Below are 57,671 nucleotides of genomic sequence, written 5' to 3' on the forward strand. Positions count from 1 at the left end.
GCGCACGCGCGCGGTAGAAAGACAGACAGAACAGACCAGAGAGAAACGGGAAATGGCGACGATCAAGGATGTGGCGGCCATGGCGGGCGTGTCGTTTACGACCGTCTCGCACGTGGTGAACAATTCGCGGCCGGTGTCCGCGGATGTGCGTGCGAAGGTCGAGGGCGCAATCCGCGAGCTGAACTACGTGCCATCGGCCGTGGCGCGCTCGCTGAAGGCGCGGGCGACGGCGACCATCGGCCTCGTCGTGCCGAACAGCACGAATCCGTACTTCGCGGAGCTTGCGCGCGGCATCGAGGATCAGTGCGCGGCCAACGGCTATTGCGTGTTCTTCTGCAACTCGGACGACGATCCCGTGAAGCAGCGCAACTACCTGCGCGTGCTGCAGGAAAAGCGCATCGACGGGCTGATCGTCGCATCGGCAGGCGAGGATGCGGTGCTGGCGCAGACGCTCGCGGACACGCATGCGCCGCTGGTCGTCGTCGACCGCAACATCGAGGGGCTCGCGGCCGATCTCGTGCAGATCGACCACGAACGCGGCGCGTACCTGGCGACGCGCCACCTGCTCGAACTTGGGCACGCGAAGATCGGCTGCATCACCGGGCCGACCGACACGGCCGTCAGCGCGATGCGCGTGCACGGCTTCATCCGCGCGATGGCCGAGCGCGGGGTCGACATCGTGCCGGGCGCGATCGCGGAAAGCGACTTTTCGTGCCTCGGCGGTTATCACGCGGCGTCGCGGCTGTTCGAATCGGTGCGGCCGAGCGCGATCTTCGCGGGCAACGACCTGATGGGCGTCGGCGCGCTGCGTGCGGCCGCCGAGCGCGGGCTGCGCGTGCCCGACGACTGCTCGATCATCGGTTTCGACGACATCGAATTTTCCCGCTACACGTATCCTGCGCTGTCGACGGTCGGCCAGTCGGTGCGCGCGCTCGGCGAAATGGCCGCGCAGACGCTGATCGAGCGGATCGGCGGCGGCTCGACGGCCGTGCCGAGCCGCCGTCGCGTCGTGTCGCCGCGCCTCGTGCTGCGCGAATCGACGGCGATCTACCGCGAGCCGGCCGGCTCAGGCGGTCGCGCATGACGGCGCCCGCTGCGGGCGCCGGCCGCGTGACGGTGGTCGGCAGCCTGAACATGGATCTCGTCGTGCGGGCACCGCGGCTGCCGCTGCCGGGCGAAACGCTCGCCGGGCACGCGTTCGCGCAGGCGGCCGGCGGCAAGGGCGGCAACCAGGCCGTTGCCGCCGCGCGGCTCGGCGCGCAGGTCGCGATGATCGGCTGCGTCGGCGCGGACGCGCACGGCGCGGCATTGCGCGTGGGCCTCGAAGCCGAGGGCATCGACTGCACGGGGCTCGCGACGAGCGCGTCGGCGTCGACCGGCGTCGCGCTGATCGTCGTCGACGATGCGAGCCAGAACGCGATCGTGATCGTCGCGGGCGGCAACGGCGAGGTCACGACCGATACGATCGCACGGCACGAAGCCGCGCTGGCGTCGGCCGACGTGCTGATTTGCCAGCTCGAGACGCCGCCCGATGCCGTGTTCGCGGCACTGTCGGCCGGCCGGCGGCTCGGCCGCACGGTGGTGCTCAATCCGGCCCCGGCCGTCGCGCCGCTGCCGGACGGCTGGCTGCCGCTCGTCGATTACCTGATCCCGAACGAAGTCGAGGCGGCCGCGCTCACCGCGCTGCCGGTGCGCGATCCGGCCGGTGCCGAAGCCGCCGCGCGTGCGCTGCAGGCCGGCGGCGCGCGTAACGTGCTGGTCACGCTCGGCGCGCGCGGCGTGCTCGCGCTGACGGCCGACGGCACCGCGCGGCATTATCCGGCCCCGACCGTGCAGGCCGTCGACACGACGGCAGCCGGCGATACCTTCATCGGCGGCTTTTCCGCGCGGATCGCAGCCGGCGCGGACGTCGACACGGCCATCCGCTTCGCGCAACGCGCGGCGGCGCTGTCGGTCACGCGAGCGGGCGCGCAGCCGTCGATTCCGACACTCGCGGAACTGGCCGAATAGGGCTGGATCACGGATTCCGCATCACGGCTGGCCCGTCGCACGAGACGGCCGGCCGTGTCTGCTGCCCTGGCCGGCATCGCGCGAGCCTTCTCCCATCTGTCGCCGCCCGGATCTCGCGCCAATTATTCAGAAGGATGAAATAAACAGACGAATAATTCGAAAAAATACCGTGGAAACCATCAAGTTGTGCAGCGTACGGTCGTAAATGCACGGAGTGAAGCAATGCTTCGAGCCAACGGGCCCGGCCCGTTCATGACGACGCAACACAGGAAGGATGATGGTCTTCAGAAACCTGACGATTCGTGCGCGCATCGGTTTGACGATGGCGTTTCTGGCGGTGCTGCTGGGCGTAACCGGCGTGCTCGGGCTGTACGGGATGACGCGTGCGAACGACTCGACGCGCGAGATTTTCACGAACCAGATGCCGAGTGCGGTCGACGTGGCGGTCGCGGAAATATTCGCCGCGCGCGAGCGCCTCGCGCTCGACCGCGCGGCGCTGCTGTCCGGCACGCCCGACTCGGCGGCGGCCATCGAGCGCAGCCGCGCGATGCGCACGCAGTCCGACGCGTGGTGGCAGAAATACCTCGCGCTGCCGCGCGACGCGGAGGAGGATCGCCTGGCGCAGGATGTCGCCGCGAAGCGGCTGGCGCTGCAACGCAGTTGCGACGAGTTCGCGAGCATCGTCGGGGCCGACCAGCGCGATCGCATCAGCGACGGCGCCAAGCAGCTCCAGGCGCGCTACACCGAGCTCTCGGTGGCGGGCGAGGCACTGCGCAACTTCCAGTTCACCGGTGCAAAGGAGGGCTTCGATCATGCGCAATCGGTATACGACACGCTGCGAGTGCTGTCGATCGTCGCGCTCGCGGCCGGCATCGGCGCCGCGCTGCTGTCGTGGCTGACGTTGAGCCGCGCGATCGGCCGCCCGATCGCGGACGCGCTCGCGCATTTCGACGCGATTTCCGCAGGCGACCTGCGCCGGCCGATCGTCGTGCACCGGCGCGACGAGATGGGCCAGCTTCTCGACGGCCTCGCGAAGATGCAGCGGGGGCTCGTCGACACGGTTCGCACCGTGCGCGGCGGCAGCGAGTCGATCGCGACCGCGGCCCGCCAGATCGCGGCCGGCAACATCGACCTGTCGTCGCGCACCGAGGAACAGGCCGCTGCGCTGCAGGAAACCGCATCGAGCATGGAACAGCTGACCGGCACCGTGAAACAGAACGCGGACAATGCACGCCAGGCAAGCGCGCTGGCCGCGAATGCGTCGGAGATTGCAAACAAGGGCAATACGGTGGTCGGCCAGGTGGTCGGCACGATGGGCGAGATCAACGACAGCTCGGCCAAGATCGCGGACATCATCGCGATCATCGAGGGAATCGCGTTCCAGACCAACATTCTTGCGCTGAATGCGGCCGTCGAAGCCGCACGCGCGGGCGAGGAAGGGCGCGGCTTCGCGGTCGTCGCTGGCGAGGTGCGCAGCCTCGCCCAGCGTTCGTCGACCGCGGCCAAGGAGATCAAGGCGCTGATCGACGCGTCGGTGGAGCGCATCCGGTCGGGTTCCACGCTGGTCGACGAAGCGGGGCGCACGATGAGCGACGTGATCGGTGCGGTGCAGCGCGTGACGGACATCATGGGCGAAATCGCCGCGGCGTCCGAGGAACAGAGCGGCGGGATCGACCAGGTGGCGCGTGCCGTTGCGCAGATGGACGAGGTCACGCAGCAGAATGCGGCGCTCGTCGAGGAAGCCGCGGCCGCCGCGCAGTCGCTCGATGAACAGGCCGCGCGCCTGCGTGAAACGGCGTCGGTATTCCAGCTCGACGACGAAGCGGCACGCCCGGGCGCCGTCGCGCCGGTCGCAGTGCGTCACGCATCGCGCGCCCCCGCGGCGGCGGTTGCCGCGCCGGCACCGGCACAACAGGCTGCTGCGCGCGACGATCGCGATGCACCGCCGAAGCGCATGGCTGCGGCGATGCCGGCGCGCAAGCCCGTGGCTGCATCCGCAGCGCCCGCAGCGGCGCCGGTCGCTGCTGCCGCCGGCGGTGACGACTGGGAGACCTTCTGATTCGCGCGTGCCGCGCATCTATCCCCATTTGGTGACGAACGACGCCCGCGACATGCGGGCGTCGTCGTTTCGGCGGCGGACAAAATGTGACAGCGCGCGTGAACGGTCACGCATCGTCGCATGCATCGCGCGACCAGCACCGACGGATGCGCGCAATACGCGCAACGGTGCGCGTCGTGTTCCCGCATCCGTCGTACGGGTATCTCCGTAAGGGGCACGGCAAAAAAATTGTAACGGTGCGCGCGGCGTGTCGTCGTAAACGACGGCTCGAACGTATAGGGATGAAGGGGGGCGTGACGACGTCGGAAGTGTCCAACGCACAAGACGATCCGTTGTTCGACGAGACGCGACGGATGCAGTTTCTGCGGCTCGGGAGGTCGATTGTAAAACGACGAAATACGTTGTCCAAGCGGTGTTGTCGAGAATGACGAACTTCATACGAAGAGTTCGTGAAAAAAAATTAGAAAGGGTTTAGGATGAATTCGAACGCGCTTGCTTCTGCGCAGTCGTACGAAGGCAGGCACGTCTTCAGACTCAGGCGAGGGAGGTAGCATGGATATTTACAGCAGCTTCGCGAACCGCTTCGAAAAAATGCGAGAGGAAGAGCTCTCGCTGGAGGAGTATCTCGCGCTCTGCAAGAACGATCCATCCGCGTACGCGACGGCTGGTGAACGCATGCTGGCAGCAATCGGGGAACCTGAACACATCGATACCCGCAACGAGCCGCGCCTGTCGCGGATCTTCGCGAACAAGGTCATCAAGGTCTATCCCGCATTCCGTGAGTTCTACGGAATGGAGGAAGTGATCGAGCAGGTGGTCGCGTATTTCCGCCACGCCGCGCAAGGGCTCGAAGAGAAGAAGCAGATCCTCTACCTGCTCGGTCCGGTGGGCGGCGGCAAGTCGTCGATCGCCGAGCGTCTGAAGCAACTGATGGAGCGCGTGCCGTTCTATGCACTGAAGGGCTCGCCCGTCAACGAATCGCCGCTGGGGCTGTTCGACTACGACGAAGACGGCCCGATCCTTGAGGAACAGTACGGCATTCCGCGCCGCTACCTGAAGAGCATCCTGAGCCCGTGGGCCGTCAAGCGCCTGCACGAATACAACGGCGACATCCGCCAGTTCCGCGTCGTGCGCCGCTATCCGTCGATCCTGCGGCAGATCGGCATCGCGAAGACGGAGCCGGGTGACGAGAACAACCAGGACATCTCGTCGCTGGTCGGCAAGGTCGACATCCGCAAGCTCGAGCAGTATGCGCAGGACGACGCCGACGCATACAGCTACTCGGGCGGCCTGTGCCTCGCGAACCAGGGCCTGCTCGAGTTCGTCGAAATGTTCAAGGCGCCGATCAAGGTGCTGCACCCGCTGCTGACCGCCACGCAGGAAGGCAACTTCAAGGGCACCGAGGGCTTCGGCGCGATTCCGTTCGACGGGATCATCCTCGCGCACTCGAACGAGTCGGAGTGGAAGGCGTTCCGCAACAACCGCAACAACGAGGCACTGCTCGACCGGATCTTCGTCGTGAAGGTGCCGTACTGCCTGCGCGTGTCGGAAGAGATCAAGATCTACGAGAAGCTGATCCGCAACTCGTCGCTCGCCGAGGCCGTATGCGCGCCGGGCACGCTGAAGATGATGTCGCAGTTCTCGGTGCTGTCGCGCCTGCACGAGCCGGAGAATTCGAGCCTGTTCTCGAAGATGCAGGTGTACGACGGCGAAAATCTGAAGGACACCGATCCGAAGGCGAAGTCCTACCAGGAATATCGCGACTACGCGGGTGTGGACGAAGGGATGACGGGCGTGTCGACACGCTTCGCGTTCAAGATCCTGTCGCGCGTGTTCAACTTCGATTCGAGCGAGGTTGCGGCCAACCCCGTGCACCTGATGTACGTGCTCGAACAGCAGATCGAACGCGAGCAGTTCCCGCCGGAAACCGAGCAGAAGTACCTGTCCTTCGTGAAGGACGTGCTCGCGTCGCGCTACGCGGATTTCATCGGCAAGGAGATCCAGACGGCCTACCTCGAGTCGTATTCGGAGTACGGCCAGAACATCTTCGACCGCTACGTCACGTATGCCGACTTCTGGATCCAGGATCAGGAATTCCGCGATCACGATACGGGCGAGAGCTTCGATCGCGCCGCGCTGAACGCGGAGCTGGAGAAGATCGAGAAGCCGGCCGGCATCAGCAATCCGAAGGATTTCCGCAACGAGATCGTGAACTTCGTGTTGCGTGCGCGGGCGGCGAATGCCGGCAAGAACCCCGTGTGGACGAGCTACGAAAAGTTGCGCGTCGTGATCGAGAAGAAGATGTTCTCGAACACCGAGGAACTGTTGCCGGTGATTTCGTTCAACGCAAAGGGTTCGGCGGAGGAGCAGCGCAAGCATGAGGACTTTGTAAACCGGATGGTCGCGAAGGGCTATACGCCGAAGCAGGTGAGGCTGCTTTGCGACTGGTATCTGCGCGTGCGCAAGTCGTCATGACGCGCGCGGTACCGAGCCCGTGCGGCGAGTCCGCACGGGCGCTTTCAGGGGCGCCGCCCGCATGACGGGAGACGGCATGTGCGGCGAGCGTCCCGGCATATCGACTTTCGAGCGGGAGACCGGCAGTGCTTCATCAAATCATCGACCGCAGGCTGGCCGGCAAGAACAAGAGTATCGCCAACCGCGAACGCTTTTTGCGTCGCGTCAAGAACTACATTCGTCGTGCCGTGTCCGACGCGGTGCGCGACCGTAGCATCAAGGATATCCAGAGCACGCAGAGCATCACGATCCCGCGCAAGGACATCGCGGAGCCGAATTTCCGGCACGGGCCGGGCGGGCGTCGTGAATACGTGCATCCCGGCAACGAGGACTACGTGCGCGGCGACAAGATCCCGCGCCCGCAGGGCGGTTCGGGCGGCGGCGGCAGTCAGGCGAGCAACGAGGGCGAAGGGCAGGACGACTTCGTGTTCGAGCTGTCGCGCGACGAGTTCATGCAGTACTTCTTCGACGATCTCGAACTGCCGCGCCTCGTGAAGACGCACCTGCTGACGGTGCCGAGCTGGAAGAACGTGCGCGCGGGCTGGTCGGCGGAAGGCACGCCGAACAACATCGACGTCGTGCGCTCGCTGCGCAGCGCGCTCGGCCGGCGCATCGCGCTCGGCTCGCCGCTCGTCAACGAGCTGCGCGAACTCGAGGCACAGCTCGAAGCGATGAAGAGCGATCCGGAAGACCGCCGCGCGGAAATCGCGACGCTCGAGGCCGAGATCCATCACCTGAAGGGGCGCATCTGGCGGATTCCGTTCATCGATCCGTTCGACCTGCGCTACATCAACCGCGTGAAGCAGCCGCAGCCGTCGAGCCAGGCCGTGATGTTCTGCCTGATGGACGTGTCGGGCTCGATGGACGAGCAGCGCAAGGATCTCGCGAAGCGCTTCTTCATCCTGCTTTACCTGTTCCTCAAGCGCAACTACGAGCGCATCGAGGTCGTGTTCATCCGTCACCATACGCGCGCCGAGGAAGTCGACGAGGATACCTTCTTCCATTCGACCGAGAGCGGCGGCACGGTCGTGTCGAGCGCGCTCGAACTGATGCGCAAGGTGCAGAACGAGCGTTACTCGCCGACCGAATGGAACATCTACGGCGCGCAGGCGTCCGACGGCGACAACTGGACCGACGATTCGCCCAAGTGTCGCAAAATCCTGGAAGAGGATATCCTCACGAAGACGCGTTACTTCGCGTATATCCAGGTCGCGCCGGAAGAGCAGAATTTGTGGCTGGAATACGCGCAACTGGCGCTGTCGCAACCGCATCTCGCGATGAAAAAAGTGGAATCGGCTGCCGACATTTACCCGGTGTTTCGCGAATTGTTCGAAAAGCAGGTGGAAACGTCATGACGACCCGCCATCTGCACAACGAGTCGCGCGGCTACGAGCCGCGCCCCTCCGGCGACAACACGGCCGGTCCTGCCGCATCGCAGCAACGCGCGCAGGCCGAACCGTCGCCGCCGGCCGCCGACTTGCCCGGTTCCGGGCAAAAGGAAGCGCGTATGAACGTTGCCGAACGCAAGCCGCTGCCGTGCCCGTCCGACTGGACGTTCGAACTGCTCGAGGAATACGACACGCACATCTCGCAGGTTGCCGAACAATACGAGCTCGACATCTACCCGATCCAGCTCGAACTGATCAGCGCCGAACAGATGATGGACGCGTATGCGTCGGTCGGGATGCCCGTCAACTACCGCCACTGGTCGTTCGGCAAGCACTTCCTTTCGACCGAGAAGAGCTACCGCCGCGGCCAGATGGGCCTCGCGTACGAAATCGTCATCAATTCGAACCCGTGCATCGCGTATCTGATGGAAGAGAACACGATGACGATGCAGGCGCTCGTGATCGCGCACGCGGCGTACGGGCACAACTCGTTTTTCAAGGGCAACTACCTGTTCCGGCTGTGGACCGACGCGCACGCGATCATCGACTATCTCGTGTATGCGAAGAACTACGTCGCGGAATGCGAGGAGCGCTACGGGCTCGATCGCGTCGAGGAACTGCTCGATTCGTGCCATGCGCTGATGAACTACGGCGTCGACCGCTACAAGCGGCCGCAGAAGCCGTCGCTGTCGAAGGAAGCGGCGTTGCGGCGCGAGCGTGAGGCGTACCTGCAGTCGCAGGTGAACGAACTGTGGCGCACGCTGCCGGGCAAGAAACCTGAGCTGATGGAGGAGCAGGAAGACCGCTATCCGTCCGAGCCGCAGGAGAACCTGCTGTATTTCGCGGAGAAGAACGCGCCGCTGCTCGAGCCGTGGGAGCGGGAAGTGATCCGCATCGTGCGCAAGATCGGCCAGTATTTCTATCCGCAGCGGCAGACGCAGGTGATGAACGAAGGCTGGGCGACGTTCTGGCACTACACGCTGCTGAACACGCTGTACAACCAGGGCAAGCTGGAAGACAGCTTCATGATGGAGTTCCTGCATTCGCACAGCAACGTGGTCTACCAGCCGCCCGTCACGAAACCGTACTACAGCGGAATCAACCCGTACGCGCTCGGTTTCTCGATGATGAGCGACATCCGGCGGATCTGCGAAGCGCCGACGGAAGAGGACTACAAGTGGTTTCCGGAGATCGCGGGCACCCCGTGGCTGCCGGCGATGCACTACGCGATGCGCAACTTCAAGGACGAGAGCTTCATCGCGCAGTACCTGTCGCCGAACCTGATCCGCGAGATGCGGCTCTTCTCGGTGCTCGACGACGACATGCGCGATTCGCTCGAGGTGTCGGCGATCCACGACGATTCCGGCTACCAGTACGTGCGGCAGGCGTTGTCGCGGCAGTACGACATCCATCACCGCGAGCCGAACATCCAGGTGTGGGCCGTGAACACGCGCGGCGACCGCAGCCTCACGCTGCGCCACTTCATGACCGACAACCGCCACCTGTCGAACGACAGCGACGAAGTGCTCAAGCACATGGCGCGGCTGTGGCAGTTCGACGTGTACCTGGAAAGCGTCGACGAGGCCGGCACCGTGCGCAAGCGCTACGAGTGCCGCTACGTGCCGCCGGAGGTGCGCGTGTGAGTGCCGCTTTCGAATAGTTTGCATCGGACGCCAGCCTGCGGGCTGGCGTTTTCATATGACGAACGCGCGGCGGGAGAAAAATTTTCTACATCCGGACGAACCCGGAAAGCCTGTTACTTTACATTTCGCTAAAATCCCGTAGCGCCGTGCCGCCGGAACCGGTGCCGCGAGCGACCGCACGCGGCGGCCCCCAAGCCGTCTCGCCCAGAAAGCATTAAAAGGAACAGACCAATCCATGGACGTCCAGACCGACCAAGCTGCGCTGTCCGCGCATGACACCCGGCGGCGCGTGTTCGCCATCGTCGGCGCCTCATCGGGCAACCTCGTCGAGTGGTTCGACTTCTACATCTACTCGTTCTGCGCGCTGTACTTCGCGCCGGCGTTCTTCCCGAGCGGCAACACGACGACGCAGCTGCTGAACACGGCCGGCGTGTTCGCGGCCGGTTTCCTGATGCGCCCGATCGGCGGCTGGCTGTTCGGCCGCATCGCCGACCGTCACGGCCGCCGCGCGGCGATGATGATCTCGGTGCTGATGATGTGCGGCGGTTCGCTCGTGATCGCGGTGCTGCCGACCTATGCGCAGATCGGCGCGCTCGCGCCGGCGCTGCTGCTGGTCGCGCGCCTGTTCCAGGGCCTGTCGGTGGGCGGCGAATACGGGACGAGCGCGACCTACATGAGCGAGGTCGCGCTGAAGGGCCGGCGCGGCTTCTTCGCGTCGTTCCAGTACGTGACGCTGATCGGCGGCCAGCTTTGTGCGTTGCTGGTGCTCGTGATCCTGCAGCAGACGCTGTCGACCGATGAACTGAAGGCGTGGGGCTGGCGCATTCCGTTCGTCGTCGGCGCGGCGGCCGCGCTGATCTCGCTGTACCTGCGGAAATCGCTCGACGAGACGTCGACGAGCGCATCGCGCGACAAGAAGGACGCCGGCACGATCCGCGGCGTGTGGCGGCACAAGGGCGCGTTCCTGACGGTGGTCGGCTTCACGGCCGGCGGCTCGCTGATCTTCTATACGTTCACGACGTACATGCAGAAGTACCTCGTGAACACGGCCGGCATGCACGCGAAGACGGCCAGCAACGTGATGACCGTCGCGCTGCTCGTCTACATGCTGATACAGCCGGTGTTCGGCGCACTGTCCGACAAGATCGGCCGCCGCACGTCGATGATCCTGTTCGGCTCGTTCGCGGTGATCGGCACGGTGCCGCTGATGCATGCGTTGAAGGACGTGACGAGCCCGGTCGCAGCGTTCGTGCTGATCACGGTCGCGCTGGCGATTGTCAGCTTCTATACGTCGATCAGCGGCCTCATCAAGGCCGAGATGTTCCCGCCGGAAGTGCGCGCGATGGGCGTCGGCCTGTCGTACGCGGTCGCGAACGCGATCTTCGGCGGCTCGGCCGAGTATGTCGCGCTGTGGTTCAAGTCGATCGGCAGCGAGGAAACCTTTTATTGGTACGTGACGGTGCTGTGCGCGATCTCGCTGATCGTGTCGTGGCGGATGCGCGATCCGAGCAAGGAAGGGTATCTGCGCAACGAACCGTGATCGCGCACGGCGCTGCCCGACCATCCGGCCGGCGCAGCCCCCCCGGCGCACCACCAGCGGCGTCCCGCCATTGCGGCGGGGCGCCGTTTTTTTTCAGCGGACGGGCCATGTTCGTGCGAACCCGTGCAAGCGTATCGACGCGCACGCGATATCGATATGGCGATCCATTCGTTGTCGTCGGCCGGCGCTCCTTTTATTCTGAACCCGTAGTTCGTGTGACACCTCCTTGACTGGGATTCGCGCCCGCTGCTTGCAGCGGGCGTTTTTTTGCGTGCTGCGTCCGTTGCCGGCCGAGGCGGGGTGGGTGTCGGTCCGGATCCATCCCGGAACGATGCGAATGGGACAAGTCCATCGCGGTGTGTGCGTCGACGCGATCGCTGGAAGAAATGCCCGCTCGCGATGGCGAATCGGTATGGAAAGCGAAATCCGGTTTCCAATGCGCGATATGTACGGTTAATTCCTTTGTGAAAGGCGGAGGTTTGAGAAGTTTGCTTATGGGATTTGTCAAATTTTTGATTTGTATCAATGAGACATTCCGGATTGGTTTGTTTTCAAGATAAATAATCGTTAGCGCTGAACGGATTCGTCGATTTTTTTTTTGGGCTTTGTGCCGCATGCGATGAAAAGTGTCGATCGGGCCGCATTTCACCCTGTCGGGCTGTTTGTCGGATGCCGGTTGACGAGCCATAGGCGCGGTCTGGCCGGCATGGCACGCTCCAATAGCGGCGACCGCAGGCAGAAGACACGATCGTTGGCCTATGCGGTCATTTGAATTTCTCGTAAATGGAAAAATGGTCCCGATATTTCTTACTCGTACGATATCGGGAAGTTGCTTGGGTAAATAAAATGGTTCGGTCGTCATTTTTCGGACGGAATCATCCAGTCTTCCGGAATAAGGCGATCCGATCCGTGTCGCGGGCAGTCGGCGGAAGGGTTGAATGCCCGTGTGCCGATCGGTCTGTTCCGAGAAAAATCATCCATTTTTAGAGGAATTCAACGATGAAAATGAATCTGCTTCGGAGTTGCGTTGCAGCGGGTATCGCGAGTGTCGCACTGGTGCCGTCGGTTTCCCACGCGTTCCACGGCCAGCTCGATTTCAACGGCAGCATCTCCGACGTCACCTGCAACATCAATGGCGAGGCTCCTGGCCCCGGCAACCGGAAAGAGGTGTCGCTCGGCCACAGCATCAGCCCGAGCACCTTCGACAAGATCGGTGCGACGTCGACGCCTGTCACGTTCAACCTGGCTATCGGCGGCAACACGGGCTGTACCAACGGCACGAAGGTCGTGATCGAATTCGATCCGGTGTCGGTGAACATCAATCCCGCGACGGGCAACCTGAAGCTCATCGGCACGAAGCCGGCGGAAGGCGTCGAGATCCAGATCAGCGACGCGGGTAACGGAAAGGCCGGCAAGATCATGCTCGGCACGCCGCAGAACATCGCGGATGCCCAGGTCGCGATCGTCGCGAACAACGCCGCGACCCTGACCTATACGGCATCGTACGTGTCGACGGCCGCGCCGGATGCGATCAAGACTGGTTCGGGCAATTCGTTCATCCGCTATATGCTCGCTTACCACTGATCGGTGCATTTCTCGTTCCACGTCATGACCTTGTCAATTCGTTATCCTTATTTACAAGTCGTGTCCGGTGTCATGGCGTGGGCCGTCTGCGCCACGCTGGCGCAGGCGGCGCTTTTGCTGGACGGTACCCGGGTGATTTTCCCCGAGCGTGCTCGCGACGTGACGGTCCGGATGGAAAATTCGGGCACCGAACCCGTACTCGCGCAGAGCTGGATCGACGACGGCCGCGCCGACGTTCCGCCCGAACAGATGCGCACGCCATTCGTGGTTGCGCCGACACTGGTGCGCGTCGAAGCAGGGAGGGGCGCCGTGCTGCGCATTACGAACATGCAGGCGCAGTTGCCCGTCGACCGTGAATCGGTGTTCTGGCTGAATGTGCTCGAGGTGCCGACGGTACAGAAAGACGCGGACAACCAGCTGCGCTTCGCCTTCCGAACCCGCATCAAGATGTTTTACCGGCCCTCGTCGCTCGCGAACGACGTCGAAACGGCGCAGGACAAACTGGTGTGGAAGGCGTCTGCCGATGCGTCGCACGAGGGCGGACGGCAGGTATCGCTCGAGGTTTCCAATCCGACGCCGTATTACGTTTCGTTCGGGATGGTCGAGGGCGACATCGGCGGCACGTTCATCCCGGCCGGTGGGGGGATGGTCGCACCGTTCGGCTCCCAGCGCTTCCCGTTGCAGGGCGCCGCCGCGCTGTCGCATCGCCCGACGGCCGTGCGCTTCGTGACCATCGACGACTACGGCGGGCAAAGCACGATAACCAAAAAATTGACCGACTGAGCAGTCTGTCCACGCAACGCATCCAGAAGGCACGATCCAGCATGCCGGTCCCGGATAATCGATTCGGCATGCGAATTAACTGAATCCACATGCGCAGTTCAGCAGGTTTCCAATCTTCATGCGCGTCGAGGCTTGCCCCGCGGCTTCCGCAGCGGCCTTGTCTGCTGGCGGTCGCTTCCGTGTTCGCGTCGGTCGCGATGACGTCGGGCACGAACGCCGTCGCGGATACGATCGACCCGGTCGCGCGGGAAGACGCACGCCGCGCGACCGCAAGCGCGTCGCCGGTTGCGCCGGCGGCCGGCGAGACGCACTTCGACGATTCGATGCTGATGCATGGCCCGGACAGCGAACCGATCGATACGACGCCGTTCGGGCGTCCGAATGCCGTCGCGCCGGGCGTGCATCGTGCAGACCTGATCGTCAACGGGCAGTGGCGTGGCGTGGAAGACATCACGTTCCGTCACGACGCGCGTGGCGACGTGCTGCCTTGCTATGACCGGCTGCTGCTGCAGCGGGCCGGCGTTGACCTCGACCGAAGCGCGCGGGGCCAGGACGCCAGCCAGCTGCCGAATCCGATGCCCGACGGGCCGATCTGCGATGCACCGTCTCGATACGTGCCTGGCGCCGCGCTGTCGTTCGATGCGGCCGAACAGAAACTGTATCTGACGGTGCCGCAGTTCTACATGCGGCTCGCCAGCCGGAGTACCTACGTCGATCCGGCGAACTGGACGAACGGCGTGCCGGCCGCGTGGCTGAACTACAACGCCAGCGTGTTCACGACGCGTTCCGGCGGCTACGAATTCTCGCAGCTCTACACGGGCCTTTCGATGGCCGCGAGCGCCGGGCGGTTCCGGATTCGCCACAACGGCAACCTCACCTGGTCGCAGCGCGGCGGCGCCCGCTATCAACGCGGCTACGTTTACGCGCAGACCGATCTACCCGACTGGCGTGCGCAGTTGCTGGCCGGCGAAAGCTCGACGAGCGGTGCGCTGTTCGACGCCGTGTCGTTTCGCGGCGTACAAATTGCCAGCGACGACCGGATGCTGCCCGACGAGCAGCGCTACTACGCGCCGGTCGTGCGCGGCGTCGCGCAATCGAATGCCAAGGTATCGATCTACCAGCGCGGCTATCTCGTTCACGAGACGACCGTTGCGCCGGGACCGTTCGCGATCGACAACCTGCAGGCGATGAGCTACGGCGGCGACCTGAACGTGACGGTGACCGAGGCCAACGGCGAAACGCGCAGCTTCGTGGTTCCGTTCGCGACGACAGTCCAGCTGCTGCGCCCCGGCAGCACACGGTTCAGCGCGATGGCGGGGCAGGCGATCGAACTCGGCGGCGACATCGGCACGCAGTACGTCGGCCAGTTCACCGTGCAGCGTGGCGTCAGCAATGCGGTGACGGCCTACGGCGGCGCCGCGTTCGCGAACCGCTACCAGTCGATGCTGATGGGCGTCGCGCTCAATACGTCGATCGGCGGCTTCGCGGCGGACGTCACGATCGCGCGGACCCAGCCGCCAGGCAGCGAGCGCCTGACCGGCTCGAGTATCCGCGTGTCATACAGCAAGAACCTGCCGAACAGCGGCACGAACTTTTCGCTGCTCGCGTATCGCTACTCGACGAAAGGCTATCTTGGCCTGCGCGACGCGTTGCTGCTGAACGGCCGGAGCGACCAGGGCGCGGCGTCGTTTTCGCGGCTGCGCAATCGGGTCGATCTCAACGTGAGCCAGCAGATCGGGCGGTCGGGCAACCTCTATGCGAACGGATCGGCGCTCAGCTACTGGGCGGGAGGCGGACAGTCGCTCAGCTTCACGCTCGGCTACAGCACGCAGTGGCGCGACGCCACGGTGACCGCGTCGGTGCAGCGCGTGCGCAACCTGTCCGCGCGGGAGCCGTCGTTCGGCGGCGGGGCGGGCAGCACGCTCGCGAGCCTGAACGTATCGATTCCGCTGGGGCGCAACGCGCGACGCGCACCGATCTTCAGCACGCTGATGACGCACGACAGCAGCAACGGTACGAGCGCCTCGGCGAGCCTGGCGGGCCGTTTCGGCGAGCGCAACGATGGATCGTATTCGTTGTCGTCGAGCTACGACGGCAACAACCGGGCGTCGTCGGGCAGTTTCGGCGTCGGCTATCAGCGGCCGGCCGTGTCGCTGTCGGCGAATCTCGGCATCGGGCGCGACTACCAGCAGGCGTCGGCGAGCGCAACGGGCGGCCTCGTTCTGCACCCGGGCGGCCTGACACCGGCGCCCACGTTGAGCGAGACCATCGGTGTCGTACACGCGCCGAACGCGCGCGGCGCACTGGTTGCGAACACGAGCGCACGCGTCGACCGCTTCGGTTACGCGATCGTGCCGAGCCTCATTCCGTATCAGCTCAACAAGATCGACATCGATCCGAAGGACGTGCCCGAGGACGTCGAACTGAAGACCGTGTCGCACAGCGTTGCCCCGCGCTCGGGTTCGATCGTCATGCTGTCTTACGACACGCTGAAGGCGCGCGCGCTGCTGATCGATGCGCAGACCGACGACGGTCGGCCGCTGCCGTTCGCTGCGCGTGCGCTCGACGCGGGTACCGGTGAGGCGCTCGGCGTGGTCGGACAGGGCAGCCGCCTGTTCGTGCGCAGTGCTGCGGACGACGGCCGGATTCGCGTCGAATGGGGTACGCGCGCGGATCAGCAGTGCGTGATCGATTACGCGGTGCCGGCCGCGCAGCGTTCGGGTAGCGGCTATGTGACGCTGGCGGGCATCTGCCGCGCGGCGACGGTGATGCCGACGGCGGCCGTACCGTCGGCCGGCCGTATCGAGGAGCGCTAGCCCGATGCACGGCTCGGCTTTTCGTTTCGCTTCCGTCATCCGCACGTTGCCACGCCGTTTGCGCGGATGTCCCGGCACCGGCCGCATCGTGCGCGCGGCGGCGCTGGCCTGCGTCGCGAGCTTCGGCACGGTCCGGTGCGACGCAGCGTTGTCCGTGACCGGTACCCGCTTCGTTTATCCGGGCGATGCGCGCGCACTGACGATCTTCGCGCGCAACGGCGGGGACGCACCCATTCTCGTCCAGGCCTGGATCGACGATGGCGATGCGAACGCCGACCCGAGCCGCCTGCGCGTGCCGTTCGTCGTCGCGCCGCCGCTCGCCCGGCTCGATCCGGGGCAGCCGTTGTCGATCCGTGTGCAGTCCGTCGACGGCGGCCTCGCCGCGGACCGGGAATCCTGTTTCTGGATCAACCTGCTCGAAGTACCGCCGGCCGCGCCGGCGGGCGACCACGCGCTGCGCATCGCGTACCGGCTCAGGATGAAGCTGCTGGTTCGGCCGCCCGGTCTCGATGGCGACCCGGACGACGCACCGAACCGGCTCGCATGGACGCACGCCGGCACGAAGGCAGCGTCGTCGATCGTCGCGCTCAATCCCACGCCGTACTACGTGACGCTGACGCGCGTGTTGCTGAACGGCGAGCGTGCAGTGCCGGCGAACACGGCGACGGATGTCGCGCCGTTCGGCCGGGCCGAGATCCCGATCGGCACGCAGGCCGGCGCGGGGCCGGGCGAGATCGTGTTCGACGCCGTCGACGACAGCGGTGCAACGCACGAATACCGGGCGCGGCTCGCGCCGCCGTGACCGACGGGGCGGGAATGCTTGCAGTACCCGTCCTGCCGCGGGCATCGGCAGGGATTCAACCACAACAAGGAAAAACGAAAGTGAACAAGACCTACTCTTTGATATGGAACGATGCGCAAGGCGCCTGGCAGGTCGCCGGCGAACGGGCACGCCGGCACGGCAAGTCCGCGACGCGTGCGCGTGTCGTCTCGGTGCTGGCGCTGCTCGCCTGCGGTGCGGCGACGTCCGTGCATGCGCTGCCGACAGGCGAGAAGATCGTGTCCGGGAAAGGCGACATTCACCGTTACGACAACGGGCAGCAGATGTCGATCAACCAGCATAGCGACAAGCTGGTGACGGACTGGCAAACGTTCAACATCGACAAAGGGCAGCGCGTCACGTTCAACCAGCCGTCCGCGGCGTCGATCGCGCTGAACCGGGTCGTCGGCCAGGACGGCAGCGCAATCCACGGCAATCTCGATGCGAACGGCCGCGTGTTCCTCGTCAATCCGAACGGGATCCTGTTCAGCAAGAGCGCGCAGGTCAATGTCGGCGGCCTGGTGGCGACGACACTGGATATCAGGAACGACGACTTCGAGGCAGGCCGCTACCGGTTTTCCGGCCAGTCTCCGAGCGAAGTGCAGAACTTCGGCAATCTCGTGGCGGGCGAAGGCGGCGCGATCGCGCTGCTCGGCGCGAAAGTCATCAACAAGGGGATCGTCCAGGCGCAGATGGGCACCGTCGCGCTGGGCGCGGGCAGCGACGCCACGCTGAACTTCGACGGCAGCAAGCTGCTCAGCGTGCAGATCGACCAGGGCATCGTCAACGCGCTGGTCAGCAACGAGCAGTTGCTGAGGGCCGACGGCGGGCAGGTGCTGATGAGCGCGAAGACCGCCGATACGCTGCTGCGCACGGTGGTCAACAACCAGGGCGTCATCGAGGCGCGCACGCTCAGGAATGCCGCGGGCCGGATCTCGCTGGACGGTCACGACGCCGGCACCGTCAACGTCGCGGGCGTGCTGAACGCGAGTGCGACAATGCCGGGCAACGGCGGCACGGTCGAAACCCGCGGCGCCGACGTGAAGGTGGCGCTCGGCGCGATGGTCGACACGCGCGCGACCAACGGGCGCGTCGGCACCTGGCGCATCGCGTCGTCCGACGTGTCGGTCAAGGCCGGTGCGAACCAGCCGGGCACGATCGTGGCCGACACGCTGTCGCGCAATCTCGCGACCACCGATGTCGAACTGGTCGCGGAACGCGGGCAACTATCGGTCGACGGGCCGGTGACCTGGGCCGGCGGCAACCGATTGACGCTGGCCAGCCGGCAGGGCGACGTGTCGGTCAACGGCGCGCTGCGCGCGACGGGCGCGAATGCGCGGGTGGCCATCGACGCGAAGCAGAACGTGCGGATCGCGGCCCCGATCGCGCTGACCGGCGCGAACGCGCTGCTGACGCTCGACTACGGCGTCGCGCACTCGCTGTCGGGCGGCGCGGCCGTGACGCTGTCGGGGGTAGGCGCCGGTTTCGAATCGAACGGCTATCGCTATACGGTGATCCAGAATCTGCAGCAGTTGCAGGCCGTCAATGCGAATCTCGACGGGCTGTACGTGCTCGGCAACGACATCGCCGGTTCCTACTATTACGGCACCGCGTTCAAGACGATCGGTTCGGGCGCGTCGTTCGCCGGCGTGTTCGACGGCCTCGGCAACACGATCAGCAACCTCACCATCGCGAGCAGCGATGCGTATGCGGGGCTGTTCGGCCGCAACACCGGCACGCTCGCCAACCTCAACCTGAAGTCGTTGCGTGTCAGCGCTGCGTCGGGCGTGGGGCCGGTGGCCATCGGCGGGCTGGTGGGCGAAAACGCCGGCAAGATCTCGAACGTGACCGCGACGGGTATGCAGGTGAGTGCCGGCGCCAGCCGCAACAATGCGCTGGGCGGTATGGTCGGCATCAATAGCGGCGAGATTTCCCGGACGTCGTATTCGGGATCGGTAACGGGCAACAGCATGTCGGACGCCGTCGGAGGCCTGGTCGGCGAGAACCGCCTGGATCAGCTTGCCGGCATCGTGTCCGACAGCGAGTCCAACGCGACCGTATCCGGCGGCGCATCGAACCGCGCGTCGATCGGCGGTCTCGTCGGCGTGAACCGGGGTGGTGAAATTCTGCGCTCGACGAGCCGCGGCACCACATCCGGCACCACATCCGGCTACAACCTCGCCGGCGTGAACGTCGGCGGGCTCGTGGGTGCGAACATGCTCGGCAAGATCGTCGACGGATCGGCGCTGGGGCGCGTAACGGGCGGCTCGAGCGGCACGGCAGGCGGGTTCGTCGGCAACAATACCGGCACGATCACCGGTTCGAGTGCGAGCGGTGTCGTGGATGGCCGATACGCGCAGGCAATCGGCGGCTTCGTCGGGCTGAACCAGGGCAAGGTGGCCGACAGCAAGGCGCTGGGCACCGTCTCGAGCGCATCGACAGGTTCGACAGGCGGTTTCGTCGGCATCAACCTCGGCGACAACGCGTTCATCGACATGGCGGAAGCGCATGGTGCGGTAACGGGTGGTCAGGGCGCCAATGGCGGTTTCGTCGGCAGTCATCTCGGCGGCCGGATTGGTCACGCGGTCGCACGCGGCAAGACGACGGGCGGCAGTTACAGCAAGACGGGCGGCTTCGTCGGCAGCAACGAGGCGGAATTGGCCAACGTCGACGCGAGCGGCGACGTGTCGGCCGGCACCGGCGCGTCGGTGGGCGGGTTCGCCGGCGCGAACACGCGATTCGGCACGATCGAGGCCGCGTCGGCAACCGGCAACGTGACGGGCGGCTCGTCGAGCACGGTGGGCGGCTTTGCCGGCGAAAACCTCGGCACGCTACGCGACGTGTCGGCGTCGGGGACGATCAGCGCCGGCTGCTACTCGACGCTCGGCGGCCTGGTCGGCCTGAACGCGGGGCTCGTCGAGCGCTCTGCCGCAAGCGGGCGGATCAATGGATCGTCGAACCAGACCTTCGGCGGCCTCGTTGGCATCAACCGGGGCATCTTCCGCAACAGTGTCGCATCCGGCGAGGCTGCGCTGCAGAAGATTGCCGGTCTCAATCTTGGTGTGATCGAGTAATGCAGCAGGCGGCGGGCGAGCATGGCCGGCGCCCGCCGCCGATTCAACGGGAGGGCAGCATGACGACGATTCAACGGCGCCGGCTCGGGCGAGTCGGCCGGGTGATGCGTCGCCTGGCGACGGCGGGATGCATGGTTCTTGCATTCGGCACACACGCTATGGCGCAAGGCGGCAGTGGTTCGACGGCGCTGGATTGCACGTTCACCAACACCGAAGCGTCACCCTGGCGCATGATCACGCCGTTGACGAGTACGACGCCGGTCGGCGCGACCCTGTATCAACGCACGGTTTCGCTGTTGGTCTCATTCAAGTATGGCACCGCGCCGACGGCGCACGAACTGGTGAGTGCCGCACACTGGACGCCGGGCAGCGTCATCGCGGACGGTGTTGCGCAGACGAATGTCAACGGGATCGGCTTCAAATGGGCCGGCGTGTCCAACGACAGCAGCGAGCGCACGCTGCAGCAAGGTGCACGGCCGGTGGTAACCGCAAAGACCGAACTCAGTCGAGCGGGAGAAGGCGGCAACGATGCACAGATGGCGCGCTTCCGGCAGTATCTGGTGCTCGACAAGCCTGTTTCGGATCTGCCGGAAGGCAAGCTGGTCGTCAAGAACCTGCCGGGCAATCCGACCGTCGCGATTTATGCGATCGACTTTCCGAAAGGCGTCGCGTCGATCGGCGGCACGGTGACGGTGCCGGAGCATACGACGCCGCCCAATCTGTGCAAGCAGGTGAAGGCCTTTGTCGGCGTCGGCAACGTCTGCATCGGCAGCGAGTGTGAGATCCATGTGCCGAACCGCTGCGAGATCCAGTCGAACATGATCGTGCCGGTGACGCTCGGCCAGTTTTCGATCAGCAATTTTCCCAGCGTGAACGCGATGTCGAAGCCGATCAGCTTCGATATCGCGCTCAGCCAGTGCGCGGCAGCGGCAAAGCCGTCGATCAGTTTCCGCGACAAGGCCGTGCAGCCGAATCCGGACAAGACGCTGCTGCAGTTGAGCGCGCCGGCCGGGCAGACGGTCGCGCGCGGGTTCAACATCGTGATGACGAATGCGCTGACCGGCGAGCGGATCGCGTACGGCGAGCCGGGCACGGCCACCCAGTATCCGATGCGCCGCACCGGCGACATGGCCGTGATGCCGTTGCGCGCGCAGTACATTCGTACCGGTGCGGACGCCGAGCTGCAGCCCGGCTATGCCGGCGGCGGTGCGGAATTTTCGTTTACGTTCCCGTGAAGGCGATGGGCGGTTCGGCGATCAGGCCGGCGCCGGCCCGGCGTCATCACGAAACCCGCTGAGCAAAGCACCATTTGTTGGTTCGGATTCGCCGCACGCGCTGCTACGTTAGCGGCTTCGCGACCCCACACTCGGCCGCGATGTTCCTCGAACCGGCCGCCGCGCGATCCGCGGCGGCCTTCATGACAAATCAGGTCGTGCTCATGAAAATCCACACTCTCGCTACGTGGCTCGTCGGGGCTGCGCTCGTCACCGCAGGCACGGTCGCGCATGCGGACCGTCTCGACGACATCAAGAAGGCCGGCGTGTTGCGCGTCGCGACGTTCGACAGCAACCCGCCGTTCGGCTATGTCGATGCAAAGAACAACCACGTCGTCGGCCTCGACGTCGACTATGCGAGGGCGCTCGCCGACAAGCTCGGCGTGAAGCTGCAACTGCAGCCGACGAACCCCGCGAACCGCATTCCGTTCCTGACGTCCGGCAAGGTCGATCTCGTGCTCGCGAACTTCACGATCACCGACGAGCGCGCGAAGCAGGTCGACTTCAGCATTCCGTATTTCTCGTCGGGCCAGCAGTTTCTCGCGAAGAAGGGCGTGCTGAAATCGGCCGACCAGTTGAACGGCCTGCGCGTCGGCGCGGACAAGGGCACGACGAACGAGATCACGCTGCGCGAGAAATTCCCGAAGGCGACGATCGTCGCGTACGACGACACGCCGTTCGCGTTCGCCGCGCTGCGCGCCGGCAACGTGCAGGCGATCACGCAGGACGGCCCGAAGCTGATCGGCCTGCTCGCGAACGTGCCCGACAAGCAGAACTACGAGATCCCCGCTTTCACGATCTCGAACGACTACATGGGCGTCGGCGTGCCGAAGGGCGAGACGCGCCTGCTGGGCTTCGTCAACGACACGCTGAAGGGGCTTGAGGCGAACGGCCGCGCCGTGCAGATCTACGACGCATGGTTCGGGCCGACGACGAAGACGCCGCTCACGCGCATCTTCCGCATCGGCGACAAGACCTGAGCCGCGTCGCACGCGCGCCGCGATTTGCCGGAACATCGGCAGCGCGGCGCTTTCCGTTTTGTTCCGATCGCGTGCTTCGCGCACGTCCCTCAGCATGCTCGGGTTGGCTCCCAAATATCTGTCCTGGCTCTGGCAGGGTTTCCTGCTGACACTCGGCCTCGCGGCCGCGTCGGCCGTCGCCGCGACCGCCGGCGGGCTGCTGCTCGCGGTCGTGCGGCATGCGCGCGGCAGGGTGCGGCGCACGGCGGCGGCCGCATATGTCGTCGCGTTCCGCAACACGCCGCTGCTCGTGCAGTTGCTGTTCTGGTATTTCGGCGTCGCGTCGTTGCTGCCCGACACGTGGATCGCGTGGCTGAACGCGCGCCATGAAGTGAGCGCGGGCCCGCTGACGCTCGCATGGCCATCGTTCGAATTCGTCGCGGGCTGGGTCGGGCTGAGCGCGTACACGGCCGCGTTCGTCGCCGAGGAATGCGAAGCCGGCCTGCGCGGCGTGCGCCGCGCGCAGCATGACGCGGCAGCCGCGCTCGGCCTCACGCCGATGCAGTCGCTGCGCTACGTGGTATTGCCGCAGGCCGTGCGCATCGCGCTGCCGCCGCTGTTCGGCCAATACATGAATCTCGTGAAGAACTCGTCGCTCGCGATGGCGATCGGCGTGGCCGAGCTGTCGTATGCGTCGCGGCAGGTCGAAACGGAAACGTTCAAGACCTTCGCCGCGTTCGGCGTCGCGACCTTGCTGTACGTCGCGGCGGTGGCCGCGATCGAGGCCGGTGCGTACGCGGCCACGCAATGGCGCGACCGGCTTGGCGCGGGGCGTTGACGATGGATTTTTCGCTGCTGCTCTCCAACCTGCCGTACCTGCTTGTCGGCGCGTTCCCGGAAGGCCCGCTCGGCGGCGCCGCGCTGTCGCTGGTGCTTGCGATCGCGTCGGCCGTTGCATCGGCCGTGCTCGGCATCGCGCTCGGTGTCGCGATGGCGCTCGCGCGCGGTCCTGCCCGCGTGCTGCTGCTCGCGTTCATCGGGTTCTTCCGCGCGATTCCCGTGCTGATGTTGATCTTCTGGACGTACTTCCTGATGCCCGTGCTGCTGCATATGGATGTGCCGGGGCTCGCGACGGTCGTCTGCGCGCTCGCGCTCGTCGGCGGCGCGTATCTCGCGCATGCGGTGCATGCGGGCATCGTCGCCGCGGGCGACGGCCAATGGCAGGCCGGGCTGTCGCTCGGGCTCACACGCTGGCAGACGGTGCGTCATGTGCTGCTGCCGCAGGCGATCCGGATCATGACGCCGTCGTTCGTCAACCAGTGGGTCGCGCTCGTGAAGGACACGTCGCTCGCGTATATCGTCGGCGTGCCGGAACTGTCGTTCGTCGCGACGCAGGTGAACAACCGGCTGATGGTGTATCCGGCGCCGATCTTCCTGTTCGTCGCGGCGATCTATCTGGTGCTGTGCACGTCGCTCGACGGCGCGGCACGCTGGCTGTTGTCGCGCGGCCAGCGTGCGGAACGTGTCGAGCAGGCGAGCGCCGAGCGCACGGAGCCCGCGCGGTGACGGTGTGCCGCGGCCGTGACGAACGGCCAGTGGGGAAGCGCGAGTGAATATCCGCAGCGGACAGCACACCGGGCAGGTCGGGCCCGGCGTGCAGTACGGACAGGAGCGGTAGATGGCCGGCCGCCTGCGCCGCCGCTTTCCGAGCGACGGCGGGCGGCACGCGCGTCACGACGCCGAGTAGTGCGTGTTGAAGACCGCGCGCAGCGTCGATTTGTCGGTCGCGAAATCGCCCCACAGCGGCCCGTCGTTCTGCGCGAACGCGAACGGCGTCGTATTGACCGACGCGAGGCGGAAGCGCCATTGCGCCGCCTCCTGGCGGAACGCGGTGAGCTGCATGTCGGACAGCGCCGTCTGCGCGTTGGCAAGCGTGACCAGCGGGTCGACCGGATCGTTCGCGACGCGCACTTCGAAATGCAGGTGCGGGCCCGTTGCGGCGCCCGTCATCCCGACCGAACCGAGCCGCTGGCCCTGCTTCACGATTTCGCCGGTCTTGAGCCCGTGCGCGAACGCGGACAGGTGCGCGTAATAGGTCGAGTAGCCATCCGCGTGATCGACGATCACGTAGCGGCCGTAGCCGCCCGGATCGGTGCCGACGAACGACACCACGCCGTCGGCCGCCGCGCCGACGGGCGTGCCGGACGGCGCGGCGAGATCGACGCCCGTGTGGAACGCCATCGCCTGCGACAGCGGATGGACGCGCTCGCCGAAGAACGAGCTGATGCGCGTCCACTTGACCGGCATCGTGAACGCGGCGGCTTCGAGCGGCGAACCGTCGAGCGTGTAGTACGCGCCGTGCTCGGCACCCGGCGCGCGGAACCAGATCGCGCCGAACGTGCGGCCGGCGACCCGCAGTTCGAGCGCGGTGAGGCGCGGCGTGCCGTCGGTCGTGTCGAACGCGACGCGGTAATAGTCGCCGCGCTGCGCACTCGCGCGCATCGCGACCTTGCCGGTGACGAGATCGCCGAGCTGGATGCGCACCTCGGGCGGCACGTCGAGCCGGTTCAGCGTATCGGACAGCGTGAGCTCGATGTCGCCCGCGCGCATCCCGTGCTGGTTTTCGGGCGGCGCAAGCTGGAACAGGCTCGCATAGCCGAGCATGTCGTTGCGGTGTGCGCTGAGCGGCGCGAACAGGCCCGGCTGCAGGCTGCGGTCGTTGCGTTCGCCGTATTCATTGCGCTCGCCGAGCGTGCGGGCGAGCTCGCTCGTCACGAAATGCTGTGCGGTGGGAAACGGCGTGTCGGACAGCACGCGCTGCGGCAGCACGGCCGTGCCCGAGTCGACGGTGCCCGGCAGTTGCGACACGGCCGGCAGCGCGGCGGCAAGGCCGAGGGCGGCGAGGGCGCCGAGCACGGCGGCCGGCACGAGCGCGCGCACGACGCGCTGCGCGCGGCCGGGCGCGAAAGCATCAGGAGTTGCGGCAGGCTTGACCAAGGTGTCCACATCCAGGAAAGCGGTTCAAAGGGGTGTGGGCAGGGGCCGCCGGCGGCTCAATCGTCGAATGGCGACGGGGCGGGCGGCGGGCGTGCAACAAAACAGGCCCCGCCAGGGGCCTGTGTCGTTTCCGTTCGACCCAACGCGCGGGGCGGGCCCGCTTCGAACGGCGGCGTGTTTACCGGGTCGAACCCGGTTATCACGAAGACGCTAAAGAATGATGACAGCGTCAGTCTACCGATGTTCCGCGAAACGTTAAAAATTTTAAAGGGGGTCAGCTCATTCGTTTCGCAGTGCGGTAAATCGGGTTAAATCAGAATTTGTTACGATAATTTTCGCCGGTCCGGCAATTTTTGCGCGCGGCCGCGCAGTGCGGCGGACGTGCGGACGGCGTCGAAGCCGGCGTCGAGCATCGCTTCGGCGTCGTTCCACAGATTGCCGCGCAGCCGGTTGGTCCAGATCATCGACGCGAACACGCCTTCGAGCAGCGACACGAGATAGACGGCGGCCAGATGCACGTCGAGATCGGCGGCGAGTTCGCCGGCCGCGATCGCGCGGCGCAGCAGCGCCTTCGTGATTCGCAGCATTTGCAGCTCGAGCAGCATGCGGCGCCGCTGCAGCGCGCTGTTTTCCTCGCTCTGCTCGCACTTCGTGTAGAGGATCACGAGCACGCGCTGCATCGGGCCCGGCTCGCCGCATTCCTGCAGATAGTGCGACGCGGCACGCCGCAGCGTGGCGAGCGGCGGCAGACCGTCCCCCGCGTCGAAACCTTCCGACGTGCGCGCAAACGCGCGGTCGCACATCGCGAGACACACTTCCATCTTGTTGCGGTAGTGGCCGTAGACAGCGCCCCGCGACATCCCGGCGGCCTCGGCAAGGTCCGCCATCGCGGTTTGCGCGACGCCTTTTTCAAGCAGCACGAGCTCGGCGGCGTCGAGGATCCGGTGCTTGATGGCGAGCGATTCTTCCCGGGTCTTGCGGGCCATGTCGTGAGTTTCCTTACAATTCGCTGTCGTTTTATTGAGACAGTGTGGCGGTCAGGTTGAAACAGCGTTTATTTAATCAGTCGTGACTGATTATAATCGACCACCCTGAGCCGCCGCATTTTATCGGCGGCGAACGATCCGAGGTCACCATGAATAACAACAATTGCTTCCTGTCGCGCTGCCGCCGGCTGGCGCCGTTCGCGCTGGCGGCAGCGCTCGTCGTGGCCGGATGCGGCAAGGGCGGGCAGGACGCGGAGAAAGAGACCGCGAAGCAGGCGACCGTCGTCACGGTACGACCGACAGCCGTGCCGATGACCGTCGAATTGCCGGGCCGGCTCGACGCGTACCGGCAGGCGGAAGTGCGCGCGCGGGTCGCGGGCATCGTCACCGCGCGCACCTACGAGGAAGGCCAGGAAGTGAAGCAGGGCGCGGTGCTGTTCCGCATCGATCCCGCGCCGCTGAAGGCCGCGCGCGACGCCGCGCAGGGTGCGCTCGCGAAGGCGCAGGCCGCCGCGCTCGCGGCGAGCGACAAGCGCCGCCGTTACGACGATCTGGTGCGCGACCGCGCCGTCAGCGAGCGCGACCATACCGAGGCCGTTGCCGACGACACGCAGGCGAAAGCCGGGGTTGTATCCGCGAAGGCCGAGCTCGCGCGTGCGCAGTTGCAGCTCGACTATGCGACCGTCACCGCGCCGATCGCGGGCCGCGCACGGCGCGCGCTCGTGACCGAAGGCGCGCTCGTCGGCCAGGACCAGGCGACGCCGCTCACGACCGTCGAGCAGCTCGATCCGATCTACGTGAACTTCTCGCAGCCGGCCGCCGACGTCGACGCGCTGCGCCGCGCGGTGAAGAGCGGCCGCGCGACGGGCATTGCGCAGCACGACATCGCGGTGACGCTGTTGCGCGCCGACGGCAGCGCGTATCCGCTGAAAGGCAAGCTGCTGTTCAGCGATCTCGCGGTCGACCCGACCACCGACACCGTCGCGATGCGCGCGCTGTTCCCGAATCCGGAGCGCGAGCTGCTGCCGGGCGCGTATGTGCGGATCGCGCTCGACACGGCGGTCGACCAGCGGGCGATCCTCGTGCCGCGCGACGCGCTGCTGCGCACGACCGATCGCACGTCGGTGCGTGTCGTCGGCACGAACGGCAAGGTCAAGGACGTCGAGGTCGCGGCCGACCAGATGAGCGGCCATGACTGGCGCATCACGCGCGGCCTGACGGGCGGCGAGCGCGTGATCGTCGACAACGCCGCGCAGTTCGCGCCCGATACGGCCGTCAAGCCCGTCGAGAAGGCGCCGCCGTCGAAGGCGGCGCCGGCAGCGGCCGCGTCGCACGCGGCCGCCCGTCAAACCTGACCGGTTCAAACCACCATGGCACGTTTCTTCATCGATCGCCCCGTCTTCGCGTGGGTGATCGCAATCTTCATCATGCTGGGCGGCGCGTTCGCGATCCGCGCGCTGCCCGTTGCGCAATACCCGGACATCGCGCCGCCCGTCGTCAGCATCTATGCGACATACCCGGGTGCGTCCGCGCAGGTCGTCGAGGAATCGGTGACTGCGCTGATCGAGCGCGAAATGAACGGCGCGCCGGGGCTGATGTATACGTCCGCGACGAGCAGCGCCGGGATGGCGTCGCTGTACTTGACGTTCAAGCAGGGCGTGAACGCCGATCTCGCGGCCGTCGAAGTGCAGAACCGGCTGAAGACGGTCGAGGCGCGCTTGCCCGAGCCCGTGCGCCGCGACGGCATCCAGGTCGAGAAGGCCGCCGACAACATCCAGCTCGTCGTGTCGCTGACGTCGGACGACGGCCGGATGACCGACGTGCAGCTCGGCGAATATGCATCGGCGAACGTCGTGCAGGCGCTGCGCCGCGTCGCCGGCGTCGGCAAGGTGCAGTTCTGGGGCGCCGAATATGCGATGCGGATCTGGCCCGACCCGGTGAAGATGGCCGGGCACGGCCTCACCGCGTCGGACATCGCGTCGGCGGTGCGCGCGCACAACGCGCGCGTGACGATCGGGGACATCGGCCGCAGCGCGGTGCCGGCCAGCGCGCCGATCGCGGCGACCGTGTTCGCCGACGCGCCGCTGAAGACGCCGGCCGATTTCGGCGCGATCGCGCTGCGCACGCAGGCCGACGGCTCCGCGCTATACCTGCGCGACGTCGCGCGCGTCGAGTTCGGCGGCAACGACTACAACTATCCGTCCTACGTGAACGGCAAGGTCGCGACCGGGATGGGCATCAAGCTCGCGCCGGGCTCGAATGCGGTGTCGACCGAGAAGCGCGTGCGCGCGACGATGGACGAGCTGTCCGCGTACTTCCCGCCGGGCGTGAAGTACCAGATTCCGTACGAGACGTCGTCGTTCGTGCGCGTGTCGATGAACAAGGTCGTCACGACGCTGATCGAGGCCGGCGTGCTGGTGTTCCTCGTGATGTTCCTGTTCATGCAGAACCTGCGCGCGACGCTGATCCCGACGCTCGTCGTGCCGGTCGCGCTCGCGGGCACGTTCGGCGTGATGTATGCGGCGGGCTTCTCGATCAACGTGCTGACGATGTTCGGGATGGTGCTCGCGATCGGCATCCTGGTCGACGATGCGATCGTGGTGGTCGAGAACGTCGAGCGGCTGATGGTCGAGGAAGGGCTCGGCCCGTACGACGCGACCGTCAAGGCAATGAAGCAGATCAGCGGCGCGATCGTCGGGATCACCGTGGTGCTGACGTCGGTGTTCGTGCCGATGGCGTTCTTCGGCGGCGCGGTGGGCAACATCTACCGGCAGTTCGCGCTGTCGCTCGCGGTGTCGATCGGCTTCTCGGCATTCCTCGCGCTGTCGCTGACGCCCGCGCTGTGCGCGACGCTGCTCAAGCCCGTGTCCGGCGACCATCACGAGAAGCGCGGCTTCTTCGGCTGGTTCAACCGCTTCGTCGCGCGTGCGACGCAGCGCTACGCGACGCGTGTCGGCGCGATGCTGAAGAAGCCGTTGCGCTGGCTCGTCGTGTACGGCGCGCTGACCGCGGCCGCGGCGCTGATGCTCACGCAGCTGCCGACCGCGTTCCTGCCGGACGAGGACCAGGGCAACTTCATGGTGATGGTGATCCGGCCGCAGGGCACGCCGCTCGCGGAAACGATGCAGAGCGTGCGCGAGGTCGAGTCGACTATCCTCCACGACGAGCCGGCCGCGTATACGTTCGCGCTCGGCGGTTTCAACCTGTACGGCGAAGGGCCGAACGGCGGGATGATCTTCGTCACGCTGAAGAACTGGAAGGAGCGCAAGGCCGCGCGCGATCATGTGCAGGCAATCGTCGCGCGTATCAACGAGCGCTTCGCGGGCACGCCGAACACGACGGTGTTCGCGATGAATTCGCCGGCGCTGCCCGATCTCGGTTCGTCGAGCGGCTTCGACTTCCGGCTGCAGAACCGCGGCGGGCTCGACTACGCGACGTTCAGCGCCGCGCGCGAGCAGCTGCTCGCGGCGGGCGGCAAGGACCGCGCGCTCACCGACCTGATGTTCGCGGGCACGCAGGACGCGCCGCAACTGAAGCTCGACATCGATCGCGCGAAGGCGTCGGCGCTCGGCGTGTCGATGGACGAGATCAACACGACGCTCGCGGTGATGTTCGGCTCGGACTATATCGGCGACTTCATGCACGGCACGCAGGTGCGGCGCGTGGTCGTGCAGGCCGACGGGCTGCACCGGCTCGATCCGGACGACGTGAAGAAGCTGCGCGTGCGCAACGCGCGCGGCGAGATGGTGCCGCTCGCGGCGTTCACGACGCTGCACTGGACGATGGGGCCGCCGCAGCTCACGCGCTACAACGGCTATCCGTCGTTCACGATCAACGGCTCGGCCGCGGCAGGCCACAGCAGCGGCGAGGCGATGACCGCGATCGAGCGGATCGCCGCGAAGCTGCCGGCCGGCATCGGCTACGCGTGGTCGGGGCAGTCGTTCGAGGAGCGGCTGTCGGGCGCGCAGGCGCCGATGCTGTTCGCGTTGTCGGTGCTGGTCGTGTTCCTCGCGCTCGCGGCGCTCTACGAGAGCTGGTCGATCCCGTTCGCGGTGATGCTGGTCGTGCCGCTCGGCGTGATCGGCGCGGTGCTCGGCGTCACGCTGCGGATGATGCCGAACGACATTTATTTCAAGGTGGGGCTGATCGCGACGATCGGGCTGTCCGCGAAGAACGCGATCCTGATCGTCGAAGTCGCGAAGGATCTGGTCGCGCAGCGCATGTCGCTCGTCGACGCCGCGCTCGAGGCCGCGCGCCTGCGGCTGCGGCCGATCGTGATGACGTCGCTCGCGTTCGGCGTCGGCGTGCTGCCGCTCGCGTTCGCGACGGGCGCGGCATCCGGCGCGCAGATGGCGATCGGCACCGGCGTGCTCGGCGGCGTGATCACGGCGACCGTGCTCGCGGTGTTCCTCGTCCCGCTGTTTTTCGTGATCGTCGGCCGCCTGTTCGACGTCGGCCCGCGCCGGCGCGGCGGCACGCAGCCGGCGACGATGGAGGGATCCCGATGATGTTTGCGCTGAATGCACGCGCCGTGCTGCGGGTGCAGCTCGCGCTGGCCGCCACGCTCGCGCTCGCCGGCTGCTCGCTCGCGCCGCGCTACGAGCGGCCGGCGGCGCCGGTGCCGGCCACCTATGCGCCGGCCGACGGAAGCCGGGAGCCGGCTGCGGCGTCCGATGCGACACCGGCCGATGCCGCGCTGCTCGACGACTGGCATGCGTATTTCACCGATCCTGCGCTGCAGGCGTGGATCGACGCGGCGCTCGCGAACAACCGCGACCTGCGGATCGCGGCCGGCCGGCTCGAGGAGGCGCGTGCGCTGTACGGCGTGCAGCGTGCGGACCTGATGCCGTCGGTCGATGCGAATCTCGGCTATGAACGCGTGCGCCAGTACGACCCGGTCGTGCGCGAAAGCGCGATCAGCGGGCTGTATCGCGCGGGCGTCGGCGTCAGCGCGTACGAACTCGACCTGTTCGGCCGCGTGCGCAACCTGTCCGACGCGGCGCTCGCCGAATATTTCGCGACGGCCGACGCGCAGCGCACGGTCCGTATCGGCGTGATCGCCGAAGTGGCGGGGGCGTATGTGTCGGAGCGCTCGCTGTACGAGCAGCTCGCGCTGGCGCAGCGCACGCTCGACGCACGCGTGCGGATGGCCGCGCTCACGCAGCGCCGCTACGCGGCCGGCACGAGCGACGCGATCGAGCTGCGCTCGGCCGAGATGCTGGTGGCGTCCGCGCGTGCGTCGCAGGCCGCACTGCAGCGCGAGCATGCGCAGGCCGTGCGGGCGCTGCAGTTGCTCGCGGGCGATTTCGCGCGCAACGTGCCCGGCGACGCGACCGCGCTCGACACGTTGTCGATCGCGCCCGTGGCGCCCGGCGCACCGAGCGCGCTGCTCGAACGGCGGCCGGACATCCGGCAGGCCGAGGCGCGGCTCAAGGCCGCGAACGCGCAGATCGGCGCCGCACGCGCGGCGTTTTTCCCGCGCATCGCGCTGACGACCGACTACGGCTCGGTCAGCGACGCGTTCTCGAGCCTGTTCGCGGCTGGCACGAGCGTGTGGACGTTCGCGCCGCGCGTCACGCTGCCGATCTTCGCGGGCGGACGCAATCGCGCGAACCTCGATGTCGCGAACGCGCGCAAGCACATCGCGGTCGCCGAATACGAGAAGACCGTGCAGACCGCGTTCCGCGAAGTGGCCGACGCGTTCGCCGCGCGCGACTGGATCGATCGCCAGTTGGCTGCGCAGCAGGACGTCTACACGGCGGACGGTGCGCGGCTGAAGCTCGCGGAGCGCCGTTATGCGGGCGGCGTCGCGACGTATCTCGAACTGCTCGACGCGCAGCGCAGCACGTACGAGTCGGGGCAGGAACTGATCCGGCTCAAGCAGCTCAGGCTCGCGAATGCGATCGCGCTGTATCGCGCGCTCGGCGGCGGCTGGGCGCCCGCATCGGCATCGGCGTCGGCGGAGGTCGCGGCTTCCGCATGATGTGCGTTGCCTGACGCCGCAGCGCGTCGGGCAACGAGACGGCGGCCGCACGATTCGACGTGCGGTCGTCGTCTCGATCGACATCGTTGCCCGTTGCATCGCCGATCGCTATCGGCGTTGGCTTCCGCTGCCGGGCAAGTCATCCAGGCCGTTTTTCATCCCGTGGCAGTGCGGAAGGGCATCTTCCGGAACGGCCCGCATCCGGCGGCTGATCGCGTCGCCACCCGGCGCAAACGTGCGCCGCGCATCTTCCTTTTTCATCTCGTCCATTCGGACCCGCACATCGCGTGCCGACGGCCGCGCAAATGCCTGATTCTCGATCGGTAATTGACGATCGGATTAATTCGTGTATTGGAATTAATGAGAGCGGCAAAATGTCGCGGTAAAACGTTTGTATTAGTCTCGCAATCGTTTGCGCAATAAATCAGGGTTGGTGAGAGTCGGGGTTAATTTCCTGTCAGTTGAAAATGATTTGATATGGGTGTTGCCGTCCGGCAACGATGGCGGCATTGGACAATGTTTTGTCTTTTTCGGATTGAGTCCGGCGTGAGCCCTTGCCAGCAAGGATAAGGGGGATTATTGGGGTTATCGAGGAAAAATATCGTTAATCTTCAATCGGTTCCGTGGAGCAAAAAAGAACTTCGAGATAAATCGGATAGATTGAAGGTTTGTCGGGAGGGAGTGGAATTTGGCGAGTGTAAATCGAACATTGTCAGAGGCATTTGACAATGATTTACAAAAAACTTTCACGGTTATCTCGATAATGCCGCCTCGTGACGGACGGGAGCCAACCACACGCTGCCTTTTGTATCCGCCACGTCGTCCATTCCCTTTGCAATTCTCACGGAAAACGTCATGAAAAAATCCCTCCTGACCGCTGTCGCACTCGCGGCCCTGTCGACCTCGGCCTTCGCAGCGGGCACCGGCACGATCAACTTCACGGGCGAGATCGTCGCGGGCGCATGCGGCATCGATTCGGGCTCGGTCAACCAGACCGTGAACCTCGGCAAGGTGCCGACCAACGTGTTCAAGCAGGCTGGCGACAAGTCCACGCCGACCAACTTCGACATCAAGCTGACCGACTGCGACACGAGCATCGCGCAGAACGCGTACTTCACGTTCACGGGCACGTCGAGCGCTGGCCAGCCGAAGCTGCTCGCCACGATCGGTTCGGCAACCAACGTCGGCATCCGCCTGCAGGCCGCGTCGGGCGAATACCTCGACAACGGCGCCGAGCAGAAGGCCCCGACCGTGCTGCAAAACGGCACGAACATCGCACGCTTCGCAGCGATGTACGAAGCGACGGCAGCCGGCGTGACGCCGGGTACCGCCGACGGCGTCGCGAACTTCACGGTCCGCTACCAGTAAGCGTCCGTATCGGAGGAGGGGTGCGTGCATCCCTTCCTCCTTCTTCTTTCCTTCCTGTTTCCTTCTCCTCGGACTTCCGGTAGCGCCGCGTGCGAATCAGACATTCCTTCCTTTGCGTCTGCGTGCTGGTCGTCGGCAGCCAGAGCCATGCGACGGAATTCAATGCGTCGTTTCTCGACATCGACGGAACGAGCAATGTCGACCTGTCGCAGTTCTCGCAGGCCGACTTCACGCTGCCGGGCGAGTACATGCTCGATGTGCAGGTCAACGACCTGTTCTACGGGCTGCAGGCGATCGAGTTCGTCGCCGTCGACGCGTCCGGGGCGGGCAAGCCGTGCCTGCGGCCGGAGCTCGTCGCGCAGTTCGGGCTGAAGCCGTCGCTCGCGAAGGACCTGCCGCGCTTCCAGGGCGGACGTTGCGTCGACCTCGGCGCGATCGAGGGGGCGACCGTGCGTTACCTGAAGAGCGACGGGCGGCTCAAGATCACGATTCCGCAGGCCGCGCTCGAATTCACCGATTCGACCTACCTGCCGCCGGAGCGCTGGTCCGAAGGGATTCCCGGCGCGATGCTCGACTATCGCGTGATCGCGAACACGAACCGCAACTTCGGTGCGGGCGGCGGGCAGACGAATTCGATCCAGGCCTACGGGACGATCGGCGCGAACTGGGATGCATGGCGCTTTCGCGGCGACTACCAGGCGCAGTCGAACGTGGGCAACACGGCGTACGCGGACCGCACGTTCCGCTTCAGCCGGCTTTACGCGTTTCGCGCGCTGCCGTCGATCCAGTCGACGGTGACGTTCGGCGACGACTACCTGAGCTCCGACATTTTCGACACGTTCGCGCTGACGGGCGCGTCGATCCGCAGCGACGACCGCATGCTGCCGCCTTCGCTGCGCGGTTATGCGCCGCTGATCGCGGGCGTCGCGCGCACCAACGCGACCGTGACCGTGTCGCAGGCTGGCCGCGTGCTGTACGTGACGCGCGTGTCGCCGGGCGCATTCGCGCTGCAGAACATCAACACGAGCGTGCAGGGCACGCTCGACGTCGCGGTCGAGGAAGAGGACGGCAGCGTGCAGCGCTTCCAGGTGACGACGGCCGCCGTGCCGTTTCTCGCGCGCACCGGGCAGTTGCGCTATAAGGCCGCCGTCGGCAAGCCGCGCCTGTTCGGCGGCGCCGGCATCACGCCGTTCTTCGGCTTCGGCGAAATCGCATACGGCCTGCCGTTCGACGTCACGGTGTACGGCGGCTTCATCGCCGCATCGGGCTATACGTCGATCGCGCTCGGCGTCGGCCGCGATTTCGGCGCGTTCGGCGCGGTGTCGGCCGACGTCACGCATGCGCGGGCGCGCCTGTGGTGGAACGGCGCGACGCGCAACGGCAACTCGTACCGCGTCAACTATTCGAAGCACTTCGACGGGCTCGACGCCGACGTGCGCTTCTTCGGCTACCGCTTCTCCGAACGGGACTACACGAACTTCGCGCAGTTCACGGGCGACCCGACCGCGTACGGCCTCGCGAACAGCAAGCAGCGCTACTCGGCGACGATGTCGAAGCGCTTCGGCGACACGTCGACCTATTTCTCGTACGACCAGACGACCTACTGGGCGCGCTCGTCCGAGCAGCGCGTCGGCCTCACGTTGACGCGTGCGTTCTCGGTCGGCGCGCTGCGCAACCTGAACGTCAGCGTGTCGGCATTTCGCACGCAGAGCGCGGGCGCGAGCGGCAACCAGTTTTCGATCACCGCGACGCTGCCGATCGGCGGCCGCCACACCGTCACGTCGAACCTGACGACAGGCAGCGGCAGCACGAGCGTGAACGCGGGCTACATCTACGACGATCCGGATGGCCGCACCTACCAGGTCAACGCGGGCGCGACCGACGGCCGCGCATCGGCGAACGCGAGCTTCCGCCAGCGCGCGTCGGCGTACCAGCTCACGGCGCAGGCGTCGACGCTCGCCAATGCGTATGCGGCGGCGTCGCTCGAGGTCGACGGTTCGTTCGTCGCGACGCAGTACGGCGTGTCCGCGCACGCGAACGGCAACGCGGGCGATACGCGGCTGCTGGTGTCGACCGACGGCGTGCCCGACGTGCCGCTGTCCGGCACGCTCACGCATACCGATTCGCGCGGCTATGCGGTGCTCGACGGCATCTCGCCGTACAACGTGTACGACGCGACCGTCAACGTCGAGAAGCTGCCGCTCGAAGTGCAGGTGACGAACCCGATCCAGCGGATGGTGCTGACCGACGGCGCGATCGGCTTCGTGAAGTTCTCCGCCGCGCGCGGCAGCAACCTGTACCTGACGCTGACCGACCCGGCCGGCAAGCCGCTGCCGTTCGGTGCATCGGTGCAGGACGCGGCGAACGGCAAGGAGCTCGGCATCGTCGGCGAGGGCGGTGCGGCGTTCCTGACGCAGGTTCAGCCGAAGTCGTCGCTCGCGGTGCGCGCGGGCGAACGCACGCTCTGCACGGTCGATGCGCTGCCGAACCAGCTCCAACTCGAAGGCACGCCGATCCCGGTGACGTGCCAGACGCCCGGCGAGTCGCACGCAGCGGCCGCACGGGTCGAACGATGAATCCACGGATCCTGCGATGAAAAACTCTCTTTCCCTTTCCTTCCCGCGCCGCGCGTCGTGCGCGCTCGCGACCGCCGGCGTGCTGCTCGCGGGCGCCGCGCATGCGGCGATCGTGCCGGACCGCACGCGCGTGATCTTCAACGAAGGCGAGCAGGCCGCGATCGTCACGATCACGAACAAGAGCACGGCGTATCCGTATCTCGTGCAGTCGTGGCTCGAGGACGCGAAGGGCAACAAGATCACGTCGCCGCTGATGGTCGTGCCGCCGCTGCAGCGCGTCGAAGCGAACGAGCGCAACGTGCTGCGGATCGCGAAGCTGCCGGGCGCCGAACTGCCGGCCGATCGCGAATCGGTGTTCTACCTGAACATCCGCGAAGTGCCGCCGAAGACCGATACGCCGAACACGCTGCAGATCGCGCTGCATACGCAGATGAAGCTGTTCTACCGGCCGAAGGCCGTGCAGCCCGCGCGCGACGAGGATTGGACGCTGCCGATGACGCTGCGCGTGGATGCGGCCGCGCACAAGCTGGTGTTCGACAACCCGACGCCGTATCACGTGACGGTGGTCGACGTGAGCTCGGGCGCGCAGAAGACGCCGGTGCCGATCGAGCCGGTGATGGTGAGCCCGATGAGCACGGCCGACGTGCCGTTCAAGGCCGCGACGCCGTCGACGCTGTTCGTCACGCATATCGACGATTACGGCGGCCAGGTGGCGGTCGAGTATGCGTGCGAGGCGGGGGCCTGCAAGAGCGTGAAGAAATGAACGGGGGAATGCGTGATCGGGAATCGCCGGCGGCATGGTTGCGCTGGGTCGTACTCGTGCTGCTGGTCGCGGCCGTGCAGCCTGCGTGGGCACTGCGCTGCCTGACCAACAGCGGCGCGACTTCGTTGACCGAGCCGATCGGCGGTGTTGCGTCGTATCCGACCGACGCGCCGGACGGCTACGTGATCTGGGTGTCGCCGGTGCGCACGACGTCGGGGTACTGCTACAAGGACCTGGGTGACGACGGCAGCCTGAAGGTCGTCGACAACATTTATTTCTACGCGAATCCGAATCGCACGAACCCTGCCGCATGGGGGCTCGAGATCGGCATCCGCTACAAGGGCGTCGACTATTTCGACAAGACCAGCAATCGCGGCGGCGGGGTGTTTACCGGATATTCGGTGCCGCCGTGCAGCAGGTACGACTTCGACCGCGGGCGTTGCCAGCAGACGCGCATCAGCATCGACTATCAGGTCGTCGTGCGCAAGAAGGGCAACTGGGTCCAGCCGCCGAGCGATATCTATACGGTGTTCCAGTTCGACGGCGAGTTCGGGCTGAATGCATTCGGCACGAGTTTCCAGTACCGCCTGAGCGGCCTGCGCAACCTCAAGCCGACGCCGTGCTTCGTCGACGTGCTCGTGACGCCCGAACCGGGCATCGTCAATTTCGGACAGGTGCAGGCGGTCGGCAACGGCTTCCTGCCTGCGGTGCCGCGCAAGCGATTCTCGTTGTCGCTGACCAAGAAATGCAACGTCGCGGTGCGCGTCGACGGGTACTTCGAAACGAGCTATCCGGTTCGGAACGGTTTGCTGGTACCGGCGAAGGACAGCAATTTCGGCATCGGCATCGAAGACAGCCAGGGCAAGGCGATTCCGTTCAACGAACAGTTCACGCTGACGCAGTTTCCGTCCAACGTGATGAATCAGAGCGTGCTGATGGACGCGGTGCTGAAGTCGTTCGGGCCGCCGAAGATCGGGCGATTCGATGCGACGGCGACGATCCGGTTGTTTATCTATTGACGCATGCATGCGCGGCCGGCATCGCACGATCGCTTTCGCTCGAACAACGATTCCGTCAATTGTTCAGACAAATCCTGACAACCGGAAGGGATATCCGGTAATGGGATTGAGAATGATTTGCGTTTACGTTAAATTGCGCTATCTCAGAATTTGACGGAGCAGATCGATGGCGATGGCGGAAGTGCTCGACCGACCCGCGGCGGCAACGGCGAACCCGTTCCTCGGCAGTTATCCGGACCTGCCGTCGCGCGCCGCGCCGCGTGCGCGCCGTGCCGCGGCGCCCCGCGCGCAGGGCGCGCTGCTCGACGTGCTGATTTCGCATCGCGCGATGCTCGTCAATGTCGCGCGCGGCTTCGTCGGCTGCGCGAGCCGTGCCGAGGACGTCGTGCACGACGTATTCGTGAAGCTCGTCGAATTCCCGAACCAGGACGCGGTGCGTCAGCCGGTCGCGTACGTGACGCGGATGGTGCGCAATGCGTCGATCGACGCGTGCCGCCGGCAGAGCCTCGAAAATGTCTATCACACGGAAGAGGACGACGGCTTCGACGTGCCGTCGCCCGAGCCGACGCCCGAAGCCGCGCTGATGACGCGCGATACGCTGCGGCGCGTATGGGCCGCGCTCGACGACCTGCCGGCGCGCAGCCGCGCGGCCTTCGAGATGGTGCGGCTGCGCGAGGAGACGCTGCAGACCGCGGCGCGCGCGCTGAACGTATCGCAGACGCTCGTGCATTTCATGGTGCGCGACGCGGAGCGCCACTGCGCGGAATGCCTCGACGCGTGCCATCGCGGCGTCGCGTGCCCGGTGTTCCTGGGCGGCCGCGCGCGGCGGCGGTAAAAAAACGCGCCGGCCAATCGTCTATCAGACAGGAGCGGCGCAATCCGCCGCTTCGCATCCTTCAACCGTCTCTCGCTTTTTTCCGATCATGACGCAAGCCACGACGCCTTCCGCCGACGCCGACGATCTCGTCTACACGGTCGTCATCAACGACGAAGAACAGTATTCGATCTGGCCGACGTTCCGGCCCGTGCCGGCCGGCTGGCGCGAGGTCGGCGTGAGCGGCCCGAAGGCCGACTGTCTCGCGCACATCGAGACCGTCTGGACCGACATGCGCCCCGCGAGCCTGCGCCGCGCAATGGACGGCGAGCGCGCGACGCGCGCATCGTGACCCGCAGCGCCGCGACCCGGCGCGCCACCTGAAGAGGACGTTGCATGACCCTGCTTTCGTTGCCGACGCTCGACGACCTGCGTATCGAGCCGGGGCTGCCCACCGTCGTGTCGCCGCGCGGCAGCGACGGCATGTCGATCGACGAAGTCGCGCCGCTGGCGCGCGAGATCGCCGCCGACACGCTCGAACGGGCGGGCGGCGTGCTGTTCACGGGCTTTCACGTGCCGTCGATCGATGCGTTCCAGCAGTTCGCGGCATCGTTCGGCGATCCGCTGATCGGCTATGAATACGCGTCGACGCCGCGCAGCCAGGTCGAAGGCGCGGTCTACACGTCGACCGAATACCCGCCGCACCGCGCGATTCCGCTGCACAACGAGCAGTCGTATACGCGCGAATGGCCGCTGCGGATCTGGTTCCACTGCGCGCTCGCGGCGCCGAAGGGCGGTGCGACGCCGATCGCGGACAGCCGCGCCGTGTATCGCGCGCTCGATCCGGCGCTGATCGCGCGTTTCGAGCGGCGCGAGCTGCTGTACGTGCGCAATTTCGGGCAGGGGCTCGACCTGCCGTGGCAGCAGTCGTTCGGCACCGACGAGCCGGCCGAGGTCGAGCGGATGTGCGCGGCGCGCGGCATCGAATGCGCATGGCGCACCGACGACGACGGCGAACTGCTGCTGCGCACGCGCGAACGCTGCCAGGCCGTCGCGCGCCATCCGCGCACCGGCGACCGCGTGTGGTTCAACCAGGCGAACCTGTTTCATCTGTCCGCGCTCGACGACGACATGCAGGAAGCGCTCGTCGATGCGGTCGGGCTCGAGAACGTGCCGCGCAACGTGTACTACGGCGACGGCGAGCCGCTCGAGGCCGATGCGCTCGCGCAGATCCGCGGCGTGCTCGACCAGCAGCGCATCGTGTTCCCGTGGCGCACGGGCGACGTGCTGATGCTCGACAACATGTTGACCGCGCATGCGCGCGACCCGTTCGAGGGGCCGCGCAAGGTCGTCGTCGCGATGGCGCAGAGTTACACGGTCCCGCGCGCGACCGAACGGAGGACCGATGACGCGTAGTACCGCCGCGCTTGCCGCGCGCGGATTGACGGTGGGTTATCGCGACCATGTCGTGATCGACGGGCTGGACCTGTCGATCGCGGCCGGCCGCGTGACCGCGCTGTGCGGGCCGAACGGCTGCGGCAAGAGCACGCTGCTGCGCACGCTCGCGGGCCTGCAGCCCGCACGTGCCGGCCATGTCGAAGTGAACGGCAAGCCGCTCGCGTCGTTTCGCCGTCGCGCGCTCGCGCGCGAGCTGACGATGCTCGCGCAGTTCAACCAGATTCCGTCGGGCCTCACGGTGCGCGAACTCGTCGCGTACGGGCGTTATGCGTACGGCGGCTTCCTGCGCGGCCTGTCGCGCGCCGACCATGCAGCGATCGACGAGGCGCTCGAGACCAGCGGCCTTGCGGACGATGCGGGCCGCGACGTCGGCGCGCTGTCGGGCGGCGAACGCCAGCGCGCGTGGATCGCGATGGCGCTCGCGCAGCAGGCGCCGATCGTGCTGCTCGACGAGCCGACCACCTATCTCGACATCCATCACCAGCTCGACATCCTCGATGCGCTGCGCGCGCTGAACCGCGCGCGCGGGCTGACGATCGTGTGGGTGCTGCACGACCTGAACCAGGCGGCCGCGTACAGCGACGAGATCGTGCTGATGCGCGCGGGCCGCCTCGTCGCGCAGGGCTCGCCCGACGCGATGCTCGATCCGGCGCGGCTGCGCGCGGCGTTCGGCGTCGAGATGCTGAAGCTCGCGCATCCGCAGACGGGCGCGCCGATGTGCGTGCCGGCCTACGGGCCGTCGAGCGTCGGTACGCCGCAGGCGGCCGGCGTCTTCGATCGGGATCTCGCCGTATGACGACGTTCGCGATGCGCAAGCGCCTCGCGGCGACGGGGAAGGGGGCGGCCACCGGCCGGGCCGGCACGATTGCGATCGGCCTCGTCGCGCTGATCGCGATACTCGCGGCGCTGCGCGTCGCACCCGATTTACGCGTGTGGTGGGCGGCGGCGCCCGGCAGCGACGCCGCCGCGCTCGCGCACGTGTTCCTGTTCGACCTCAACCTGCCGCGTGTCGCGGCCGCGCTCGTCGCGGGCGGCTGCCTCGGCATCGCGGGTGCGCTGTTCCAGTCGCTCACGCGCAATCCGCTCGCGTCGCCCGACCTGCTCGGCGTGACGGGCGGCGCGCAGCTCGGCCTGCTCGCGGCGATGCTCGTGCCGGCACTGGCGGGCGTCGCATCGGTGCCGCTGCTGTTCGGGTGCGGGCTGGCCGCCGCTGCAGTCGCGATCGTCGCGGCCGGCGGCTGGCGCGCGACGCCGTTGCGGCTCGTGCTCGCGGGCAGCGTGTGCATGCTGCTGTTCGCGGCGCTGTCGACGCTCGTGCTCGCGTTCTTCGAGCAGAACATCGCGGGCGCCGCGCTGTGGACCAACGGCAGCCTGTACCAGCCGGGCGCGACAGGCCTCGCGCTCGCCGCGCGCTGGCTCGTCGTGCCGCTGGTCGCGCTGCCGTTCGTGATCCGGCCGCTGAACCCGCTCACGCTCGGCGACGACGCGGCGGCCGCGGCCGGCGTGCGCGTCGATGCGACGCGGCTCGCCGCGACGCTCGTCGCGGTCGCGTTCACGAGCGTGGCCGTCAGCATCGCGGGCCCGCTGTCGTATGTCGGCCTCGTCGCGCCGAACCTGCTGCGCCAGGTGCGCGGTGCGCGCGCGGCGCGGCTCGGCGCGCTGGTGCCGCTGTCGGCGCTCGCCGGCGGCGCGCTCGTGCTCGTCACCGACAGCGCGGTGCTCGCGTCGGGACTCGACGCGACGCTGTCGACCGGCGTCGCGATCGCGCTGGTCGGCACGCCGCTGATGCTCGCGATGATCCGGCGCGGCGCCGCGTGGTCGGGCGTGCTGCACGCGGACGCGGAACGTGCGGCGGGCGGCGGCTCGACTCGGCTCGTCGGCTGGCTCGAACGGCTCGGCTGGCCGCTGCGCACGGCGCTGTTCGTCGTGGTCGGCGCGCTGGTGGTGTCGGTCGGCGTGTCGGCCGGCCCCGAGTGGCTGTCGCCCGCGCGCTGGTCCGCCGCGCTGTCCGGCCAGGATGCGCTCGCGCGAATGCTGATCGGCCTGCGCATGCCGCGCCTGCTGTGCGCACTGCTCGCGGGCGCGCTGCTGGCCGTGAGCGGCGTCGCGATGCAGAGCGTCGTGCGCAATCCGCTCGCGGGCCCCGAAGTGCTCGGCGTCACGCAGGGCGCGGGGCTCGTCACGTTGTTCGCATTGTCGACGTGGCCGTTGATGGGTCACGTGACGCTCGCGGCGGCCACGCTGATTGGCGGCGGACTGTCGCTCGCGATCACGCTCGCGCTGAATCACCGGCATCGTTATGCGCCGCTCGCGGTTGCGTTGACCGGTATCGTGATCGGCGCGCTATGGACGACGCTCGCGCAATGGCTGATCACGCAGCAAAGCGTGCAGCCCGCGCGCTTCGTCGTGTGGCTCGTCGGCGGTACCTATGGCCGCAGCTGGGGCGAGGTGTCGATGCTGCTGCCGTGGTGCGTGCTTGCGGTGCCCGTGTTCGCTTGGCTCGCGCGACCGCTCGACATGCTCGCGCTCGGCGACGACCAGGCGGCCGCGCTCGGCCTGCCGGTGGCCGCGCTGCGGCCGCTCGCGCTGACGATCGCGACGCTCGCCGCGTGCGCGGCCGTTGCGGCGGTCGGGCCGGTCGGTTTCATCGGGTTGATGGCGCCGCACGTCGCGACGATGCTCGGCGCGCGCCGGCATCGCACGCGGCTGTGGCTCGCGGCCGCGTGCGGCGCGCTGATCCTCGGCGTCGCGGATCTAGCGGCGCGCACGGTCGTCGCGCCGCGCGAAGTGCCGGCCGGCGTGCTGACCGCGCTGATCGGCGCGCCGTACCTGCTCGGGCTGCTGATCCTCGAGGGGCGCCGCGCCCGGCGCGCCGGGCGATGACGCCGTCGTTCGACGGCGCGCGGGCCACGCGCTTCTCGGCGTTCGCGCCCGAACCGTTCGCCGAACATCTCGACGTCGTCTGGCTCGGCATGCCCGACGACGCACACGCACCGGGCCGCATCGTCGTGCCCGTCAGCGCGTTGCCCTCGCATCGCGAGGCCGTGCTCGACGCGATGGTCCGTCACTACGGCGGCGATCCGGCACGGCATGCGCGCGCGCTGATCTCGCAATGGAGCAAATACTATTTCGGCCGTGCGGCGCCGGCCGGCGTCGTCGCCGCGCTGACGCTCGGCCGGCCGCTCGACATGGCGCCCGAACGCACGTTCGTCGCGCTCGACGACGGGATGCCCGCCGCGCTGTATTTCGCGGCGGACGCGCTCGGCGCGCCGTGCGACGATCCCGCGCCGCGCTATGCGGGGCTCGTCGAGCATCTCGGCGCGGTGATCGACCTGCTCGCGGCGATGGGCCGCGTCACGCCGCGCGTGCTGTGGAGCAACGCGGGCAATCTGCTCGACTATCTGCTCGACACCTGCCGTTCGCTGCCTTGCGCGGCCGATCCCGTGCGCGACGCGGGCTGGCTGTTCGGCTCGACGTGCTTCGCTTGCGAACCGAATCCGCTGCGCATGCCCGTGCGCGACGCCGTGCCGCGCTCGCCGCTGCTGCCGACGCCGTTTCGCGCGCGCCGCGTGTGCTGCCTGCGCTACGAAATTCCTGGAGAAACGCAACTGTGTGGAAGCTGCCCCCTGCTATTGACGATGGACGACGCGGCGCTGGCCGGGCAGGACGCGATCCGGTGACGCATGCCGGCCGCCGGCACGCGTTGGGCGCACTCGCCGCGCTCGGTGCTGCGTGCTGCGGCGTGTTTTCCGCGTCGGCCGGTGCGGTTGCCGTTGCCGGCGGCGGACCCGGCACGCCGGGCGCCGTGTCGCTGGCCGGCAACCCGGTCGTGTCGCAGGCGAGCGCGAAGATGCCCGTGCGGCCGCAGCGCGTGGTCGCGCTCGACTTCATGTTCGCGGAAAGCGTGGTCGCGCTCGACCTCGTGCCGGTCGGGATGGCCGATACCGCGTTCTATCCGGGCTGGCTCGGCTACCAGAGCGACCGGCTCGCGCACGTGACCGACATCGGCTCGCGGCAGGAGCCGGGGCTCGAGGCGATCGCGGCGGTCAAGCCCGACCTGATCATCGGCGTCGGCTTCCGGCATGCGCCGATCTTCGACGCGCTCGACCGGATCGCGCCGACGATCCTGTTCCAGTTCAGCCCGAATGTTTCCGACGGCGGCGTGCCCGTCACGCAGCTCGACTGGATGCGGCAGATCTTCCGGACGATCGGTGCGGTGATGGGGCGCGACGCGCGCGCGCAGGCGGTCGATGCGCAACTCGATGCGGGGATCGCGCGCAATGCGGCGCGGCTCGCGGCTGCGGGCCGCAAGGGCGAACGCATCGCGCTGCTGCAGGATCTCGGCTTGCCCGACCGTTACTGGGCCTATACGGGCAACAGCACGTCGGCGGGTCTCGCGCGTGCGCTCGGGCTCGATCCGTGGCCGAAGAAACCGACGCGGGAAGGCACGCTGTACGTGACGTCGGCCGACCTGCTCACGCAGCGCGACCTGGCCGTGCTGTTCGTGACCGCGTCGGGGATGGACGTGCCGCTGTCGGCGAAACTCGATTCGCCGGTGTGGCGCTTCGTGCCCGCGCTGCGCGACCGCCGGATCGCGCTCATCGAACGCAATATCTGGGGGTTCGGCGGGCCGATGTCGGCGCTGAAGCTGGCCGACGTGATGACCGATACGATGTTGAAACTGCCGGCCGCGCGTTGAGCGCGCGGCGGTTTGTCGGCGGATAACGCCGCTTTGACGGACGTGGCGCTGTCATCGGCATGAGGGTGGATAGTCTCGGCTTTCCCTTTCCGCCATGCGTCGACAATACATTCCCTTCTTGACCGAACATCGCCGACGCGGTGCCATTGCCGCGCATCGGCGATCTATCGATGAATGGCTTACGCGCTCAGCGCGTCGACACCGTCCCGAGCACGCAAACGCGCCGGCATCGTGTCGCTGACGATGCGCCCGTTGTCGAGCTTCAGCAGCCGGTCGGCGAGGTCGAAATAGCGGTCGTCGTGCGTGATCACGATCACGGCCTTGCCGCGCGCGCGCAGCTCGGGCAGCAGCTGCTCGTAGAACACGGCCTTGAACGACGGATCCTGATCGGCCGCCCATTCGTCGAACAGGTAGAACGGCCGGTCTTCCAGATACGCGACGACGAGCGCGAGCCGCTTGCGCTGCCCGGTCGACAGCGCGCGGGTCGAGAACGCACCGTCGACCACTTTCACCTTGTGGTCGAGCGCCAGCTTCGCGACCAGCGCGTTCGCCCGCGCATCGGCCTGCGCGCGGGCCGGATCGTCGGGATCGACGATGCCGAGCAGCGCATCGAACAGGTGGAAATCGTTGAACACCGCGCTGAAGCGCTGCCGATACGCTGCCCGCTCGCGCCAGCCGATCGTGCGGCCGTCGACCTCGATCGAGCCTTCCTCGGGCTCGTAGAGTCCGGTCAGCACCTTCGCGAGCGTCGTCTTGCCGCTGCCGTTGCCGCCGACGATGAACACGAGCTCGCCCGGCTTGATCGTCAGATCGATCGGCCCGATGCTGAACATCCGTTCGTCGCGCTCGTGGAAATACGCGTGCGTGACGCCGCGCAACGTGACGGCGCCGGCCGGCGGTACGTCGGGCGCGTCGGCCGCGGGCGGCACCGTGCGCAGCGCGCCGAATTCGGCCATCACGCCCTCGATCCGCGTGAGCGACACGCGTGCCGCGTTGACGGTCGGCAGGTTGTTCAGGAGCCCGTCGAGCGGCACGAGCATGAACAGGAACACGACGACATAACCGGCCGCCGCGCCCGGATCGGCATGCACGCCGAGTTGCGGCCAGAACGACGCCACGCCAAGGAATACGTAGAACAGGAAGATGATCCAGCCGACGCCGACTGCGTACGCGCTGAACGCGCGGCGGCGGTGGTCGCGCACTTCTCCGATCGCGGCGCCGAGCTGGCCGTCGACGAACTGGCGCGCGCGCGCATCGTGCAGTTTCAGTTCCTTCGCGCCGGAAAACAGCGAGCCGAGATAACCGAACAGGCGGTCCTGCGCCTGGCCGGCCGCTTCGAGCGACGCGATCGCGCGGCGGTCGCCGGTGTGATAACCGAGCGAGCCGGCGATGATCGCGGCCAGCGCCAGCACGCACACGGGCCACGACAGCCACGCGAGATAGCCGAGGCAGCCGAACACGATCGAGCCGTGCATGACCAGGTTCGGCAGCGCGAAGAACAGCATCGACACGTTGGTCGCGTCGTCGGTCAGCACCGACTGCACGGGCGCGGCGCCGATCCGCTCGATGTCGCGCAGCTCGGCCGCGCCGACGCGCCGCGCGAGATGCACGCGCAGCCGCGCCATCGTGTCCTGCGACAGGCGCGCGAACAGCGTGCCCGACACGATCCGCGTGACGAGCGCGATCACCGCGCACAGCGCGAAGCGCCACGCGAGCGACGCATCGGCCGCACCGGGCTGCGAGAGTGCGCGGTTCAGCGTCGCGACGAGCAGCACGCTCGCGACGCCGTTCAGCACGCACGCGGTAAGCGCCAGCGTGAGCGACGTACGGCTTTCGCGCAGCAGCGCGAGGATCAGGCGCGCCGCGGGGCGGGCGGGCGAGGCGTCGAGGGACGGCGGGGAAGAAGGCTCGTGGGCAGCAGTCATCGGCAACGTCGGTAAAGGGAAGGCAGGCGAATACGCGGAAACGGAAAGGTGACGTGAAAGCGGCGGGCGACGTGCGCCCGTTCCGGCTTTCCTCACTGATAGACGAACGGGCCGCGCAAATATTTAGCAGCGCCTGCAAAAAAAACGCCCAAGCACGCTTTGAGCGCAAAACGGTAAAAAATCGGCCGCGCCGTTCGTCACACCAGTGAAGCCGCCCCAAGCGGCCCCGAGACTTGGCCGAAGCGGCCGGACCGAAGGACTTCACGCACATGACGAGTTTCCCGACTGCGCTGCATCAACGAATCCGCGAACTGGCGCGCGTCGCGCCCGACGCACCGGCAATCGCGGTACCTTTCCAGAACGACTTGCGCCTGTCGCGCGGCGCGCTCGACGCGCGTGCGTCGCGGCTGGCCCGGCAACTGCGCGCAGCCGGCGTCGGCGCGGAAGTGCGGGTCGGCGTCTGCGTCGAGCGCTCGTGCGAGCTGTTCGTCGCGCTGCTGGCCGTGCTGAAGGCGGGCGGCGTGTTCGTGCCGCTCGATCCGCGTCATCCGGCCGCGCGCCTCGACTGGATCGTCCAGGATGCGCAACTGCGGCACGGCATCGTCGACGAAGCCGGCCGCGCGGCGCTCGGCACGCCGTTCGAACACGCGTTCGAAGCGGCAGCGGAAGCGGCGGACGAGCAGAACTTCGCTGCCGATGACGAAGAGGTGCCTGTGCACCCGCGTGCGGCCGCGTACATGATCTACACGTCGGGCTCGACCGGCACGCCGAAGGCGGTCGTAGTCGAGCACGGGCCGCTCGCCGCGCACTGCGACGCGCTCGCGGCAGCGCTGCCGATCGAGGCCGGCGACCGTCTGCTGCATTTCGCGTCGGTCAATTTCGACGCCGCTCATGAGTGCTGGCTCGCGCCGCTCGCGATCGGCGCCAGTATCGTCGTGGCGCCGCCGCAGCCGTTCGCGCCCGACGCCGCGCATGCGCTGATGGTGCGCGAATCGGTCAACGTCGCTGCATTTCCGCCTGCATACCTGCGCGAATTCGCGGCTGTCGCCGCGCGCGACGGCGTGCCGCCGGCATTGCGCGTACTCGCGTTCGGCGGCGAAGCGCTGCCGCAGCAGGCATTCGAATTCGTGCGCCGCACGTTCCCGTCGGTACGCCTGATCAACGGCTACGGGCCGACCGAGGCCGTGATCTCGCCGATGCTGTGGCCGGTCGAACCGGGCGAGACGCCCTTGCTGGCCGCTAACGACGCGTATGCGTCGCTGCCGATCGGCCGCGTGATCGGCCCGCGCGTCGCGCGCATTGACGGCGATGAGGCCGATGGCGTGGGCGAGCTGCTGCTCGGCGGCGTCTGCATCGCGCGCGGCTATCACGGTCGCCCGGCGCTGACGGCCGAACGCTTCATTCCCGATCCGGACGGCGAGCCGGGTGCGCGCGTCTACCGCACGGGCGATCTCGCACGCCTGCGCGACGACGGTGCATTCGACTATCTCGGCCGCCTCGACGACCAGGTCCAGGTGCGCGGCGTGCGTGTGGAGCCCGCGGAAATCGCCGCGTGCCTGCGCTCGCATCCGGCCGTGGCCGATGCGGCCGTGGTCGCAGAAACCGGCAACGGGCCGACGCGGCTGATCGCATGCGTCGCGCTGCGCGCGGCGGCCGACGATGCGGCACTGAAGGTGCACGTGGCCGCGCAATTGCCGGCGGCATGGCAACCGCACCGGTTCGTACGTTGCGATGCGCTGCCGTATACGTTGAACGGCAAGATCGACCGTGCCGCGCTGCGCGAGCGGATTGCCGCCGCACGCGACACGACGCAACGCGCCGGCGACGCGCCGCGCACGCCGACCGAACAGCAACTCGCAGGCCTCTGGCAGACGCTGCTCGGCCTCGACGCCGCGCCGTCGCGCGACGACCGTTTCTTCGCGCTGGGCGCCGATTCGCTCGCCGCGATGCAGTTGCAGGCCGCGATTCGCGCTGCATCGCGCGTGAACCTGCGGCTCGATACGCTGTTCGCCGATCCGGCGCTCGCCGAACTGGCCGAAACGGTCGATCGCGCGGAACGCGAGACCGGCGAGCCGCTGGCCGCCATTTCCGCGCGTCGCGCGCCGGCCGACGCGGCCGCATCGGGCGCGCCGCATGTCGACCGTGCGGCGTCGCTCGCGCAGCAACGCTTCTGGGTACTCGCGCAAACGCGCGATGCGAGCGCCGCGTATCACATCGCCGCGCACTGGACGATCGACGGCACGCTCGATCGCGACGCACTGCAGCGCGCGCTCGATCACGTGATCGGGCGTCATGAGGCGTGGCGCACGACGCTCGTCGACAACGACGACGGCGTCGTGATGCAGCGGATTCATGCGCAACTGCCGGTGTCGATCGCCGACATCGACCTGCGCGACCAGCCGCCGGCCGCGCGCGACGCGCAAGCCGCGCGGCTCGCCGAGCGCGACGCGGCCGAGCCGTTCGACCTCGCACGCGGCCCGCTGCTGCGCGCGACGCTCGTCGTCCTCGCGGACGACCGTCACCGCCTGCTGCTGACCGCGCATCACGCGATCACCGACGGCTGGAGCTCGCGCTGCGCGTTCGACGAACTGTCGGCCGCGTACCGCGCGTATGCGGAAGGCCGTGAACCGTCGCTGCCCGATCTGCCGATCCAGTACGCCGACTACGCGGACTGGCAGCGCGACATGCTGGCCGGCGGCGAGGGCGAACGCCAGCTCGATTACTGGCGCGGCGCATTGCGCGACGTGCCGGGCCCGATCGCGCTGCCGGTCGACCGTCAGCCGGGCGCTGCGCGCACGCTGCAGGGTGCACGCGTGTCGGTGCGCCTGCCCGACGCGGTCGCGGCCGACGTGCGTCAACTCGCGCGCGACGCGCAGGCCACCGTCTTCACGGTGCTGCTGGCCGCGCTCGACGCATGGCTGTCGCGCCTGACCGGCGAAACGGACGTCGTCGTCGCGGTGCCGGTCGCGCATCGCCAGCGCGCTGAAACGCGCGCGTTGCTCGGGCTGTTCCTGAATACTGTCGCGCTGCGCGTGCGCGTGGCGCCGACGCTGCCGTTCCGCGCGCTCGTCGACGCGGCGCGCACGGCGGCGCTCGACGCGGTCGCGCACCAGGACGTGCCGTTCGAGCGTGTCGTCGATGCGGTGAAGCCGCCGGTCAAGCGCGGCGACGAATGGCTGCGCGTGAAATTCGCGCAGCAGTTCGACGCGCGGCACGACAGCGTGCTGCCGGGTGCGACCGCTGTTGCTACGCCGGGGCCCGATCTGGCCGCGCGTTTCGACTTCGCGCTGGATTTCACCGACGACGCGAACGGGATCGAACTGGTCGCAGCCTATGCGACCGACTGCATCGACGCCGACACCGCACGCGCGTGGCTCGACAGCTATGCTGCGCTCGTCGGCGCGGCCGCGCACGATCCGCAACGCGCGACGGCCGCGCTGCCGTGCGACGCATCGGCTGCATTGCGCCAGCCGCGCGACGGCCGCGCGCTGTGCGTCGAACATGCCGACATCGTCGCCGCGTTCGCGCGACAGGCGGCCGCGTATCCGCATCGCGTCGCACTCGCCGATGCGTCGGCGTCGCTGACGTTCGCCGAACTCGACGATGCGTCGAACCGAATCGCGCGTGCGCTGACGCAGCGCGGTGTCGCCGCCGAAGCGTCGGTCATCGTCTGCATCGAACGTTCGGCGCGCTTCGTCGTCGGCCTGCTCGGCGCGCTGAAGGCCGGCGCGCTTGCCGTGCTGCTCGATCCCGCACAGCCGGCCGCACGACTGGCCGCGGCGGCAGCCGACTGCGGCGCGCGCTGGGCGCTCGTCGCGGATACGGCCGCGTGGCCGGCCGGCATCGACGCTCAGCCGCTCGACGTCGATACGCTCGCACAGGACGCGACGCTCGCGCATGCAGCCGGCGTGCGCGTCGCACCGCATCCGGAACAGGGCGCGTACCTGATCTATACGTCAGGTTCGACCGGCGCGCCGAAGGGCGTCGTCGTGTCGCACGGCGCACTGGCCGACTACGTGCAGGGGATGCTCGATGAACTCGCGTTCGCGCCGGACGCATCGTTCGCGATGGTGTCGACCGTCGCCGCCGACCTTGGCCACACGACGCTGTTCGGCGCGCTGTGCGCGGGCCGCACGCTGCACCTGCTGCCGGCCGCGTGTGCGTTCGATCCCGACCTGTTCGCGGACGAGATGCGCCGCCGCGACGTCGGCGTGCTGAAGATCGTGCCGAGCCACCTGCAGGCGCTGCTCGACGCGCGCGTGCCGGCCGACGTGCTGCCGCGCCACGCGCTCGTGACGGGCGGCGAAACGCTCACGTGGGCGCTCGTTGCACGCCTGGCCGCGCTCGCGCCGGCCTGCCGCGTGATCAACCATTACGGGCCGACCGAAGCGACGGTCGGCGCGATTGCGTGCGATACCGCATCGATTGCCGCCGATGCGCGCGATCCCGCGAGCAGCGTGCCGCTCGGCCTGCCGCTGCCGAATGCGCGCGCGCTCGTGCTCGATGCGTTCGGCGCATGCGTGCCGGCCGGCGCGACGGGCGAGCTGTATCTGGGCGGCCCGGGCGTCGCGCGCGGCTACCTCGGGCGTCCGGCGCAGACCGCCGAACGCTTCGTGCCCGATCCGTTCACGCCCGGCGCGCGGCTGTATCGCACCGGCGACCGCGTGCGGTTGCGCGCGGACGGCCGTCTCGCGTTCCTCGGCCGCATCGACGACCAGGTGAAGATCCGCGGCTACCGCGTCGAACCGGGCGAGGCGAGTGCAGCCGTGCGCGCGGCCGGCCCGGTCGCGCAAGCCGAAACGCTTGCGATCGAGCACGACGGCCGCCTGCGGCTCGCGACCTTCGTCGTGATGCGCGACGGCGCGGCGTTCGACGAGGCCGCCATGCGCGCGGCGCTGGCCGCGAAGCTGCCCGACTACATGGTGCCCGCACAGTTCGTCGTGCTCGCGCGCCTGCCGGTGACCGCGAACGGCAAGATCGATCGCGCGGCGCTGCGCGAACTGGCGGCCGCGCCGGTCGCGATCGCGTCCGGCGACGCGCCGCAGGGCGCCGTCGAAACGGTGCTCGCCGAAGTCTGGCAGGCCGTGCTGAAGGCGCCGCGGGTCGGCCGCGACGACAACTTCTTCGAACTCGGCGGCGATTCGATCCTCGTGCTGCAGGTAATTGCCCGGGCGCGCAAGCGCGGCGTGCGTTTCACGCCGAAGCAACTGTTCGACGGCCCGACGGTCGCCGAACTCGCACGTATCGCGAAGACCGAGGACGTGACTGTTGCCGCGCAGCCTGCAGCCGCAACCGCAGCGGCGACACCGGCTGCCGCGCCGATCCTGACGCCTGCGCAGCAACGCTTCTTCGCGCTCGACGTCCCGCAGCGCGGCCACTGGAACCAGTCGGTCGCGTTCGACGTGCGCGGGCCGTTCGACGCGGACGCATTCGCGCGCGCATTCGATGCGTTGCTGACGCATCACGACGCGTTCCGCCAGCGCTTCGCGCGTGGTGCGGACGGCGCGTGGCACGCCAGCGATGCCGCCAAGCCGTATGATGCGCTGCCGTTCGTCGAAGTCGCCGCACGCGACGAAGCCGACGCGCTCGCGCGTTTCGACGCATTGCAGCGCCGTCTCGATCTCGGCCGCGGGCCGCTCGTCTGCGCGTGCGCGGCACGGCTGCCGGACGGCTCGACACGGCTTTATCTGGCGATTCACCACGCGATCGTCGACGGCGTGTCGTGGCGCATCCTGCTCGACGACCTCGACACGGCCTACCGCGCCGCATGCGACCGCACGCCGGTCCGGCTGTCGCAGCCGGGCCTGCGCGCGGATGCATGGGCCGCACGGCTTGCGCGCGCCGCGACGGAACCGGCATCGCCGTTTGTAGCCGAGGCCGCGTACTGGGCCGGGATGGCGCAGGGCGATGACCTCGTGCCCGATCATCCGGACGCAGCGGCGACGAATGCCGATGCAGCCGTCGTCGTGCAGACCATCGACGCGGCATTGACTCGCGCGGCGCTGACCGATGCGCATACGGCCTATCGCACGCAGACGATCGAACTGCTGGGCGCGGCGCTCGCGCTGGCGCTATCCGGCGCACGCGGAGGCGCGGCATCGTGCCGCGTCGAACTGGAAGGGCACGGTCGCGAGGCGCTGTTCGACGATGCGGATGCGAGCCGCACGATCGGCTGGCTGACGAGCCACTACCCGGTGACGCTGCCGGTCGAGGCGACCGCGCGCGACACGCTGTGCGCGGTCAAGGACACGCTGCGCGCGGTGCCGCACAAGGGGCTCGGCTTCGGCGTGCTCGCGCATTACGGCGATGCGGCGACGCGCGCGGCGCTGGCCGCCGTGCCGCGCCCGCGCGTCACGTTCAACTATCTCGGCCAGTTCGACGCGCCGCGCGACGCGACGCTCGTGCCACGCTTCGGCGGCACCGGCGTCGAGCGCGACCGCCAAGGGCCGCTCGGCAATACGCTCGCGATCCACGCGTACCTCGATACCGACCGCGACGGCGCACGCACGCTGAAAGTGCACTGGGTCTATGGCGCGCCGCAGTTCGAGCGCGCGACGATCGACGCGTTCGCCGAACGCTTCGCGGCCGCGCTGCGGGAACTCGTCGATGCCTGCGCGTCGCGCGTCGCGCATCGCGGCGGCGGTGCGACGCCGGGCGATTTCCCGCTCGCGCAGGCTGCAGGCCTCACGCAGGCAGCGATCGAACGCACGCCGCTGGACTGGCGCACGATCGACGACGTGTATCCGCTGTCGCCGATGCAGCAGGGCATCCTGTTCCATGCGCTGTTCGCGCCCGGCCACGCAAGCTACGTGAACCAGTTCGTCGCGACCGCGACCGCGCTCGATGCCGAGCGTCTCGTCAATGCGTTCGACGCATCCGTCGCGCGCCACGACATCCTGCGCACGAGCGTGATGCCCGACGAAGCCGCGCCGCTGCAGTGCGTGCATCGCCACGCGCGGATGCCGGTCGAGCAGCTCGACTGGCGCACGCGCGGCGACACGCTCGATGCCGATTTCGATGCGTGGCTCGCGGCCGACCGCGCACGCGGTTTCGACTGGCGCGAGCCGCCGCTGATGCGGCTCACGCTGATCCGCGTGACGGACGACGCATGGCGCGTCGTGTGGACGCGTCACCACGTGCTGCTCGACGGCTGGAGCACCGCGCGCCTGCTCGCGGACGTGCTGCGCGACTATCGCGACCCGGACGCCGTGTCGCCGTTCGCGAGCCGTCCGGCGCTGCGCTATCGCGACTTCATCGCGTGGCTCGGCACGCGCGACCGCGATGCCGACGAACGCTTCTGGACCGAGCGCCTCGCGCGGCTCGACGCGCCGACGCTGATCGCGGAACGCGCGGCCGACCGCGCGGATGCCGACATGGTCACATGGCGAGCAACGATCGATGCGGACGCGATGACGCGCGTCGCGCAGACGGCGCGCGCACTGAAGCTGACGGTCAACACGCTGGTGCAGGGCGCGTGGGCGCTCGCGCTGCAGCGGATGACGCACCAGCCGGCCGTCGCGTTCGGCGCGACCGTCGCGGGCCGCCCCGATGCGCTCGCGGACATCGACACGGTACTTGGTCTTTTCATCAACACGCTGCCGGTGATTACCGCACCCGCGCCGCAGCAGCGTGCGGCCGACTGGCTGCAAACGCTGCAGCGCGAGAATGCGGCGGCCGCCGAGCATGCCCACACGCCGCTCGCCGACATCCAGCGCTGGGCGCGCGGCGCGGGCGGCGCACTGTTCGACACGCTGGTCGTGTTCGAGAACTACCCGGTGGACGACACGGCGCGCGACGCCGATCCGCGCGCGCTTGCGCTGAGCGGCGTGCGCAGCATCGAAGCGACCGATTTCGCGCTGACGCTCGTGATCGAGAGCGGCACCGAATTGACGATCGACTACGGCTACGACACCGCGCGCATCGACGCGCGGCAGGTCGAGACCTGGCACCGTGCGTTCGCGTGCGCGCTCGATGCGCTGGCCTGCACGCCGGACGCGCTGCTCGGCGCGCTGTCGATCGCCGACGACGCAACCCGCGACGCACTGGCGCTTGCGCAGGACACCGCGCATGCGTGGCCGGTTTCGCAACGGCAGCCACTGCATCTGCAATTCGCCGATGCGGCGCTAGCGGCGCCCGACGCGATCGCGCTCGAGTACGCGGACGTTCACGGTGGCGTGCATCGCGCGACCTATCGAGAACTCGACATCGGCACGTCGCGCATCGCAGCCGCGCTGCGCCGGCGCGGCGTGCGGCCCGACACGCCGGTCGCACTGTGCGTCGAGCGCTCGTTCGACATGGTGATGGCGCTCGTCGGCGTGCTGAAGGCCGGCGCCGCCTACTTGCCGGTCGATCCCGACTATCCGGCCGAGCGCGTCGCCTACCTGCTGCGCGACGCGCGGCCGGCCGTCGCGATCACGCAGGCCCATCTGCGCGAGCAGGTCGAGGCCGCGCTTGGCGACGGTGCCGCGACGCAGTTGCTGACGGTTGCGGACCTGCTCGCCGATGAAGCGGCGGAAGGTGAAGAAGCGCCTGCGGGCATCGCCATCGACGACGCCCAACTCGCGTACCTGATCTACACGTCGGGCTCGACCGGCAAGCCGAAGGGCGCCGGCAACACGCACGGCGCGCTCGCGAACCGGATCGCGTGGATGCAGCACGCATACCGTCTGACGCGCGACGACGTCGTGCTGCACAAGACGCCGTTCGGCTTCGACGTGTCGGTCTGGGAATTCGTGTGGCCGCTGGCGATCGGCGCGAAGCTCGCGATCGCCGCGCCCGGCGACCATCGCGATCCGGCGCGTCTCGCGGCCGCGATCCATGCGCACGGCGTGACGGTGCTGCATTTCGTGCCGTCGATGCTCGCCGCGTTCGCCGCGTATCTCGACGATTTCCCGGCCGCCGCGCAATGCGACAGCGTGCGCCTGATCGTCGCGAGCGGCGAGGCACTCGCGCCCGAACTCGTCGCGAAGATGGCACGGCTTCTGCCGAACGCGACGCTCGTGAACCTGTACGGGCCGACCGAGGCCGCGATCGACGTGTCGCACTGGACTTGCGGCCCCGGCGACGCGAATGCGGCCGCGGTGCCGATCGGCCATCCGATCGCGAACCTGCAACTGCACGTGCTCGATGCCGCATGGCAGCCGGTGCCGGCCGGCGCGACCGGCGAACTGTATCTCGCGGGCGCGGGCCTGGCGCGCGGCTATCTCGGCCGTCCGGCGCTGACCGCCGAGCGCTTCGTGCCCGATCCGTTCGTGCCGGGCGCCCGCATGTACCGCACCGGCGACCTCGCACGCCGGCGCGCCGACGGTGCGCTCGACTACCTCGGCCGCGTCGACACGCAGGTGAAGCTGCGCGGCCAGCGGATCGAGCCGGGCGAGATCGAGGCGCTGCTGCGCGCGGCGCCCGGCGTGAACGACGCGGTCGTGATCGTGCGCGACGAGCAACTGGTCGGCTATGTCGCGCGCGGTGACGCGGGCCCGCTCGACCGTGCGGCGCTGCTCGACACGTTGCGCGCGCAACTGCCGGCCTACATGGTGCCGTCGCAACTGATCGAGCTCGACGCATTGCCCGTCACGCCGAACGGCAAGTGCGACCGCCATGCGTTGCCCGCGCCGGTGCGCGAAGCGGCCGAAGCCGTCGAACTCGCGACCGACACCGAACGCGCGCTCGCGGATATCTGGCAACGCGTGCTGCACGTCGATGCGATCGGCCGCGACGGCGATTTCTTCCTGCTCGGCGGCCACTCGCTGCTCGCGACGCAGGCCCACGCGCAGGCGAACCTGCACTGGGGGCTCGCGCTGCCGCTGCGCACGCTGTTCGACGCGCGCACGCTCGCGCGCTGCGCGCAAGCGATCGACGCGGCCTGCGCGGCGCGCGGCGCGACCGATGCGGCGAGCGCGATCGACGCGCTGCTCGGCGAACTGGAAACCCAATAAGGACGACGGATGACGAAGGTTCAACCCGACTGGCTCGCGCTCGCGACGCGTTTCGCGCAGCTGCCCGACGCGCAGCACGCGGTCTTCATCGACAAGCTCGGCGCGGCCGGCATCGACTTCCGCGTGCTGCCGATCCCGCCGCGCACGCCGCGCAGCGATCGCGTGCCGGCGTCGTTCGCGCAAACGCGGCTGTGGCTGCACGCGCGGCTGATCGATGCGCCCGACGCGTATCACATCACCGAGCGCCTGGCGCTGACGGGTCCGCTCGACACGCATGCGCTGCGTCTTGCCTGCGACGCGCTGATCGCGCGCCATGAAGCGCTGCGCACGACCTTCGACGAAGCGCAGGACGGTGTTGCGCAAACGATCCACGCGCCGCTGCGCTGCCCGTGGCGCGAAACCGATCTCGAAGCGTTGCCGGACGCACAGCGCACCGCGCGCGCGGAGGCCGTCGCGACGGCCGACGAAGCCGAACCGTTCGATCTCGGTGCGGCGCCGCTCGTGCGCGCGCACCTGGTCCGCTTCGACGCGACGCATCACTGGCTCGCGTTGACCGTGCACCACATCGTGTCGGACGGCTGGTCGTCGGGCGTGATGCTGGAAGAACTCGCGGCGTTCTACCGCGCGTATGCGTCCGACCAGCCGGTGGCGCTCGCACCGCTGCCGATCCAGTACGCCGACTAC

Annotated in this window: 37 protein-coding genes (2 of these 37 running past the window's edge); 33 read left to right on the forward strand and 4 right to left on the reverse strand. The window is 67.8% G+C overall.

Annotated features, from left to right (window positions below; genetic code table 11):
• From AC3WLY_RS32650 to AC3WLY_RS32730, 17 genes are all read left to right on the forward strand, one after another.
• Positions 1 to 17, forward strand: the final stretch of a protein-coding gene (locus AC3WLY_RS32650) for an ABC transporter permease (protein WP_175961487.1). 1,003 nt of this gene lie to the left of the window's left edge; only the last 17 of its 1,020 coding nucleotides appear in the window; the start codon falls outside the window, past its left edge; the stop codon is at positions 15 to 17.
• 35 nt (positions 18 to 52) lie between these two features.
• Positions 53 to 1,084 carry a LacI family DNA-binding transcriptional regulator gene (locus AC3WLY_RS32655; RefSeq protein WP_175961486.1) on the forward strand — a complete coding sequence of 344 codons (1,032 nt, stop codon included), beginning with the start codon at positions 53 to 55 and terminating at the stop codon, positions 1,082 to 1,084.
• Positions 1,081 to 2,010, forward strand: a complete 930-nt coding sequence (rbsK, locus tag AC3WLY_RS32660; RefSeq protein ID WP_492309080.1) for a ribokinase — start codon at positions 1,081 to 1,083, stop codon at positions 2,008 to 2,010. The genes AC3WLY_RS32655 and rbsK overlap by 4 nt, the downstream gene beginning before the upstream one ends.
• A 277-nt stretch (positions 2,011 to 2,287) precedes the next feature.
• Entirely contained in the window at positions 2,288 to 4,069 is a 1,782-nt protein-coding gene (locus tag AC3WLY_RS32665) for a methyl-accepting chemotaxis protein (protein ID WP_492309079.1), read from the forward strand.
• Between the two features lie 552 nt (positions 4,070 to 4,621).
• A complete protein-coding gene (locus AC3WLY_RS32670; protein ID WP_175961483.1) occupies positions 4,622 to 6,544 on the forward strand; it encodes a PrkA family serine protein kinase in 1,923 nt (640 codons plus the stop codon).
• A gap of 125 nt (positions 6,545 to 6,669) precedes the next feature.
• Positions 6,670 to 7,938, forward strand: a complete 1,269-nt coding sequence (locus AC3WLY_RS32675; protein WP_034184124.1) for a YeaH/YhbH family protein — start codon at positions 6,670 to 6,672, stop codon at positions 7,936 to 7,938.
• Positions 7,935 to 9,614 carry a SpoVR family protein gene (locus tag AC3WLY_RS32680; RefSeq protein ID WP_175961482.1) on the forward strand — a complete coding sequence of 560 codons (1,680 nt, stop codon included), beginning with the start codon at positions 7,935 to 7,937 and terminating at the stop codon, positions 9,612 to 9,614. The genes AC3WLY_RS32675 and AC3WLY_RS32680 overlap by 4 nt, the downstream gene beginning before the upstream one ends.
• Before the next feature lie 235 nt (positions 9,615 to 9,849).
• Positions 9,850 to 11,154 carry an MFS family transporter gene (locus AC3WLY_RS32685; protein WP_034184126.1) on the forward strand — a complete coding sequence of 435 codons (1,305 nt, stop codon included), beginning with the start codon at positions 9,850 to 9,852 and terminating at the stop codon, positions 11,152 to 11,154.
• A 999-nt stretch (positions 11,155 to 12,153) separates the two neighbouring features.
• A complete protein-coding gene (locus AC3WLY_RS32690) occupies positions 12,154 to 12,738 on the forward strand; it encodes a fimbrial protein (protein WP_175961481.1) in 585 nt (194 codons plus the stop codon).
• Between the two features lie 24 nt (positions 12,739 to 12,762).
• The gene (locus AC3WLY_RS32695) at positions 12,763 to 13,521 is read left to right on the forward strand and encodes a fimbrial biogenesis chaperone (RefSeq protein WP_175961480.1); all 759 of its coding nucleotides are present in this window, start codon (positions 12,763 to 12,765) and stop codon (positions 13,519 to 13,521) included.
• Positions 13,522 to 13,700: 179 nt separating this feature from the next.
• The gene (locus AC3WLY_RS32700) at positions 13,701 to 16,337 is read left to right on the forward strand and encodes a fimbria/pilus outer membrane usher protein (protein WP_175961479.1); all 2,637 of its coding nucleotides are present in this window, start codon (positions 13,701 to 13,703) and stop codon (positions 16,335 to 16,337) included.
• Between the two features lie 154 nt (positions 16,338 to 16,491).
• Positions 16,492 to 17,139: a fimbria/pilus periplasmic chaperone gene (locus AC3WLY_RS32705; protein ID WP_244137322.1), complete on the forward strand. Its 648-nt coding sequence runs from the start codon at positions 16,492 to 16,494 to the stop codon at positions 17,137 to 17,139.
• 80 nt (positions 17,140 to 17,219) lie between these two features.
• The gene (locus AC3WLY_RS32710; RefSeq protein ID WP_425130554.1) at positions 17,220 to 20,231 is read left to right on the forward strand and encodes a two-partner secretion domain-containing protein; all 3,012 of its coding nucleotides are present in this window, start codon (positions 17,220 to 17,222) and stop codon (positions 20,229 to 20,231) included.
• Positions 20,232 to 20,473: 242 nt separating this feature from the next.
• Positions 20,474 to 21,466: a fimbrial protein gene (locus AC3WLY_RS32715; protein ID WP_244137321.1), complete on the forward strand. Its 993-nt coding sequence runs from the start codon at positions 20,474 to 20,476 to the stop codon at positions 21,464 to 21,466.
• A 203-nt stretch (positions 21,467 to 21,669) separates the two neighbouring features.
• On the forward strand, positions 21,670 to 22,485 hold the full coding sequence (locus AC3WLY_RS32720; protein WP_492309078.1) for an ABC transporter substrate-binding protein: 816 nt from the start codon (positions 21,670 to 21,672) through the stop codon (positions 22,483 to 22,485).
• 94 nt (positions 22,486 to 22,579) lie between these two features.
• On the forward strand, positions 22,580 to 23,302 hold the full coding sequence (locus AC3WLY_RS32725; RefSeq protein WP_175961474.1) for an amino acid ABC transporter permease: 723 nt from the start codon (positions 22,580 to 22,582) through the stop codon (positions 23,300 to 23,302).
• A gap of 2 nt (positions 23,303 to 23,304) precedes the next feature.
• The gene (locus AC3WLY_RS32730) at positions 23,305 to 24,030 is read left to right on the forward strand and encodes an ABC transporter permease subunit (protein WP_310143787.1); all 726 of its coding nucleotides are present in this window, start codon (positions 23,305 to 23,307) and stop codon (positions 24,028 to 24,030) included.
• A 165-nt stretch (positions 24,031 to 24,195) separates the two neighbouring features.
• On the opposite strand, the gene AC3WLY_RS32735 is transcribed toward AC3WLY_RS32730, so the two are convergent.
• Both AC3WLY_RS32735 and AC3WLY_RS32740 read right to left on the reverse strand, forming a co-directional pair.
• Positions 24,196 to 25,461, reverse strand: coding sequence for a M23 family metallopeptidase (locus AC3WLY_RS32735; RefSeq protein ID WP_492309077.1), 1,266 nt, complete (start codon positions 25,459 to 25,461; stop codon positions 24,196 to 24,198).
• A 323-nt stretch (positions 25,462 to 25,784) separates the two neighbouring features.
• Positions 25,785 to 26,447: a TetR family transcriptional regulator gene (locus tag AC3WLY_RS32740; protein WP_425130551.1), complete on the reverse strand. Its 663-nt coding sequence runs from the start codon at positions 26,445 to 26,447 to the stop codon at positions 25,785 to 25,787.
• A gap of 149 nt (positions 26,448 to 26,596) precedes the next feature.
• Here AC3WLY_RS32740 and AC3WLY_RS32745 point away from each other — a divergent pair, with 149 nt between their 5' ends.
• The 3 genes from AC3WLY_RS32745 to AC3WLY_RS32755 are packed head-to-tail and all read left to right on the forward strand — an operon-like array spanning position 26,597 to position 32,430.
• Positions 26,597 to 27,802, forward strand: a complete 1,206-nt coding sequence (locus AC3WLY_RS32745; RefSeq protein ID WP_175961470.1) for a MexX/AxyX family multidrug efflux RND transporter periplasmic adaptor subunit — start codon at positions 26,597 to 26,599, stop codon at positions 27,800 to 27,802.
• 15 nt (positions 27,803 to 27,817) lie between these two features.
• On the forward strand, positions 27,818 to 30,955 hold the full coding sequence (locus AC3WLY_RS32750; RefSeq protein ID WP_492309075.1) for a multidrug efflux RND transporter permease subunit: 3,138 nt from the start codon (positions 27,818 to 27,820) through the stop codon (positions 30,953 to 30,955).
• Entirely contained in the window at positions 30,955 to 32,430 is a 1,476-nt protein-coding gene (locus AC3WLY_RS32755) for an efflux transporter outer membrane subunit (protein ID WP_492309096.1), read from the forward strand. Before AC3WLY_RS32750 ends, AC3WLY_RS32755 begins: the two co-directional genes overlap by 1 nt.
• 108 nt (positions 32,431 to 32,538) lie before the next feature.
• Here the strand turns inward: AC3WLY_RS32755 and AC3WLY_RS32760 are convergent, their stop codons facing one another.
• Positions 32,539 to 32,700: a hypothetical protein gene (locus AC3WLY_RS32760; protein ID WP_175961468.1), complete on the reverse strand. Its 162-nt coding sequence runs from the start codon at positions 32,698 to 32,700 to the stop codon at positions 32,539 to 32,541.
• 585 nt (positions 32,701 to 33,285) lie between these two features.
• Here AC3WLY_RS32760 and AC3WLY_RS32765 point away from each other — a divergent pair.
• The 11 genes from AC3WLY_RS32765 (at position 33,286) to AC3WLY_RS32815 (ending at position 45,127) form a co-directional block, all read left to right on the forward strand.
• Positions 33,286 to 33,798, forward strand: a complete 513-nt coding sequence (locus tag AC3WLY_RS32765; RefSeq protein ID WP_034184132.1) for a fimbrial protein — start codon at positions 33,286 to 33,288, stop codon at positions 33,796 to 33,798.
• Positions 33,799 to 33,887: 89 nt separating this feature from the next.
• Entirely contained in the window at positions 33,888 to 36,374 is a 2,487-nt protein-coding gene (locus tag AC3WLY_RS32770; protein ID WP_492309074.1) for a fimbria/pilus outer membrane usher protein, read from the forward strand.
• A gap of 16 nt (positions 36,375 to 36,390) precedes the next feature.
• Positions 36,391 to 37,137 (forward strand): fimbrial biogenesis chaperone, encoded by a 747-nt coding sequence (locus AC3WLY_RS32775; RefSeq protein WP_492309073.1) that lies wholly within the window; start codon positions 36,391 to 36,393, stop codon positions 37,135 to 37,137.
• On the forward strand, positions 37,134 to 38,156 hold the full coding sequence (locus tag AC3WLY_RS32780; protein WP_492309072.1) for a fimbrial protein: 1,023 nt from the start codon (positions 37,134 to 37,136) through the stop codon (positions 38,154 to 38,156). Before AC3WLY_RS32775 ends, AC3WLY_RS32780 begins: the two co-directional genes overlap by 4 nt.
• Positions 38,157 to 38,322: 166 nt before the next feature.
• Complete coding sequence (locus tag AC3WLY_RS32785) at positions 38,323 to 38,991, forward strand: RNA polymerase factor sigma-70 (protein WP_072441460.1); 669 nt, start codon at positions 38,323 to 38,325, stop codon at positions 38,989 to 38,991.
• Between the two features lie 88 nt (positions 38,992 to 39,079).
• Positions 39,080 to 39,322 carry an MbtH family protein gene (locus AC3WLY_RS32790; RefSeq protein ID WP_492309071.1) on the forward strand — a complete coding sequence of 81 codons (243 nt, stop codon included), beginning with the start codon at positions 39,080 to 39,082 and terminating at the stop codon, positions 39,320 to 39,322.
• A 44-nt stretch (positions 39,323 to 39,366) separates the two neighbouring features.
• Positions 39,367 to 40,386, forward strand: a complete 1,020-nt coding sequence (locus AC3WLY_RS32795; protein WP_072441457.1) for a TauD/TfdA family dioxygenase — start codon at positions 39,367 to 39,369, stop codon at positions 40,384 to 40,386.
• Positions 40,376 to 41,224, forward strand: coding sequence for an ABC transporter ATP-binding protein (locus tag AC3WLY_RS32800; protein ID WP_175961465.1), 849 nt, complete (start codon positions 40,376 to 40,378; stop codon positions 41,222 to 41,224). Before AC3WLY_RS32795 ends, AC3WLY_RS32800 begins: the two co-directional genes overlap by 11 nt.
• Positions 41,221 to 43,311: a Fe(3+)-hydroxamate ABC transporter permease FhuB gene (gene fhuB, locus AC3WLY_RS32805; protein ID WP_492309070.1), complete on the forward strand. Its 2,091-nt coding sequence runs from the start codon at positions 41,221 to 41,223 to the stop codon at positions 43,309 to 43,311. Before AC3WLY_RS32800 ends, fhuB begins: the two co-directional genes overlap by 4 nt.
• Positions 43,308 to 44,108, forward strand: coding sequence for a siderophore-iron reductase FhuF (fhuF, locus tag AC3WLY_RS32810; protein ID WP_072441448.1), 801 nt, complete (start codon positions 43,308 to 43,310; stop codon positions 44,106 to 44,108). Before fhuB ends, fhuF begins: the two co-directional genes overlap by 4 nt.
• Positions 44,105 to 45,127 (forward strand): ABC transporter substrate-binding protein, encoded by a 1,023-nt coding sequence (locus AC3WLY_RS32815; RefSeq protein ID WP_492309069.1) that lies wholly within the window; start codon positions 44,105 to 44,107, stop codon positions 45,125 to 45,127. The genes fhuF and AC3WLY_RS32815 overlap by 4 nt, the downstream gene beginning before the upstream one ends.
• A gap of 179 nt (positions 45,128 to 45,306) precedes the next feature.
• Here AC3WLY_RS32815 and AC3WLY_RS32820 read toward each other — a convergent pair whose 3' ends face one another.
• Positions 45,307 to 47,052, reverse strand: coding sequence for a cyclic peptide export ABC transporter (locus AC3WLY_RS32820; RefSeq protein WP_492309068.1), 1,746 nt, complete (start codon positions 47,050 to 47,052; stop codon positions 45,307 to 45,309).
• 269 nt (positions 47,053 to 47,321) lie between these two features.
• Here AC3WLY_RS32820 and AC3WLY_RS32825 point away from each other — a divergent pair, with 269 nt between their 5' ends.
• Both AC3WLY_RS32825 and AC3WLY_RS32830 read left to right on the forward strand, forming a co-directional pair.
• Positions 47,322 to 56,987 carry an amino acid adenylation domain-containing protein gene (locus tag AC3WLY_RS32825; protein ID WP_492309067.1) on the forward strand — a complete coding sequence of 3,222 codons (9,666 nt, stop codon included), beginning with the start codon at positions 47,322 to 47,324 and terminating at the stop codon, positions 56,985 to 56,987.
• Positions 56,988 to 56,996: 9 nt separating this feature from the next.
• A protein-coding gene (locus AC3WLY_RS32830; protein ID WP_492309066.1) for an amino acid adenylation domain-containing protein crosses the window boundary here: on the forward strand, positions 56,997 to 57,671 show its 5' portion. 4,320 nt of this gene lie beyond the right edge of the window; only the first 675 of its 4,995 coding nucleotides appear in the window; the start codon lies at positions 56,997 to 56,999; its stop codon lies off the right edge, out of view.

Source organism: Burkholderia sp. FW306-1C-G01B (assembly GCF_058781685.1).

Bases quoted from the DNA above. Each gene is read 5' to 3' on its own strand.
- AC3WLY_RS32655 (WP_175961486.1), top strand. From the start codon at position 53: ATGGCGACGATCAAGGATGTGGCGGCCATGGCGGGCGTGTCGTTTACG.
- rbsK (WP_492309080.1), top strand. From the start codon at position 1,081: ATGACGGCGCCCGCTGCGGGCGCCGGCCGCGTGACGGTGGTCGGCAGC.
- AC3WLY_RS32665 (WP_492309079.1), top strand. From the start codon at position 2,288: ATGGTCTTCAGAAACCTGACGATTCGTGCGCGCATCGGTTTGACGATG.
- AC3WLY_RS32670 (WP_175961483.1), top strand. From the start codon at position 4,622: ATGGATATTTACAGCAGCTTCGCGAACCGCTTCGAAAAAATGCGAGAG.
- AC3WLY_RS32680 (WP_175961482.1), top strand. From the start codon at position 7,935: ATGACGACCCGCCATCTGCACAACGAGTCGCGCGGCTACGAGCCGCGC.
- AC3WLY_RS32685 (WP_034184126.1), top strand. From the start codon at position 9,850: ATGGACGTCCAGACCGACCAAGCTGCGCTGTCCGCGCATGACACCCGG.
- AC3WLY_RS32690 (WP_175961481.1), top strand. From the start codon at position 12,154: ATGAAAATGAATCTGCTTCGGAGTTGCGTTGCAGCGGGTATCGCGAGT.
- AC3WLY_RS32695 (WP_175961480.1), top strand. From the start codon at position 12,763: ATGACCTTGTCAATTCGTTATCCTTATTTACAAGTCGTGTCCGGTGTC.
- AC3WLY_RS32720 (WP_492309078.1), top strand. From the start codon at position 21,670: ATGAAAATCCACACTCTCGCTACGTGGCTCGTCGGGGCTGCGCTCGTC.
- AC3WLY_RS32725 (WP_175961474.1), top strand. From the start codon at position 22,580: ATGCTCGGGTTGGCTCCCAAATATCTGTCCTGGCTCTGGCAGGGTTTC.
- AC3WLY_RS32730 (WP_310143787.1), top strand. From the start codon at position 23,305: ATGGATTTTTCGCTGCTGCTCTCCAACCTGCCGTACCTGCTTGTCGGC.
- AC3WLY_RS32740 (WP_425130551.1), bottom strand. From the start codon at position 26,447: ATGGCCCGCAAGACCCGGGAAGAATCGCTCGCCATCAAGCACCGGATC.
- AC3WLY_RS32745 (WP_175961470.1), top strand. From the start codon at position 26,597: ATGAATAACAACAATTGCTTCCTGTCGCGCTGCCGCCGGCTGGCGCCG.
- AC3WLY_RS32750 (WP_492309075.1), top strand. From the start codon at position 27,818: ATGGCACGTTTCTTCATCGATCGCCCCGTCTTCGCGTGGGTGATCGCA.
- AC3WLY_RS32755 (WP_492309096.1), top strand. From the start codon at position 30,955: ATGTTTGCGCTGAATGCACGCGCCGTGCTGCGGGTGCAGCTCGCGCTG.
- AC3WLY_RS32760 (WP_175961468.1), bottom strand. From the start codon at position 32,700: ATGGACGAGATGAAAAAGGAAGATGCGCGGCGCACGTTTGCGCCGGGT.
- AC3WLY_RS32765 (WP_034184132.1), top strand. From the start codon at position 33,286: ATGAAAAAATCCCTCCTGACCGCTGTCGCACTCGCGGCCCTGTCGACC.
- AC3WLY_RS32775 (WP_492309073.1), top strand. From the start codon at position 36,391: ATGAAAAACTCTCTTTCCCTTTCCTTCCCGCGCCGCGCGTCGTGCGCG.
- AC3WLY_RS32780 (WP_492309072.1), top strand. From the start codon at position 37,134: ATGAACGGGGGAATGCGTGATCGGGAATCGCCGGCGGCATGGTTGCGC.
- AC3WLY_RS32785 (WP_072441460.1), top strand. From the start codon at position 38,323: ATGGCGATGGCGGAAGTGCTCGACCGACCCGCGGCGGCAACGGCGAAC.
- AC3WLY_RS32790 (WP_492309071.1), top strand. From the start codon at position 39,080: ATGACGCAAGCCACGACGCCTTCCGCCGACGCCGACGATCTCGTCTAC.
- AC3WLY_RS32795 (WP_072441457.1), top strand. From the start codon at position 39,367: ATGACCCTGCTTTCGTTGCCGACGCTCGACGACCTGCGTATCGAGCCG.
- AC3WLY_RS32800 (WP_175961465.1), top strand. From the start codon at position 40,376: ATGACGCGTAGTACCGCCGCGCTTGCCGCGCGCGGATTGACGGTGGGT.
- fhuB (WP_492309070.1), top strand. From the start codon at position 41,221: ATGACGACGTTCGCGATGCGCAAGCGCCTCGCGGCGACGGGGAAGGGG.
- fhuF (WP_072441448.1), top strand. From the start codon at position 43,308: ATGACGCCGTCGTTCGACGGCGCGCGGGCCACGCGCTTCTCGGCGTTC.
- AC3WLY_RS32820 (WP_492309068.1), bottom strand. From the start codon at position 47,052: ATGACTGCTGCCCACGAGCCTTCTTCCCCGCCGTCCCTCGACGCCTCG.
- AC3WLY_RS32825 (WP_492309067.1), top strand. From the start codon at position 47,322: ATGACGAGTTTCCCGACTGCGCTGCATCAACGAATCCGCGAACTGGCG.